The 57,671-nt window shown below is 66.7% G+C and carries 54 protein-coding genes, 1 tRNA gene and 1 pseudogene (2 of these 56 only partly in view); 40 read left to right on the forward strand and 16 right to left on the reverse strand.

Annotated features, from left to right (window positions below):
• Together ACAG24_RS18400 and ACAG24_RS18405 are read right to left on the reverse strand one after the other, a co-directional pair.
• A protein-coding gene (locus ACAG24_RS18400; RefSeq protein ID WP_370474115.1) for a lipase family protein crosses the window boundary here: on the reverse strand, positions 1–868 show its 5' portion. Its footprint begins 488 nt before the window's first position; only the first 868 of its 1,356 coding nucleotides appear in the window; the start codon lies at positions 866–868; its stop codon lies beyond the left edge, outside the window.
• Positions 869–910: 42 nt separating this feature from the next.
• On the reverse strand, positions 911–1,588 hold the full coding sequence (locus tag ACAG24_RS18405; RefSeq protein WP_445206218.1) for an NUDIX hydrolase: 678 nt from the start codon (positions 1,586–1,588) through the stop codon (positions 911–913).
• Between the two features lie 73 nt (positions 1,589–1,661).
• Here ACAG24_RS18405 and nadA point away from each other — a divergent pair, with 73 nt between their 5' ends.
• From nadA to ACAG24_RS18425, 4 genes are read left to right on the forward strand one after another with little or no spacing between them, the layout of a single operon-like run.
• Positions 1,662–2,693, forward strand: coding sequence for a quinolinate synthase NadA (gene nadA / locus ACAG24_RS18410; protein WP_370474117.1), 1,032 nt, complete (start codon positions 1,662–1,664; stop codon positions 2,691–2,693).
• The gene (locus ACAG24_RS18415) at positions 2,690–4,234 is read left to right on the forward strand and encodes an L-aspartate oxidase (protein ID WP_370474118.1); all 1,545 of its coding nucleotides are present in this window, start codon (positions 2,690–2,692) and stop codon (positions 4,232–4,234) included. The genes nadA and ACAG24_RS18415 overlap by 4 nt, the downstream gene beginning before the upstream one ends.
• Entirely contained in the window at positions 4,231–5,088 is an 858-nt protein-coding gene (nadC, locus tag ACAG24_RS18420) for a carboxylating nicotinate-nucleotide diphosphorylase (RefSeq protein WP_370474119.1), read from the forward strand. Before ACAG24_RS18415 ends, nadC begins: the two co-directional genes overlap by 4 nt.
• Before the next feature lie 2 nt (positions 5,089–5,090).
• A complete protein-coding gene (locus ACAG24_RS18425) occupies positions 5,091–5,540 on the forward strand; it encodes a hypothetical protein (RefSeq protein WP_370474120.1) in 450 nt (149 codons plus the stop codon).
• A 27-nt stretch (positions 5,541–5,567) separates the two neighbouring features.
• On the opposite strand, the gene ACAG24_RS18430 is transcribed toward ACAG24_RS18425, so the two are convergent.
• Positions 5,568–6,206 carry a LysE family transporter gene (locus tag ACAG24_RS18430; RefSeq protein WP_370474121.1) on the reverse strand — a complete coding sequence of 213 codons (639 nt, stop codon included), beginning with the start codon at positions 6,204–6,206 and terminating at the stop codon, positions 5,568–5,570.
• Positions 6,207–6,229: 23 nt separating this feature from the next.
• A complete protein-coding gene (locus ACAG24_RS18435) occupies positions 6,230–6,652 on the reverse strand; it encodes a nitroreductase family deazaflavin-dependent oxidoreductase (RefSeq protein WP_370474122.1) in 423 nt (140 codons plus the stop codon).
• A 36-nt stretch (positions 6,653–6,688) separates the two neighbouring features.
• Between ACAG24_RS18435 and hisD the strand changes: the two genes are divergently transcribed.
• Genes hisD through hisI form a run of 8 tightly spaced genes read left to right on the forward strand, consistent with a single transcriptional unit; the run spans position 6,689 to position 13,074 of the window.
• Positions 6,689–8,035 (forward strand): histidinol dehydrogenase, encoded by a 1,347-nt coding sequence (hisD, locus tag ACAG24_RS18440; RefSeq protein ID WP_370474123.1) that lies wholly within the window; start codon positions 6,689–6,691, stop codon positions 8,033–8,035.
• A gap of 2 nt (positions 8,036–8,037) precedes the next feature.
• Positions 8,038–9,147, forward strand: coding sequence for a histidinol-phosphate transaminase (locus ACAG24_RS18445; RefSeq protein WP_370474190.1), 1,110 nt, complete (start codon positions 8,038–8,040; stop codon positions 9,145–9,147).
• Entirely contained in the window at positions 9,144–9,752 is a 609-nt protein-coding gene (gene hisB / locus ACAG24_RS18450; RefSeq protein ID WP_370474124.1) for an imidazoleglycerol-phosphate dehydratase HisB, read from the forward strand. Before ACAG24_RS18445 ends, hisB begins: the two co-directional genes overlap by 4 nt.
• Positions 9,753–9,754: 2 nt before the next feature.
• Complete coding sequence (gene hisH / locus ACAG24_RS18455; RefSeq protein ID WP_370474125.1) at positions 9,755–10,378, forward strand: imidazole glycerol phosphate synthase subunit HisH; 624 nt, start codon at positions 9,755–9,757, stop codon at positions 10,376–10,378.
• 5 nt (positions 10,379–10,383) lie between these two features.
• Complete coding sequence (priA, locus tag ACAG24_RS18460; RefSeq protein ID WP_370474126.1) at positions 10,384–11,124, forward strand: bifunctional 1-(5-phosphoribosyl)-5-((5-phosphoribosylamino)methylideneamino)imidazole-4-carboxamide isomerase/phosphoribosylanthranilate isomerase PriA; 741 nt, start codon at positions 10,384–10,386, stop codon at positions 11,122–11,124.
• Complete coding sequence (locus ACAG24_RS18465) at positions 11,121–11,939, forward strand: inositol monophosphatase family protein (protein ID WP_370474127.1); 819 nt, start codon at positions 11,121–11,123, stop codon at positions 11,937–11,939. The genes priA and ACAG24_RS18465 overlap by 4 nt, the downstream gene beginning before the upstream one ends.
• Positions 11,936–12,721 carry an imidazole glycerol phosphate synthase subunit HisF gene (gene hisF, locus ACAG24_RS18470; RefSeq protein ID WP_370474128.1) on the forward strand — a complete coding sequence of 262 codons (786 nt, stop codon included), beginning with the start codon at positions 11,936–11,938 and terminating at the stop codon, positions 12,719–12,721. Before ACAG24_RS18465 ends, hisF begins: the two co-directional genes overlap by 4 nt.
• A gap of 2 nt (positions 12,722–12,723) precedes the next feature.
• Positions 12,724–13,074 (forward strand): phosphoribosyl-AMP cyclohydrolase, encoded by a 351-nt coding sequence (hisI, locus tag ACAG24_RS18475; protein ID WP_370474191.1) that lies wholly within the window; start codon positions 12,724–12,726, stop codon positions 13,072–13,074.
• On the opposite strand, the gene ACAG24_RS18480 is transcribed toward hisI, so the two are convergent.
• Together ACAG24_RS18480 and ACAG24_RS18485 are read right to left on the reverse strand one after the other, a co-directional pair.
• Positions 13,067–13,861, reverse strand: a complete 795-nt coding sequence (locus ACAG24_RS18480) for an ABC transporter ATP-binding protein (RefSeq protein ID WP_370474129.1) — start codon at positions 13,859–13,861, stop codon at positions 13,067–13,069. The genes hisI and ACAG24_RS18480 overlap by 8 nt on opposite strands.
• Complete coding sequence (locus ACAG24_RS18485) at positions 13,858–14,340, reverse strand: peroxiredoxin (protein ID WP_445206216.1); 483 nt, start codon at positions 14,338–14,340, stop codon at positions 13,858–13,860. Before ACAG24_RS18485 ends, ACAG24_RS18480 begins: the two co-directional genes overlap by 4 nt.
• A gap of 23 nt (positions 14,341–14,363) precedes the next feature.
• On the opposite strand from ACAG24_RS18485, the gene ACAG24_RS18490 reads away from it, so the two are divergent.
• The 6 genes from ACAG24_RS18490 (at position 14,364) to lgt (ending at position 22,010) form a co-directional block, all read left to right on the forward strand.
• The gene (locus ACAG24_RS18490; RefSeq protein ID WP_370474131.1) at positions 14,364–15,890 is read left to right on the forward strand and encodes an anthranilate synthase component I; all 1,527 of its coding nucleotides are present in this window, start codon (positions 14,364–14,366) and stop codon (positions 15,888–15,890) included.
• On the forward strand, positions 15,887–16,480 hold the full coding sequence (locus tag ACAG24_RS18495) for a TIGR02234 family membrane protein (protein ID WP_370474132.1): 594 nt from the start codon (positions 15,887–15,889) through the stop codon (positions 16,478–16,480). The genes ACAG24_RS18490 and ACAG24_RS18495 overlap by 4 nt, the downstream gene beginning before the upstream one ends.
• Positions 16,481–16,552: 72 nt before the next feature.
• Complete coding sequence (gene trpC, locus ACAG24_RS18500) at positions 16,553–17,371, forward strand: indole-3-glycerol phosphate synthase TrpC (protein ID WP_370474133.1); 819 nt, start codon at positions 16,553–16,555, stop codon at positions 17,369–17,371.
• Entirely contained in the window at positions 17,372–18,646 is a 1,275-nt protein-coding gene (trpB, locus tag ACAG24_RS18505; RefSeq protein WP_370474134.1) for a tryptophan synthase subunit beta, read from the forward strand. It begins immediately after the preceding gene.
• Positions 18,643–19,431, forward strand: a complete 789-nt coding sequence (gene trpA / locus ACAG24_RS18510; protein ID WP_370474135.1) for a tryptophan synthase subunit alpha — start codon at positions 18,643–18,645, stop codon at positions 19,429–19,431. The genes trpB and trpA overlap by 4 nt, the downstream gene beginning before the upstream one ends.
• Positions 19,428–22,010 (forward strand): prolipoprotein diacylglyceryl transferase, encoded by a 2,583-nt coding sequence (gene lgt / locus ACAG24_RS18515; RefSeq protein ID WP_370474136.1) that lies wholly within the window; start codon positions 19,428–19,430, stop codon positions 22,008–22,010. The genes trpA and lgt overlap by 4 nt, the downstream gene beginning before the upstream one ends.
• A gap of 26 nt (positions 22,011–22,036) precedes the next feature.
• Here lgt and ACAG24_RS18520 read toward each other — a convergent pair whose 3' ends face one another.
• Positions 22,037–22,816 carry an alpha/beta fold hydrolase gene (locus tag ACAG24_RS18520; protein WP_370474137.1) on the reverse strand — a complete coding sequence of 260 codons (780 nt, stop codon included), beginning with the start codon at positions 22,814–22,816 and terminating at the stop codon, positions 22,037–22,039.
• 95 nt (positions 22,817–22,911) lie between these two features.
• Here ACAG24_RS18520 and ACAG24_RS18525 point away from each other — a divergent pair.
• The 7 genes and pseudogenes from ACAG24_RS18525 to ACAG24_RS18555 all read left to right on the forward strand — a co-directional run bounded on the left by ACAG24_RS18525 (position 22,912) and on the right by ACAG24_RS18555 (position 33,659).
• Positions 22,912–24,335 (forward strand): annotated as a pseudogene (locus ACAG24_RS18525) (HNH endonuclease signature motif containing protein).
• A 29-nt stretch (positions 24,336–24,364) separates the two neighbouring features.
• Complete coding sequence (locus tag ACAG24_RS18530; protein WP_370474138.1) at positions 24,365–24,811, forward strand: NINE protein; 447 nt, start codon at positions 24,365–24,367, stop codon at positions 24,809–24,811.
• A complete protein-coding gene (locus ACAG24_RS18535) occupies positions 24,801–25,232 on the forward strand; it encodes a DUF2752 domain-containing protein (RefSeq protein WP_370474139.1) in 432 nt (143 codons plus the stop codon). The genes ACAG24_RS18530 and ACAG24_RS18535 overlap by 11 nt, the downstream gene beginning before the upstream one ends.
• A gap of 66 nt (positions 25,233–25,298) precedes the next feature.
• Positions 25,299–29,840 (forward strand): glutamate synthase large subunit, encoded by a 4,542-nt coding sequence (gene gltB, locus ACAG24_RS18540; RefSeq protein WP_370474192.1) that lies wholly within the window; start codon positions 25,299–25,301, stop codon positions 29,838–29,840.
• A complete protein-coding gene (locus ACAG24_RS18545) occupies positions 29,833–31,341 on the forward strand; it encodes a glutamate synthase subunit beta (protein ID WP_370474140.1) in 1,509 nt (502 codons plus the stop codon). The genes gltB and ACAG24_RS18545 overlap by 8 nt, the downstream gene beginning before the upstream one ends.
• Before the next feature lie 27 nt (positions 31,342–31,368).
• A complete protein-coding gene (pyk, locus tag ACAG24_RS18550) occupies positions 31,369–32,787 on the forward strand; it encodes a pyruvate kinase (RefSeq protein WP_370474141.1) in 1,419 nt (472 codons plus the stop codon).
• Positions 32,788–32,798: 11 nt separating this feature from the next.
• Positions 32,799–33,659 (forward strand): acyl-CoA thioesterase II, encoded by an 861-nt coding sequence (locus ACAG24_RS18555; protein ID WP_370474142.1) that lies wholly within the window; start codon positions 32,799–32,801, stop codon positions 33,657–33,659.
• Positions 33,660–33,665: 6 nt separating this feature from the next.
• Here ACAG24_RS18555 and ACAG24_RS18560 read toward each other — a convergent pair whose 3' ends face one another.
• The 6 genes from ACAG24_RS18560 to ACAG24_RS18585 all read right to left on the reverse strand — a co-directional run bounded on the left by ACAG24_RS18560 (position 33,666) and on the right by ACAG24_RS18585 (position 40,433).
• Positions 33,666–34,139: a DUF4190 domain-containing protein gene (locus ACAG24_RS18560; RefSeq protein WP_370474143.1), complete on the reverse strand. Its 474-nt coding sequence runs from the start codon at positions 34,137–34,139 to the stop codon at positions 33,666–33,668.
• Positions 34,136–35,611, reverse strand: coding sequence for an ATP-binding cassette domain-containing protein (locus tag ACAG24_RS18565; protein WP_370474144.1), 1,476 nt, complete (start codon positions 35,609–35,611; stop codon positions 34,136–34,138). The genes ACAG24_RS18560 and ACAG24_RS18565 overlap by 4 nt, the downstream gene beginning before the upstream one ends.
• A complete protein-coding gene (gene cydD / locus ACAG24_RS18570; RefSeq protein ID WP_370474193.1) occupies positions 35,598–37,160 on the reverse strand; it encodes a thiol reductant ABC exporter subunit CydD in 1,563 nt (520 codons plus the stop codon). Before cydD ends, ACAG24_RS18565 begins: the two co-directional genes overlap by 14 nt.
• A gap of 53 nt (positions 37,161–37,213) precedes the next feature.
• Positions 37,214–38,254 (reverse strand): cytochrome d ubiquinol oxidase subunit II, encoded by a 1,041-nt coding sequence (gene cydB / locus ACAG24_RS18575; RefSeq protein WP_370474145.1) that lies wholly within the window; start codon positions 38,252–38,254, stop codon positions 37,214–37,216.
• A gap of 9 nt (positions 38,255–38,263) precedes the next feature.
• Complete coding sequence (locus ACAG24_RS18580) at positions 38,264–39,733, reverse strand: cytochrome ubiquinol oxidase subunit I (RefSeq protein ID WP_370474146.1); 1,470 nt, start codon at positions 39,731–39,733, stop codon at positions 38,264–38,266.
• A gap of 94 nt (positions 39,734–39,827) precedes the next feature.
• Positions 39,828–40,433 carry an HdeD family acid-resistance protein gene (locus ACAG24_RS18585; RefSeq protein WP_370474147.1) on the reverse strand — a complete coding sequence of 202 codons (606 nt, stop codon included), beginning with the start codon at positions 40,431–40,433 and terminating at the stop codon, positions 39,828–39,830.
• A gap of 239 nt (positions 40,434–40,672) precedes the next feature.
• On the opposite strand from ACAG24_RS18585, the gene ACAG24_RS18590 reads away from it, so the two are divergent.
• Genes ACAG24_RS18590 through ACAG24_RS18620 form a run of 7 tightly spaced genes read left to right on the forward strand, consistent with a single transcriptional unit; the run spans position 40,673 to position 47,404 of the window.
• On the forward strand, positions 40,673–41,551 hold the full coding sequence (locus ACAG24_RS18590) for an ABC transporter substrate-binding protein (RefSeq protein WP_370474148.1): 879 nt from the start codon (positions 40,673–40,675) through the stop codon (positions 41,549–41,551).
• A gap of 5 nt (positions 41,552–41,556) precedes the next feature.
• Positions 41,557–42,483 carry an amino acid ABC transporter permease gene (locus tag ACAG24_RS18595; RefSeq protein ID WP_370474149.1) on the forward strand — a complete coding sequence of 309 codons (927 nt, stop codon included), beginning with the start codon at positions 41,557–41,559 and terminating at the stop codon, positions 42,481–42,483.
• Between the two features lie 40 nt (positions 42,484–42,523).
• Positions 42,524–43,276, forward strand: a complete 753-nt coding sequence (locus ACAG24_RS18600) for an amino acid ABC transporter ATP-binding protein (RefSeq protein WP_370474195.1) — start codon at positions 42,524–42,526, stop codon at positions 43,274–43,276.
• Entirely contained in the window at positions 43,273–44,388 is a 1,116-nt protein-coding gene (macS, locus tag ACAG24_RS18605) for a MacS family sensor histidine kinase (protein ID WP_370474150.1), read from the forward strand. The genes ACAG24_RS18600 and macS overlap by 4 nt, the downstream gene beginning before the upstream one ends.
• Positions 44,364–45,017 carry a response regulator gene (locus ACAG24_RS18610; protein ID WP_370474151.1) on the forward strand — a complete coding sequence of 218 codons (654 nt, stop codon included), beginning with the start codon at positions 44,364–44,366 and terminating at the stop codon, positions 45,015–45,017. Before macS ends, ACAG24_RS18610 begins: the two co-directional genes overlap by 25 nt.
• A 44-nt stretch (positions 45,018–45,061) precedes the next feature.
• On the forward strand, positions 45,062–46,858 hold the full coding sequence (locus ACAG24_RS18615) for a DUF2339 domain-containing protein (protein ID WP_370474152.1): 1,797 nt from the start codon (positions 45,062–45,064) through the stop codon (positions 46,856–46,858).
• Positions 46,859–46,900: 42 nt separating this feature from the next.
• A complete protein-coding gene (locus ACAG24_RS18620) occupies positions 46,901–47,404 on the forward strand; it encodes a Dps family protein (RefSeq protein WP_370474153.1) in 504 nt (167 codons plus the stop codon).
• On the opposite strand, the gene ACAG24_RS18625 is transcribed toward ACAG24_RS18620, so the two are convergent.
• Positions 47,379–48,653 carry an adenylate/guanylate cyclase domain-containing protein gene (locus ACAG24_RS18625; RefSeq protein WP_370474154.1) on the reverse strand — a complete coding sequence of 425 codons (1,275 nt, stop codon included), beginning with the start codon at positions 48,651–48,653 and terminating at the stop codon, positions 47,379–47,381. The two genes, ACAG24_RS18620 and ACAG24_RS18625, sit on opposite strands and share 26 nt — an antisense overlap.
• A gap of 39 nt (positions 48,654–48,692) precedes the next feature.
• Between ACAG24_RS18625 and ACAG24_RS18630 the strand changes: the two genes are divergently transcribed.
• The 5 genes from ACAG24_RS18630 (at position 48,693) to ACAG24_RS18650 (ending at position 53,951) form a co-directional block, all read left to right on the forward strand.
• Positions 48,693–49,490, forward strand: a complete 798-nt coding sequence (locus tag ACAG24_RS18630) for a nitrilase-related carbon-nitrogen hydrolase (RefSeq protein ID WP_370474155.1) — start codon at positions 48,693–48,695, stop codon at positions 49,488–49,490.
• Positions 49,491–49,661: 171 nt separating this feature from the next.
• Positions 49,662–50,591 carry a ferritin-like domain-containing protein gene (locus ACAG24_RS18635; RefSeq protein ID WP_370474156.1) on the forward strand — a complete coding sequence of 310 codons (930 nt, stop codon included), beginning with the start codon at positions 49,662–49,664 and terminating at the stop codon, positions 50,589–50,591.
• Positions 50,588–52,123: a flavin-containing monooxygenase gene (locus ACAG24_RS18640; protein ID WP_370474157.1), complete on the forward strand. Its 1,536-nt coding sequence runs from the start codon at positions 50,588–50,590 to the stop codon at positions 52,121–52,123. The genes ACAG24_RS18635 and ACAG24_RS18640 overlap by 4 nt, the downstream gene beginning before the upstream one ends.
• Before the next feature lie 83 nt (positions 52,124–52,206).
• Positions 52,207–53,103 (forward strand): alpha/beta hydrolase fold domain-containing protein, encoded by an 897-nt coding sequence (locus ACAG24_RS18645; protein WP_370474158.1) that lies wholly within the window; start codon positions 52,207–52,209, stop codon positions 53,101–53,103.
• Positions 53,104–53,135: 32 nt separating this feature from the next.
• Positions 53,136–53,951 (forward strand): SDR family NAD(P)-dependent oxidoreductase, encoded by an 816-nt coding sequence (locus ACAG24_RS18650; RefSeq protein ID WP_370474159.1) that lies wholly within the window; start codon positions 53,136–53,138, stop codon positions 53,949–53,951.
• On the opposite strand, the gene ACAG24_RS18655 is transcribed toward ACAG24_RS18650, so the two are convergent.
• Both ACAG24_RS18655 and ACAG24_RS18660 read right to left on the reverse strand, forming a co-directional pair.
• The gene (locus tag ACAG24_RS18655; RefSeq protein ID WP_370474160.1) at positions 53,942–54,778 is read right to left on the reverse strand and encodes a MerR family transcriptional regulator; all 837 of its coding nucleotides are present in this window, start codon (positions 54,776–54,778) and stop codon (positions 53,942–53,944) included. The genes ACAG24_RS18650 and ACAG24_RS18655 overlap by 10 nt on opposite strands.
• Positions 54,779–54,921: 143 nt before the next feature.
• Positions 54,922–54,998 (reverse strand) — tRNA-Leu (locus ACAG24_RS18660).
• 90 nt (positions 54,999–55,088) lie between these two features.
• Here ACAG24_RS18660 and ACAG24_RS18665 point away from each other — a divergent pair.
• The 3 genes from ACAG24_RS18665 to ACAG24_RS18675 all read left to right on the forward strand — a co-directional run.
• Entirely contained in the window at positions 55,089–55,739 is a 651-nt protein-coding gene (locus tag ACAG24_RS18665) for a two-component system response regulator PdtaR (RefSeq protein WP_370474161.1), read from the forward strand.
• Between the two features lie 213 nt (positions 55,740–55,952).
• Entirely contained in the window at positions 55,953–57,164 is a 1,212-nt protein-coding gene (locus ACAG24_RS18670) for a branched-chain amino acid ABC transporter substrate-binding protein (RefSeq protein WP_370474162.1), read from the forward strand.
• 83 nt (positions 57,165–57,247) lie between these two features.
• On the forward strand, positions 57,248–57,671 hold the 5' end (the start) of the coding sequence (locus ACAG24_RS18675) for a branched-chain amino acid ABC transporter permease (RefSeq protein ID WP_370474163.1). 587 nt of this gene lie beyond the right edge of the window; 424 of the gene's 1,011 nt are visible here — the first part of the coding sequence; its start codon is at positions 57,248–57,250; its stop codon lies off the right edge, out of view.

Raw genomic sequence — 57,671 nt, forward strand, 5'->3', positions numbered from 1 at the left:
TCTCGATCCGCGCGAGCATGGCCTTGCCCTCGACGGTGGCGTGTTCGTCGATGATGCGGTGGAGTTCGGGGTAGATGTGCGTCAGTGCGGCGACCACCATCGCGGGAAGACCGGAGTAGATGCTGCCGTTGAGGCGGCGGAACGCGTGTCCGAGGTCGCCGACCGGGGAGCCCAGGACTGCGCCGACGACGTTGAGTTCCGGCGCGTAGCTCTCCTGCACCTCCGCTGCCCACGCAGAGGCCAGCCCGCCGCCCGAGTAGCCCCACAGTCCGACGGGGGCGTCCTTCGAGAGCCGCAGCGGGGCATGGTTGAGCGCGGCCCGAATGCCGTCGAGGACGTGATATCCGGGCTCGTACGGCGCACCCCACATGCCGGCAGTGCCCTCGTGATCGGGAATCGACACCGCCCAACCCTCGGCCAGAGCAGCCGCCACGAGAAGAAACTCGAACTGGGCCACCGCACCGATGGCCCTGGCGCCGCGGCGCAGCGCGTAGGACGGAAAGCACCGGCCCGCCACGGCGTCGATGGCGCACTGGTAGGACACGATCGGCATCGGGCGCTCTGAGGTCCGCTCCGTCGGGACGACCACGGTGGTGGCGGTGGCCTGCGGTGCACCGTTGAGGTCGGTGGTGCGGTAGAGAAGCTGGGTCGCGTGGAACTTCTGCGGAATCAGCCCCAGGAACGCCAGCTCGACGTCGCGTGACCGGAGGATGGTGCCGGGGCGGGCATGCTCATAGCCGGCGGGCGGCTGGTAGAACGCGTCCCTGGCGGGGATGACCGGTCGGCGCTTGGGCTGAAGCGGCTCATGGTGAGGCTGGCCGATCCATTCGGGTTCGGCGCTCGACCGTGCAACATTGCCCAAGTCCATCCCGGCATTGTTACTTAAGAAGCGTTTAAGAATCCAGTCGACTCACCCGGGAGGGCGCAACGCAGCGAACTCGTCGGTGACGCGGTATCGCGAGTCGGTGAACCTGTACAGCGCCGCCGGACGGCCTCCGCTTCGTCCCGATCGGGCGGTGGTGCCGGTTCTGGTGATCACGTGGCGACGTTCGAGGACGCGCTGCAGATTGGTGGCGTCGACGGGGTGCCCGAGGGCCGAACTGTAGATGTCGCGCAACGTCGAAAGCGCGAATTCACTTGGGGCCAAGGCGAATCCGATGTTGGTGTACGACAGTTTGGCGACCAGACGGGTACGGGCGTGCTCGACCATCGGTGCGTGGTCGAACGCCATCGGCGGCAGAGTGCTGACCGGGTGCCATCGGGTGTCGGGAGGAAGTTCGGGTGTCGCGGGGGAGGGCACCAGGCCCAGGAACGTCGATGCGATGGTGCGGGGCCCGGGAACGCGGGCGGGTTCGGAGAAAACAGCAAGTTGTTCGAGGTGGGCGAGCTCACGCAGGTCCACCTTTTCCGCGAGTTGGCGCCTCACCGAGCTCGTCAGATCTTCGTCGGACTCCAGTCGGCCGCCGGGAAGCGACCATTTCTCCTTCTCGGGCTCCAGCGCGCGTTGCCACAACAGCACGTGAAGTGAGGCTTTCCGCTTGTTGGCGGCCTGCTGAACCTGCCGCACCTGGAACACCACGGCGAGCACCTCGTGTTCAGTGCTAGTATGAGCCATGTTTTCGATTGTAAGTCGAAAACCTCGAGGAGTGAAGGAGACGGCGATGACGGTTCTCGCGAACGAACTTGCGGACCGGATCGTGGACGGCCCCGGCGGTTTCTCCGGTGTCGACGGCGACGCAGAGTGGGCCGCCGAGGTGCGCCGGCTGCTCAAGCTCCGCGGCGCTACGCTGCTGGCGCACAATTACCAGCTGCCCGCCATCCAGGACGTCGCCGACCACGTGGGCGACTCGCTGGCACTGTCGCGGATAGCCGCCGAGGCCCCCGAGGACACCATCGTGTTCGCCGGAGTGCACTTCATGGCCGAGACCGCCAAGATCCTCTCGCCGGAGAAGACGGTGCTGATCCCCGACCAGCGTGCCGGATGCTCGCTGGCCGATTCGATCACCGCCGACGAGCTGCGCGCCTGGAAGGCCGAGCATCCGGGCGCGGTCGTGGTGTCCTACGTCAACACCACCGCAGCGGTGAAGGCCGAGACCGACATCTGCTGCACCTCCTCGAACGCGGTGGAGGTCGTCGCCTCCATTCCCGAGGACCGGGAGGTGCTGTTCTGCCCCGACCAGTTCCTCGGGGCGCACGTCCGCCGGATGACCGGCCGCAAGAACCTGCACGTCTGGGCCGGCGAATGCCACGTCCACGCCGGCATCAACGGCGACGAACTCGCCGACCAGGCCAGGGCGCATCCGGACGCAGAGCTGTTCGTGCATCCCGAGTGCGGTTGCGCCACGTCGGCTCTCTACCTCGCAGGCGAGGGTGCCTTCCCGGAGGATCGCGTGAAGATCCTCTCCACCGGCGGCATGCTCGACGCCGCTCGCGAGACCGGCGCCCGTCAGGTACTGGTGGCCACCGAGGTCGGCATGCTGCACCAGTTGCGCCGTGCCGCGCCGGATGTCGACTTCCGAGCGGTCAACGACCGGGCGTCGTGCCGCTACATGAAGATGATCACCCCGGCCGCGATGTTGCGCTGCCTCATCGAGGGCGCCGACGAGGTGCACGTGGATCTCGGTGTCGCCGCGGCGGGACGCGAGAGCGTCCAGCGGATGATCGAGATCGGGCAGCCCGGCGGCGGGGAATGACCGCCTGCGGCGGGAGCCGGTTCTGGCGCCTGCGCGCTGACGTCGTCGTCGTCGGCACCGGCGTCGCCGGGCTCGCGGCTGCGTTGTCCGCACATCGCCGCGGTCGCAAGGTCGTGCTGCTGAGCAAGGCCGGTGAGACGGCGACGTTCTACGCGCAGGGCGGCATCGCGGTCGTGCTACCGGACAACGACGACTCTGTCGACGCGCATGTCGCCGACACGCTGGCGGCCGGTGCCGGACTGTGCGATGCCGAGGCGGTCCGCTCGATCGTCGCCGACGGGTACCGTGCGGTCGCCGAATTGATCTCAGCCGGTGCGCATTTCGACGAAGGAGCGCCGGGTCGTTGGGCGCTGACGCGCGAGGGTGGACACACCCGGCGGCGCATCATCCATGCAGGTGGGGACGCGACCGGAGCGGAGGTGCAGCGCGCCCTCAACCACGCCGCGTCGGCGCTCGACATCCGACGAAACCACGTCGCACTCGACCTGATCGTCGACGAGGGCGCGATCGCGGGCGTCACTGTTCTCAGTGACGACGGCCTCGGGGCGATCTATGCGCCATCGGTGATCCTCGCGACCGGCGGCCTGGGACACCTGTATTCGGCCACCACGAACCCGGACGGGTCGACGGGCGACGGAGTCGCGCTGGCGATGTGGGCCGGCCTGCCCGTCAGTGATCTCGAGTTCATCCAGTTCCACCCGACCATGCTCCACACCGGCGGGGGCGGGCGGCGTCCACTGATCACCGAGGCGCTGCGCGGGGAAGGTGCCGTGCTGCGCGACAGGAACGGCCTTGCGGTGACCGACGGCGTCCACCCGATGGGCGACCTCGCACCGCGCGACGTCGTCGCGGCAGCGATCGAGGCAAGACTCGTGGCAACCGGGGACGAGTGCGTCTACCTCGACGCGCGCGCCGTGGCGGACTTCGCGCGCAGGTTCCCGACCGTGAACGCCGCGTGCCGCGACGCGGGCATCGACGCGACACGCGACCCGATCCCGGTGGTGCCCGGCGCGCACTACAGTTGCGGCGGAGTGCGCACGGATGTGTACGGAAGTACCGACATGCCAGGGCTTTTCGCCGCGGGGGAGGTCGCCAGGACCGGTATGCACGGCGCCAACCGGCTGGCATCCAACAGCCTTCTCGAAGGTCTGGTTGTTGGCGGCCGAGCCGGTGCGGCCGCGGCGCAGCACGCCCACGCCGCGGGGCCGAGCCGGGTCGTCGACCCGGCTGCGCCGGTGCGGACCGCCCTGCCCCGGGCCGAGCTGCAGCACGCCATGACGCGGTTCGCCTCGGTGGTCCGCAACGGTGACGGCCTGCGCGAGCTCTCCGAGCTCCTCGACACCGCGACTCCGCGAGCACTGGATTCACGTGCCGACTTCGAGGACGCCGCGCTCACGACGGTCGCGGGCGCGGTGGCCTCGATGGCTTTGTCGCGCAACGAGACCCGGGGCTGTCACCACCGCAGCGACCACCCGGAGCCAGATCCGGCGCAGGCCTTCAGCGTCGTTCAGTCGGCGCGGACCGCGGTGGGGTGCCCATGATGCTCACCGACGAAGAACTGACCGAGGCCCGCACGGTCGTCGCACGCGCCCTTGACGAGGACCTGCGATACGGACCGGACGTGACAACGCTGGCCACCGTGCCCGCCCGAGCGCGCACCACCGCGTCGATGGTGTCCCGCGAGGACGGTGTCGTCGCGGGCCTGGATCTGGCACTGCTGGTGCTCGACGAGGTGCTCGGCGCAGACGGCTACCACGTCGAACACCGGGTTACCGACGGCACCCGGGTCAAACCGGGTGCGGTGGCGCTCGCCGTGGCAGGCCCCACCCAGGGTCTGCTCACCGCCGAGCGCACGATGCTGAACCTGGTTTGTCACCTGTCGGGCGTCGCGACCGCGACCGCGGCATGGGTCGAGGCAGTGTCGGGTACCCGGGCTCAGATCAGAGACACCCGCAAGACGCTGCCCGGGCTGCGGGCGCTGCAGAAGTACGCGGTGCGCGTCGGGGGTGGGACAAATCACCGGATGGGTCTCGGTGATGCCGCCCTGATCAAGGACAATCACGTGGCGGCGGCGGGTTCGGTCGTCGCCGCGTTGCGCGAAGTCCGTTCGGCGGCAACGAATCTGCCGTGCGAGGTCGAAGTCGACTCGCTCGAACAGCTCGACGATGTCCTTGCCGAGGACGTCGAACTGGTGCTGCTGGACAACTTCCCCGTCTGGCAGACACAGATCGCAGTGCAGCGCAGAGACGCGCGGTCTCCGCAGACCAAACTGGAGTCCTCGGGCGGCCTGGCGCTGGAGAACGCGGCCGACTACGCAGGAACCGGTGTGGACTACCTCGCGGTGGGTGCGCTGACCCATTCGGTTCGCGTCCTGGACCTGGGGTTAGATCTGTAGCCATGAAGCAGCTGGCCCTGGCGGTCGCGGTGCTCGCTCTCGGGGTCGCAGCGTTCGCACTGCTACGCACCTTCGACAGCGGGCCGGAGTACACCGACGCTCAGCGCGCCGACGCAAAGAGCGCCATCTGCGCGGCGTTCGAGACGGTGCGGACCGGTGTCGCGACGAACACCAACGCCGAGCCGCCGGGGGGTTCCGACGACATCGCCGGTGCGCTGGCGGTTTCGGCCAACGCCCGCGTCGCGCTGCTCGACGGCGGCCAGTACCTGCTGGCCCGGCTGGACCCGGCCACTCCCTCGGATCTGGCGGGCGAGATCCGGCGGTTCGCCAACCAGCTGATGGACATCGGTGCGGCGGCCACCGCCGGGGTGCCCAACAGTGATCCCGTCCAGGCGGGTCGCCTGCAGGACGCCGAAGCCGCCAGCACGGCGATCAGCGGGCGCTGCGGGTAGGTCAGGCGCCGACGGTGGAACGGTCGATCACGCCGCTGCCGGCCCGCGTCGCACCAGCGCCAGCACCACGGCGGCGGTGGCGAACAGCCCCGAGATGGCGCGGTTGAGCGCCGTCTGCTGACGGGGAGTGCGCAGCCACGTGAGCAGGCGCACCGACAGCGCGGTGTAGAGGCCCATGACGACCAGGTCGACCGCGGTCATCGTGACCCCGATGGTGAGATATTGCGGCAGTAGCGGCGCGGTCGGGACGACGAACTGCGGCATCACCGCGAGGAAGAACAGCAGACCTTTGGGGTTGGTCGCGTTGACCAGGAAACCCCGCGCCAGCAGCGACAGTCGGCCACCGTCGAACGCGCGATCCATCTGTTCGTTCAGGTCCATCGTCGCGGACCGCCACTGCCGCACCGCCAGGTAGGCCAGATACGCCACCCCGAGCCACTTGATGACCGTGAACGCCAGCATGGAGCTCGCCACCGCTGCGCCCAGGCCGATCGCGACCAGCGTCAGTTGCAGCATCAGCCCCACTTCGAGGCCGAAGATGCTCCAGTAGCCGCGTTTCACGCCGTGCGTGAGACCCGTCGCCATCGACTGGACGGCGCCCGGTCCCGGCGTCAGCGCGATGACGATCGCCGCGCCGAAGAACGCGAGCCACATCTGCCAGGTCATGGCTGTGAGTGTCGCAGGTCAGGTCAAGCGATATCCGCGACGAAAACTCCAGACCTCTTGAGAAGCATCTGCGCGACCTTCGGCAGTGACGGATCCTCGGTGCCCGCGGGCACCACGCGGGGCCTCACCAGGTGCAGTGTGGTGCTGCCCATCTGCAGCTCTGCCTCGCCTGCGGCCAGCACGTTCTTGGCCCAGTTGGTCTTGCCGTGCGCCAGTCCGATGGCCACCACAGAGCCCTTGCGGTACGGAGTGACGATCGTCTCGTAGTCCTTGCTTGAGGTGCGGCCCCGATGCTTGATCACCGCGAGCCCGGGCATCCGTTTCGACAGTGGTCGCAACAGCGGATTGATGTACTTGATCTGCAGCTTCTCAAACCACACCGGGAAGATCATCGGCACGCCCGGGGCGTTGTTGGGGTGGTTGCTTCGGTTGGTCCGATCGGACATGACGCCTCCGATACTGATTTGTGCAGCTCTGGGACAATGGTCAGCGTGAATGTATCGCCAGGGCTACTGCGGCGCATCGACCTGCGTGGGGCAGCGTTGTCGGCGGCCGGCTTGCGCACGGCCCTGCCGCGCGGCGGTGTCGACGTCGACGCGGTCGTTCCGAAGGTCCGGCCCATCGTCGACGCGGTCGCGGTGCGCGGCGCCGAGGCGGCGCTCGAGTACGGCGCGACCTTCGACGGCATCAGGCCCGAACAGGTCCGTGTGCCTTCCGAGAAGCTGGCAGATGCTCTCCGTCAGCTCGATGCCGACGTCCGCACCGCGCTCGAGGTCGCGATCGAACGCGCCCGCGCGGTGCACGCCGACCAACGCCGCACCGACACCACGACCACACTCGCGCCGGGGGCGACCGTCACCGAGCGCTGGGTACCTGTTGAGCGAGTCGGTCTCTACGTGCCCGGTGGCAATGCCGTCTATCCGTCGAGCGTCGTCATGAACGTCGTCCCGGCCCAGACGGCCGGAGTGGATTCACTGGTGATCGCGAGCCCCCCACAGGCCGACTTTGACGGCCTTCCCCATCCGACGATCCTCGCCGCGGCCGCACTTCTCGGCGTCGACGAGGTGTGGGCGGTCGGCGGCGCGCAAGCGGTCGCGCTGCTGGCGTTCGGCGGCACGGATGCCGACGGCAGCACCGAGCTCGCTCCGGTGGACGTGATCACCGGGCCGGGCAACATCTACGTCACCGCCGCCAAACGAATCTGCCGCTCCCAGGTCGGCATCGACGCCGAAGCCGGCCCCACCGAGATTGCGATCCTCGCCGACCACACCGCGGATCCGGTGCACGTCGTCGCCGACCTGATCAGCCAGGCCGAGCACGACGAGATGGCCGCCAGTGTCCTCGTCACCGACAGCACTGAACTGGCCGACGCGACCGACCGTGAGCTGGCCCTCCAGCTGGAGACCACCGTGCACCGGGAACGGGTGACGGCTGCGCTGGGCGGGCAGCAGTCGGCGATCGTGCTGGTCGACGACATCGAGGCCGGGGTGCGGACGGTGAACGCCTACGCCGCCGAGCACCTCGAGATCCAGACCGTCGACGCCTCCGCCGTGGCGGGCCGCATCCGTTCTGCGGGAGCCGTTTTCGTCGGCCCGTGGTCGCCGGTCAGCCTCGGTGACTACTGCGCGGGATCCAATCATGTGCTGCCCACCGCCGGATGCGCACGCCACTCCAGCGGTCTTTCTGTGCAGACCTTCCTGCGCGGCATCCACGTCGTCGACTACACCGAAGCGGCGCTCAAAGACGTGTCAGGGCATGTCATCACATTGGCGAACGCAGAGAACCTGCCGAGCCACGGAGAAGCGGTGCGGCGGAGGTTCGAAAGGTGACGGTGGCTGTTCCCGGTGGCGGCATCACCCTCGGCGACTTGCCGCTGCGCGAGGACCTGCGCGGCAAATCGCCCTACGGTGCACCGCAGCTGGTGGTTCCGGTGCGCCTGAACACCAACGAGAATCCGCACCCGCCGACCCAGGCTCTCGTCGACGATGTGGCCGCATCGGTCCGGGCGGCGGCGGGCGAGTTGCACCGCTATCCCGATCGCGACGCCGTGGCGCTGCGCACCGACCTCGCTGCGTATCTGTCGGCGCAGACCGGGAATCCCGTCGGTGTCGAGAACGTTTGGGCGGCCAACGGTTCCAACGAGATTCTGCAGCAGCTCCTGCAGGCATTCGGCGGTCCGGGGCGCAGCGCGCTCGGCTTCGTGCCCTCGTACTCGATGCACCCGATCATCTCCGACGGGACGCAGACGCGCTGGCTGGTGGCCAGCCGCGCCGACGACTTCGGTCTCGATGCGGCGGTGGCCGCGACGGCGATCAAGGAACACAATCCCGACATCGTCTTCGTCACGAGCCCCAACAATCCGTCGGGACAGAGCGTTTCGCTCGACGATCTGCGGCAGCTCCTCGATGCCATGCACGGTGGCATCATGATCGTCGACGAGGCCTACGGCGAGTTCTCGTCACAGCCGAGCGCGATCGCGTTGCTCGACACCTATCCGACCAAGCTCGTCGTCAGCCGGACCATGAGCAAGGCCTTCGCGTTCGCCGGCGGCCGCCTGGGCTATCTGATCGCCGCACCCGCCGTCATCGACGCGATGCTGCTGGTGCGCCTGCCGTACCACCTGTCGTCGGTGACGCAGGCGGCTGCGCGCGCCGCGCTACGCCATGCCGACGACACCCTCGGCAGCGTCGCAACGCTGATCGCGGAACGGGAGCGGGTGTCGGCAGCGTTGACGGACATGGGTTTTCGCGTCATTCCCAGTGACGCGAACTTCGTGTTGTTCGGTGAGTTCGCCGATGCACCCGCGACCTGGCAGCGCTATCTGGACGAGGGTGTCCTCATCCGCGACGTCGGAATTCCCGGCTACCTGCGCACCACCATCGGCCTTGCCGACGAGAACGACGCGCTGCTGTCAGCCAGCGCGCGGATAGGAGCAACATGAGCCGTTTCGCGCGAGTGGAGCGCAAGACGAAGGAATCCGACATCGTCGTCGAGCTCGATCTCGACGGCACCGGAGTGGTCAGCGTCGAGACCGGCGTCCCGTTCTTCGACCACATGCTCACGTCGCTGGGCACCCACGCCAGCTTCGATCTCACCGTGAAAGCGGTAGGCGACATCGAGATCGAGGGCCACCACACGATCGAGGACACCGCGATCGTGCTCGGCCAGGCGCTTGCGCAGGCGCTGGGTGACAAGAAGGGCATCCGCCGGTTCGGCGATGCGTACATCCCGATGGACGAGTGCCTCGCGCACGCCGCGGTCGACGTTTCCGGCCGTCCCTATTTCGTGCACACGGGGGAACCGGAGTACATGGTCGAGTTCACGATCGCCGGATCGTCGGCGCCGTACCACACCGTGGTCAACCGGCACGTCTTCGAATCGCTGGCCTACAACGCGCGCATCGCGCTGCACGTGCGCACCCTGTACGGACGCGACCCGCACCACATCACCGAAGCCGAGTACAAGGCCGTCGCCCGCGCGCTGCGTCAAGCCGTCGAGTACGACTCGCGTGTGACCGGCGTGCCGTCCACCAAAGGCACTCTGTGACGGTGACTTCGCGAAGAATCGTCGTCCTGGACTACGGCTCGGGCAACCTCCGATCGGCCCAGCGCGCCTTGGAGCGGGTCGGGGCCCAGGTCGAGGTCACCGCGGATCCGGACGCCGCGGCCAACGCCGACGGACTCGTCGTGCCCGGCGTGGGTGCGTTCGAGGCGTGCATGACGGGCCTGCGCGAGATCGGCGGTGAGCAGATCATCGCCGACCGACTCACCGCCGGCCGCCCCGTCCTCGGCGTGTGCGTCGGCATGCAGATCCTGTTCTCGCGCGGTGTCGAGTTCGGCGTGGAGTCCACCGGGTGTGGACAGTGGCCCGGCGCGGTCGTCCGCCTCGACGCGCCCGTGATCCCGCACATGGGCTGGAACGTCGTCGACGCCCCGTCGGACAGTGTGCTGTTCAGGGGAATGGACGCCGACACCCGCTTCTACTTCGTGCACTCCTACGCCGCCCAGCAGTGGGAGGGTGACCCCGGCGCTCGCCTGACCTGGGCCACGCACCACGTGCCTTTCCTGGCCGCCGTCGAGAACGGTCCGCTGGCGGCGACTCAGTTCCACCCGGAGAAGAGCGGGGACGCCGGCGCCGAATTACTGTCGAACTGGGTCGGCGCGCTAAGTTGACCAGCGTGAATCCACGACTCATTCTTCTGCCCGCCGTCGACGTCGTCGAAGGCCGCGCCGTGCGTCTGGTGCAGGGGCAGGCCGGAAGCGAGACGGAGTACGGATCTGCCCTCGACGCCGCGATGACGTGGCAGCGCGACGGCGCCGAATGGATCCACCTCGTCGATCTCGACGCCGCGTTCGGTCGCGGATCCAACCGCGAACTGCTCGCCGAGGTCGTCGGCAAGCTCGATGTCGCCGTCGAGCTGTCCGGGGGGATCCGTGACGACGACTCGCTGGCCGCCGCGCTGGCGACCGGATGCGCCCGCGTCAACATCGGCACAGCGGCGCTGGAGAATCCCGAGTGGTGCGCCGAGATCGTCGCCGAACACGGCGACAAGGTCGCCGTCGGGCTCGATGCCAAGATCGAGGACGGGCAGTACAGGCTGCGTGGGCGCGGTTGGGAAACCGACGGCGGTGACCTCTGGACCGTCTTGGAACGCCTTGACCGCGAGGGATGTTCGCGGTTCGTCGTCACCGACGTGACCAAGGACGGCACCCTCAACGGCCCGAACCTGGAGCTGCTGAGCCAGGTGTGTGAGCGCACCGATGCGCCGGTCATCGCGTCTGGTGGCGTGTCCAGCCTCGACGACCTGCGGGCCATCGCCACCTTGACCGGGCAGGGTGTCGAAGGGGCGATCGTCGGGAAGGCCCTCTACGCGGGACGGTTCACGCTGCCACAGGCGCTCGACGCGGTCCGCACGTGACGCTGGACCGCGCGCAGCTGGCCGACTTGCTTTCCGTCGCGGCCGGGGTGCTCGACGCCGCATCCGGACAGTTCGTCGCCGGGCATCGCGCCGACTCCGCAGTCGCGAAGAAAGGCAACGACTTCGCGACCGAGGTCGACCTGGCCATCGAGCGACGCGTCGTTGCCGAGCTGACCAAGTTGACCGGAATCGGCGTGCACGGAGAAGAGTTCGGCGGCGAGTCCATCGACTCCGAGATGGTGTGGGTCCTCGACCCGATCGACGGCACCTTCAACTACGCCGCGGGCCTGCCGACCGCCGCGATCCTCCTGGGCCTGCTTGCCGACGGCGAACCGGTGCTGGGGTTGACCTGGCTGCCGTTCATGTCGCAGAGCTTCACGTCGATCATCGACGGGCCGGTGCAGTGCAACGGCTCCGATCTCGAGCGTCTCGACACCGCGTCTCTCGGCGAATCCATCGTCGGCGTCGGCACGTTCAACATCGAGTCCCGCGGACGCTATCCCGGCCGCTACCGGGCCAAGGTGCTCGAAGGCCTGAGCCGGGAATGCTCGCGTGTGCGGATGCACGGCGCCACGGGTATCGACCTCGCCTATGTCGCCGCGGGAATCCTCGGCGGCGCAATCAGTTTCGGTCATCACATCTGGGACCACGCCGCGGGGGTGGCGCTGGTGCGGGCCGCGGGCGGCATCGTCACGGATCTGTCGGGTGAGCCGTGGACGTCGTCGTCGCCGTCGGCGCTTGCCGCCGCACCCGGTGTGCACGAAGAGATCCTGCAGATCGTTCGCGCGGCCGGTGACCCGAAGGACTACCTGTGAGCACCGGGGGCGATGTCGCCACCCGCGTGATCCCATGCCTCGATGTCGATGACGGCCGGGTGGTCAAAGGCGTCAACTTCGCGAACCTGCGAGACGCGGGCGATCCCGTCGAGCTCGCCGCTGCGTACGACGCCGAAGGGGCCGACGAGCTGACCTTCCTGGATGTCACCGCGTCCTCGTCGGGCCGCACGACGATGCTGGAGGTGGTGCGGCGCACCGCCGAGCAGGTGTTCATCCCGTTGACGGTGGGCGGCGGGGTGCGGTCGATCGCCGACGTCGACGTCCTGCTGCGTGCCGGCGCCGACAAGGTGTCGGTGAACACGGCCGCGATCGCGCGCCCGGAACTGCTGTCGGAGCTGTCCCGTCAGTTCGGGTCGCAGTGCATCGTGTTGTCGGTGGACGCACGCACCGTGCCTGACGATGCGCAGCCGACGCCGTCGGGCTGGGAGGTCACCACCCACGGTGGGCGGCGCGGCACCGGCATCGACGCGGTCGAGTGGGCTGCTCGCGGCGCGGAGCTCGGCGTGGGGGAGATCTTGCTGAATTCGATGGACGCCGACGGCACCAAGGCCGGTTTCGACCTCCGGATGTTGCGTGCGGTGCGCGGTGCGGTGACGGTCCCGGTCATCGCCAGCGGAGGCGCGGGCGCCGTGGAACATTTCGCGCCGGCAGTTGTTGCAGGTGCCGACGCCGTGCTGGCGGCCAGCGTGTTCCACTTCGGGGATCTGACCATCGGCCAGGTGAAGGCGGCGATGGCAGCTGAAGGGATCGTGGTGAGGTGACGGTGGCTCTGGACCCGGCGATCGCGTCGCGGCTGAAGCGTGACGCCAACGGCCTGGTCAGTGCGGTGGTGCAGGAACGTGCGACGGGTCAGGTGCTGATGGTCGCGTGGATGGACGACGACGCGCTGGCCCGCACGCTGGAAACCCGTGAGGCGACGTACTTTTCGCGGTCGCGCGGCGAACAGTGGGTGAAGGGCTTGACGTCCGGTCACACCCAGCGCGTGCACTCGGTGCGGTTGGACTGCGACGGCGACACCGTGCTGCTGGAAGTCGACCAGGTCGGCGGCGCCTGCCACACCGGGGATCACACGTGCTTCGACGCCGACCTTTTGCTGGGGCCCGACGTCAGATGATGCGCGAGGCTTTCGCGCGCGCCGTCCACCGGCCCTCGTCGTAGCCCACCACCACGGGGTGGGCGAACGCCTCCGACACCGTGTCGGTCGTGATCGTTTCCCGGGCAGGGCCGCTCGCGACGGTGCGGCCCTCGGCGATCAACAGCGCATGCGTGGTCGTGGTCGGCAGTTCTTCGAGATGGTGTGTCACGAGGATCGACGCCACCTCGGGATGGGTCTGGTCGAGTGAGTCTATGGTCTCCAGGAGTTGTTCGCGCGCAGCCACATCCAGTCCGGTCGAGGGTTCGTCGAGAAGCAGCAGTCGCGGTTCGGCGATCAGCGCCCGGGCGATCAGCGTGCGTCCGCGCTCACCCTGGGACAGGGTGGGCCACACGTCGTCTGCCTTGTGGGACAAGCCCACCGCGGCAATCATCGCGGCGGCCCGCTCGTCCTCCTCGTCGGAGGCCGTCCATCGCATCGGCGTGTCGATGGTCGCGGTGATGCCCGTCATCACGACATCGCGGACCGTCAGCGAATACTGCAGCTGGTGACGGGGATTGACGTGGCCGATGGAGTGCCTCAGCGCCGACAGATCCACCCGCCCCATCTGCCGGCCCAGAATGCGCACCGTCCCCGACGTCGGGAACGTGTTCGCCGCGCAGAAACCCAGCAGGGTGCTCTTGCCCGCACCGTTGGGGCCGAGCAGCGCCCAGTGCTCGCCTTCGTCGACCGTCAGCGAGATGCCGTCGATGATCTGCTTGCCGTTGCGGCGGAAGGTGACCCCGTCGAGCTCGAGGACGGCCGTCACGCCGATTGGCGTTGGCGCAGCACCTCGAGGGCCTTGTCGGCGTGAGTGTCCATGCTGAACTCGCTGGCGATGACCTCGAGGACTGTGCGGTCGGTGTCGATGACGAAGGTCGTGCGCTTCACCGGCATGAACTTGCCGAGCAGCCCGCGCTTGACGCCGAACTGCGTGGCCACCACACCCTCGGTGTCCGACAGCAGGGGATAGTCGAACTTCTGCTTGTCCGCGAACTGCGCCTGCTTGTCGACGGTGTCGGCGCTGATCCCGACGCGGCTCGCGCCCACCGCCGCGAACTCGCCGGCGAGATCGCGGAAGTGGCATGCCTCTTTGGTGCATCCGGGCGTCATCGCGGCGGGGTAGAAGAACAGCACGACGGGGCCGTCGGCAAGGAGCTCGGAGAGCTTTCTCGTCGTCCCCGTCTGGTCAGGAAGTTCGAAGTCGACCACGCGATCACCCGTTTGTACTGGATTCACGATCTCCACCGTACTTCTGAGACCATTACCGGGTGCAGACGACCGCCAACCTCACGGTGACCACGTCGCGTGAGGACTTCCGGGCGCTGGCCGCCGAGCATCGCGTCGTCCCGGTCACGCGCAAAGTGCTCGCCGACAGCGAGACGCCGCTGTCGGCGTATCGCAAGCTCGCCGCCAACCGGCCCGGGACATTCCTCCTCGAGTCCGCGGAGAACGGGCGGTCGTGGTCGCGGTGGTCGTTCATCGGTGCGGGCACTCCGTCCGCGTTGACGGTCCGTGACGGCGAAGCGGTGTGGCTCGGCGTCATCCCCCAGGACGCCCCCGCAGGTGGCGACCCCCTGCAGGCATTGCGCGCGACGCTGACGCTGTTGGAGACGGCCGCGCTGCCCGGCCTGCCGCCGCTGTCGTCGGGACTCGTCGGATTCTTCGCCTACGACATGGTGCGCCGGCTCGAACGTCTTCCGGAATTGACCGTCGACGACCTCGGTCTGCCGGACATGATGCTGCTACTGGCTACTGACGTCGCGGCCGTCGACCACCACGAGGGCACCATCACGCTGATCGCGAACGCCGTCAACTGGAACGGCACCGACGAGCGCGTCGACTGGGCGTATGACGACGCGGTGGCGCGGCTGGACGTGATGACGGCAGCGCTGGCCGAACCGCTGGCCTCCACGGTGGCGGTCTTCGGCAGGCCCGCCCCGCAGCACCGGTCGCAGCGCACCGTCGAGCAGTACACCGAGATCGTCGATAAGCTCGTCGGCGATATCGAGGCGGGTGAGGCGTTCCAGGTGGTGCCGTCACAGCGCTTCGAGATGGATACCGACGCCGACCCCCTCGATGTCTACCGGATGCTTCGGGTCACCAACCCGAGTCCGTACATGTATCTTCTGAATGTTCCCAATCCGGATGGGGGACTGGACTTTTCGATCGTCGGATCCAGTCCCGAGGCGCTTGTCACCGTCAAGGACGGACGGGCGACGACGCATCCGATCGCGGGTACCCGGTGGCGCGGGGAGACCGAGGAGGAAGACCTTCTGCTGGAAAAGGAACTCCTCTCCGACGAGAAAGAACGCGCCGAGCACCTGATGCTCGTCGACCTCGGCCGCAACGACCTCGGCCGGGTGTGCCGGCCCGGCACCGTCAAGGTCGAGGACTACAGCCACATCGAGCGCTACAGCCATGTCATGCATCTGGTGTCGACGGTGACCGGGTTGTTGGCCGACGACAGGACCGCGCTTGACGCGGTCACCGCGTGCTTTCCGGCAGGAACGCTGTCGGGGGCGCCGAAAGTGCGGGCGATGGAGCTCATCGAAGAGGTGGAGATGACCCGCCGCGGCCTCTACGGCGGCGTGCTGGGCTATCTCGACTTCGCAGGCAACGCCGACTTCGCGATTGCGATCCGCACCGCGCTCATGCGCGACGGAACGGCCTACGTCCAGGCCGGCGGAGGTGTTGTCGCCGACTCGAACGGGCCCTACGAGTACACCGAATCCGCCAACAAGGCACGAGCCGTGCTCGCCGCGATCGCGGCTGCCGAGACCCTGAGCGAGCCGTGATCCGCGCCGCGCAACTGCTTCTGGTGCTCGCCGCGGCGGGCCTCTGGGGAGCGTCGCGGCTCACCTGGGTGCAGATCAGTTCCTTCGACGGGCTCGGACAACCCAAGACGGCCGACCTTTCGGGAGCGACGTGGTCGACGGCCCTCGTCCCGTTGGCGCTGCTCGTGCTGGCCGCCGCCGTCGCAGCGCTGGCCGTGCGCGGCTGGCCTCTGCGGGTGCTTGCAGTCCTGGTGGCCGGGGCCAGCGCCGGAATGGGTTACCTGGCGATCAGCTTGTGGGTTGTCGTCGACGTCGCGGTGCGCGCGGCCCGTCTCGCCGAGGTGCCGGTCGCAGACCTCATCGACACGCAGCGGCATTACGTCGGGGCCGTCGTGACGCTGGTCGCCGCCGCGCTCTCGTTGATCGGTGCGGTGCTGCTGATGCGCTCGGCAGCCCGCGGCCGGACCGAGGCCACTCGATACACCCGCCGACCAGCGGTCGAGGCCGACGCGCCTGCAGCGGCCATGTCGGAGCGGATGATCTGGGACGCCCTCGACGAGGGCTCCGATCCCACCCGGGACCCGGTCGATCCTGACAACAAGGGGCGGTGACAGAGCATGCCTTCGTGGCGACTACCCTTCATTAAGAATCGAATGGCCGTCAGGGAAAGGGAAACGACGCCTATGGGTTCGGCTAACGTGCTCGACTCCATCCTCGAGGGAGTCCGCGCTGACGTTGCCGCCCGCGAGGCCCTCGTCAGCCTTTCGGAGGTCAAGGAAAAGGCTCAGCGCGCACCCGCGCCACTGGATGTCATGGCCGCGTTGCGTGCGCCGGGCATTGCGGTCATCGCCGAGGTCAAGCGTGCCAGCCCGTCCCGCGGGGAACTGGCCTCGATCGCCGACCCTGCGGAACTCGCCCGCGCCTACGAGGACGGTGGCGCCCGGGTCATCAGCGTGCTGACCGAGCAGCGTCGGTTCAACGGCTCCCTGGACGATCTGGACGCCGTTCGTGCTGCCGTGTCGATTCCCGTGCTGCGCAAGGATTTCATCGTGCGGCCCTACCAGATCCACGAAGCACGCGCCCACGGTGCCGATCTGCTCCTGCTGATCGTTGCCGCGCTGGAGCAGCCCGCGCTCGAGTCACTTCTGGAACGCACCGAGTCGCTGGGTATGACGGCTCTGGTCGAGGTGCACACCGAGGAAGAGGCCGACAGGGCGCTGCAGGCCGGCGCCTCGTTGATCGGGGTGAACGCCAGGAATCTGAAGACCCTCGAGGTCGACAGGGACTGCTTCGCCCGGATTGCGCCCGGGCTGCCCAGCAAGGTCATCAAGATCGCCGAGTCGGGTGTGCGGGGGACGGCCGACCTGCTCGCCTACGCCGGCGCGGGCGCCGACGGTGTCCTCGTCGGCGAGGGCCTGGTCACCAGTGGTGATCCGCGTAGCGCCGTTGCTGATCTCGTCACCGCCGGCACGCATCCGTCGTGCCCGAAACCCGCCCGTTAAGTGACCGGCCTCGCAGGTCACGATCTGCCGCGTGCCAGCGCGGCGGTCGCCGAACCCACCTCCCACGACCCTGACGCCAGGGGCCATTTCGGCGCTTACGGCGGGCGGCTGGTCCCCGAAGCGCTGATGGCCGTCATCGAAGAAGTGACGGCGGCCTACGAGAAGGCCCGTGGCGACCAGACGTTCCTCGACGAACTGGACCGGCTGCAAAAGCACTACACCGGACGCCCCTCGCCTCTCTACGAAGCGGAGCGCCTCAGCGAGCACGCCGGCGGCGCGCGTATCTTTTTGAAGCGAGAAGACCTCAACCACACCGGTTCTCACAAGATCAACAATGTCCTGGGTCAGGCGCTGCTGGCGAAGCAGATGGGCAAGACCCGGGTGATCGCCGAGACCGGCGCGGGCCAGCACGGCGTCGCGACGGCGACGGCATGCGCGTTGCTCGGCTTGGAATGCGTCATCTACATGGGGGCCGTCGACACCGCACGCCAGGCATTGAACGTGGCCAGGATGCGGCTGCTGGGCGCGTCGGTGGTGGCGGTCGAATCCGGGTCGAAGACGTTGAAGGACGCGATCAACGAGACGTTCCGCGACTGGGTCACCAACGCCGACAACACCTACTACGCGTTCGGTACGGCCGCCGGCCCGCACCCGTTCCCCCTCATGGTGCGCGACTTCCAGCGCGTCATCGGAATGGAAGCGCGCCAGCAGATGCTCGAACAGGCAGGGCGGCTGCCTGATGCGGTGGTGGCCTGCGTGGGCGGCGGATCCAATGCGATCGGGATCTTTCACGCCTTCATCGACGACCCCGACGTGAGCCTGATCGGGTACGAGGCGGCGGGCGACGGCGTCGAAACTGGCCGCCATGCAGCAACATTCACGGGTGGGTCACCGGGCGCCTTCCAGGGCTCCTTCTCGTACCTACTGCAGGACGAGGACGGCCAGACCGTCGAATCTCATTCGATCTCAGCGGGATTGGACTACCCGGGTGTCGGTCCCGAGCATGCGTTGCTCAAGGACATCGGCCGCGCCCGGTATCTGCCGATCACCGACACCGAGGCGATGGACGCACTGTCGCTGCTGAGTCGCACCGAGGGCATCATCCCTGCCATCGAGTCTGCCCATGCGATTGCCGGCGCGATGAAGTTGGGCGCGGAACTAGGGTCGGGGTCGATGATCCTGGTGAATGTGTCCGGTCGGGGCGACAAGGATGTCGAGACGGCGGCCAAGTGGTTCGGGTTACTCGGTGAGTCCGATGAGGGCACGGCAACATGAGCAGGCTCGCCGGACTGTTCGAATCCTGCCGCGCCGAAGGTCGTTCCGCGTTGATCGGCTACCTGCCGACCGGGTTCCCCGATGTCGACTCTTCGATCGAGGCGATGGTCGCTTTGGTTGAGGCGGGCTGCGACATCATCGAGGTCGGCATTGCGTACTCGGACCCGGGCATGGACGGGCCGACCATCGCCGCTGCGACCGAGGTGGCGTTGCGTGGTGGCGTTCGAGTGCACGACGCATTCCGCGCGGTCGAGGCGATCAGCAACGCCGGCGGCCATGCGGTTGTGATGACGTACTGGAACCCTGTGCTGCGCAAAGGTATTGACGCATTCGCCCGTGATCTGGCGTCGGCAGGTGGGCTGGGTCTGATCACACCGGACCTGATCCCCGACGAGGCGGATGAATGGGTGTCGGTTTCCGAAGCCCACGATTTGGACAGAATCTTTCTCGTGGCTCCGTCGTCGACGCCAGAGCGGCTGGCTGCCACAGTGCAGGCATCCCGGGGATTCGTCTACGCGGCCTCGACCATGGGTGTCACGGGTGCGCGTGATGCGGTGTCGAACGCCGCCCCCGAGCTGGTCAGCCGGGTCAAAGAGGTCTCGGATATTCCGGTGGGCGTCGGGCTCGGCGTCCGCTCTCGCGAACAGGCGGCAGAGATCGGCGCCTATGCCGACGGCGTCATCGTCGGCTCGGCGCTCGTTTCGGCGTTGAAGGAGGGCATCCCCGCGGTGCGCTCGCTGGCAGAAGAACTCGCAGACGGCGTAAGGCAGAGGATTACTGCGTGACGACGACGGTACTGGCCTACATCCCGAGTCCCGCTCAGGGTGTCTGGCACCTGGGACCGTTCCCGTTCCGCGCTTACGCGCTGTTCATCATCGTCGGCATTGTTGCCGCGCTGGTGATCGGCGATCGGCGCTGGGTGGCACGGGGCGGCGAACCGGGAGTCATCTACGACGTGGCGCTGTGGGCGGTGCCGTTCGGGCTCATCGGCGGCCGGCTCTACCACGTCATGACGGACTGGCCGACCTACTTCGGCGAGAACGGGGCCGGCCTCGGCGCGGCATTCCGGATCTGGGACGGCGGGCTCGGAATCTGGGGCGCCGTGGCGCTGGGCGGCATCGGCGCATGGATCGCGTGCCGGCGGCGGGGGATACCGCTACCTGCGTTCGGTGATGCCATCGCGCCCGGAATCGTTCTCGCGCAAGCGATCGGGCGCCTCGGTAACTACTTCAACCAGGAACTTTTCGGCAGAGAGACCGACCTGCCCTGGGGCCTGGAAATCTACGAGCGGGTGAATGCCGCCGGCGTGCCGGACTCGCTGAACGGCGTGTCGACCGGTGAGCTGATCAAGGTCGTGCACCCCACATTCCTGTACGAGTTGCTGTGGAATCTGCTGGTTTTCGGGGTCTTGATCCTCGTCGACCGCCGGTTCAAGATCGGGCACGGCCGGCTCTTCGCGCTGTATGTTGCGGGATACTGCGTCGGTCGGTTCTGGATCGAGCTGATGCGCAGCGACACCGCGACGCTGCTGGCCGGCATTCGCATCAACACCTTCACGTCGACGTTCGTGTTCATCGGCGCCGTGGTCTACATCATGGTGGCGCCGAAGGGCAGGGAGGCGCCGGAGACGCTGCGGGGCAAGCAAGATGCCGAATCCGACGTCGAAGAGCTCGCGAAGGATGTCGCGATGGCCTCCGCGACGGGCGTTGTCGCCGCGGCCGCGGTAGCAGGTCGCGAAGAGGAGACGGAGCGAGAATCCGGCGGACTCGGCGCGGTCGAAGGCGATGAAGCCATCGACGCGGCTGAGGGTGCGTCGGCGGCGCACGACTCCGCGGTCGAAGGCGCCGCCGAAGCTGGTGCGCTGGCCGCGGAACTCGACGCAACCGGCGACGGTGCGGACGAGGAAGCTGTCGAATCCGACGGCGATGTTGTCGCACCGCCGGTTCCGGAGGAATTGGGTGGCCTCGGGGCCGTCGAGGGCGACGAAGCAGTTGAGGCTGCCGAAGGGGCTGCCGCCGCTGCCGAGGCGGTGTCTGGTGGCGAAGCTGCTGAGGCCGAGACCCAGGGCCTCGGTTCGGTCGAGGGCGACGAGGTGGCCGAAGCGGTTGCCGAGGCTCCGGAGGCTCATGAGTCCGCGGTCGAGGGTGAGGCTGTTGCGGAAGAGCTGGTCGATGATGCTGAGGCTGCTGCCGATGAGCCTGCTGACGAGGTCGCTGAGGTTGATGCCGAGGCGGTGACTGAGTCTGATTCTGAGGTTGCGGGTCTGGGTTCGGTCGAGGGCGACGAGGTGGCTTCGGCTGTCGAGGAGGAGGCTCATGAGTCCGCGGTCGAGGGTGAGGCCGTTGCGGAGGAGCTGGTCGGTGATGCCGAGGCTGCTGCCGACGAGCCTGACGTTGATGCCGAGGCGGTGACTGAGTCTGAGGCTGCGGGTCTGGGTTCGGTCGAAAGCGAGGAAGTGGCTTCGGCTGTCGAGGGGGCTCCGGAGGCTCATGAGTCCGCGGTCGAGGGTGAGGCTCTCGCGGAGGAGCTGGCTGGTGATGCTGAGGCTGCTGCCGACGAGCCTGACGTTGATGCCGAGGCGGTGACTGAGTCTGAGGCTGCGGGTCTGGGTTCGGTCGAGGGTGACGAGGTGGCTTCGGCTGTCGAGGGGGCTCCGGAGGCTCATGAGTCCGCGGTGGAGGGTGAGGCTGTTGCGGAGGAGCTGGTCGGTGATGCTGAGGCTGCTGCCGACGAGCCTGACGTTGATGCCGAGGCGGTGACTGAGTCTGAGGCTGCGGGTCTGGGTACGGTCGAAGGCGACGAGGTGGCCGAAGCGATTACCGACGCTTCGGAGGCCCATGAGTCCGCAGTCGAGGGTGAGGCTGTCGCGGAGGAGCTGGCTGCTGCTGATGAGCCTGCCGGCGAGGTCGCTGAGGTTGATGCCGAGGCGGTGACTGAGTCTGAGGCTGCGGGTCTGGGTTCGGTCGAGGGCGACGAGGTGGCCGAAGCGATTGCCGAGGCTCCGGAGGCCCACGAGTCCGCGGTGGAGGGCGAGGCTGCTGCCGAGGAGCTCGCCGCCGAAGCGGACCCCGAAGGTTCCGGAGTGGATGATGCCGCGCCAGAGGCCACCGAATCCGAGGACGCCGCAAGCGAAGTCGCCGAAGTCGATGCTGACGCGCTCACAGAGTCCGACGCTCATGGTTCGGAGTCGAACCAAGGCGGCCCGGATACGGAACCCGAAGTCGACGGCGAACCTGAGAATCCCGCAACGTCGGACACCGAGCGTTCGCACTACACCGTCATCACCGAGACCCCGGACAGCGCAGCGCAATCGGAGTCAGGCGGCATCGTCCGTCAGTGGCTTCGCAGGCGCCGGAATCGCTGACCTCTGACGCGAATCGCTTACTGAGCTCACCCCGGAGCCGTAACCGCCAGAATGGTTCGGGCCACCAGTTCCGGGTCGTCGATCATCGGAACGTGTCCTACTGCGGGCAATGTCGTGAAAGTGGCTTGCGGTATCCGCTCGCGGGCGATGGGATCGCACGCCGAAACCGGAACGATCGCATCATCGCTCGACCACGCGATGGTCACCGGGCACGGCAGGGGATTCAGAGATGCGAGGTGTTCTCCTGACCCGAGAATGTCGTCGACGTCCAATGTGCATCCCACGATGTCGTCGACGGCTTCGATAGCCCTTGCCCCGGTCATCCGGTCGGCGTGGCGAGCGGCGTCTCGGAATGAGAGGCGACGCACTGTCGCCGATTTCAACGCTATGGCCACCGCAGGTCGTGTGGGACGCGCGAGGCGTCCCATGGCCACGAACTTGTGGATCTTCTTCGTCACGTGAGCCTGGGCTCTGTCTCCCGGCGACCAGAAACCTGCAGGGGCCAGCGCGCACACGGTCGCTGCGCGGCCACGTCTGGCCAACTCGATGGCCATCCAACCGCCTAACGAGAGACCGACGACGTGTGGTCGTTCGAGGCCATTTGCATCGAGGTAGCGCTCCATGGCGTCGACAAGGTCTGCGACTTTGGTGGGAGATCGCCGGAGGGCGGGCCCGCCGCGGTGACCGGCGGTGGTCGGTGTGTACACCCGGTGGCGGTCGGAGAGTAGCGGAACTACATCCTGCCAACCGTCCCCCGACATCAGGATGCCGTGCATCAGTACGAGAGAAGACTTCTCGAATGCCACGGGGCCAAGTCTGTCATCGGTGCTTCGCGGAACGTGGACGTTCTCGACGGAATTGGTGCGCTGCCGCGTCGTACCCGGCCGGTAGACTCGCACATATGTTCGGCTCCGCGGATGCGATCGATGTCGTCAACGCGATGACGTTCGCCACTCGTTGCGAGGCTCGGGCGATCGCCGAGCGATTGGCCGCGGTGGCCCGTCTGTACGCGATACGCAAGCAGCAGTATGTCGAGGCCGGGTTCTGGCGAACCGATGTGTTCGATGCGGTCGGCGCTGAAGTCTCAGCGGCACAGAACATCAGCAGAGGGCGGGCCACCAACCAGGTGCGTATGGCCGTGTCGCTGAAGGAGCGACTCCCGCGGGTCGCGGAAGCGTTCTCTCGCGGCGACATTGATTTCCGCATGGCGAAGGCCGCTCTCACGGCCACCGACAATGTCGAGGACGAGTTCATCGCAGATTTGGACGAGGCGTTGGCGCCAAGACTCGCCAAATGGATGCGTTTGTCGGACAAGGTCCTCAAAGATCGACTCGACCAGTGGGTGGCCAAGTTCGATCCAGCGGGTGTGCGGGTGCCGCCGATCGCAAAGACAACCGCTACTTGGACATCGAACCCCACGTGCCGGGCATGGCGTTCGTCAACGGCGTGCTCAGCGCTGAGGATGCCGCGGCTTTGAAGCAACGCCTGGAGACGCTGGCGGCCACCGTGTGCGCCAACGATCCGCGCACTCACAACCAGCTGATGGCCGATGCGGGCGGTGCACTCGGACGCTGGGAGACGAGCCTGGTCTGCCAATGCGGCAGCGACGACTGCCCGTCAACTGCGCTCCGCGACTCGGCTTCACAGGTGGTCATCCACATCCTCGCAGAGCAGGCGACCGTCGACGGCAGGAGCAACGACCCTGGCTATCTGTCCGGCATGGGCATCCTGCCTGCCGAGGAAGTCCGAAAAGCCGCGCACACTGCGAAGATCAGACCAGTCCATCAGCCCGAGGCGGAACCGGAGAAGGGATACCGGCCATCGGCGCGGTTGTCCGACTACCTGCGGTGGCGGGATTTGACGTGCCGGTTCCCGGGCTGCGATGCCCCGGTGGAGCAGTGCGACATCGATCACACCACGCCGTGGCCGTTCGGGGTCACTCACGCGTCGGGAACCAAGCATTACTGCCGTACGCATCATCTGATCAAGACCTTCTACACCGGGGCGAACGGTTGGCGCGACGAGCAACATCCAGACGGCACAATCGTGTTGACGGCTCCGACCGGCCACGTCTACGTCACGGATTCCGCCGGCGGAATGCTATTTCCGGCGCTGTCGGTGCCGACCGCGCCGCTGCCAGAGGTGGACGAGCCCGAGGTGCCGTCCGGTAGATCCGCAAAGATGCCGCGGCGCAAGCGAACCCGTGAACAGGACCGGGCGGCCCGCATCCGTCGAGAACGCCGAGAACGCATCGAGATCAACAGGGAAAAGGAGCGCAGGCATCAGGCCTGGCTCGCGGAGATCCACGAACCGCCCCCCTTCTAAGCATCTGGCGGTTCTGGCATTCTGGTGCCATGACCGAGCCCCCATTCAGTGGCAACGAAGGCGGCCACCCGTACACGCCTCCACCGCCGCAACCCGGGTACGTCCCACCGGGGCCCCAGTACGCACCGCCGCCCGGCACGTATCCGTCTCCTGGCGCCTATGCGCCGCAGGGCGGGGGATATCCGGGCGCCTACATGGATCCGATGGCGCCGTACGGGCGGCACCCTGTCACCGGTGAGCCATACTCCGAGAAGTCGAAGGTAGTGAGCGGCCTCCTGCAGCTTCTCGGTCTGTTCGGGCTCGTCGGCATCGGACGCATCTACCTCGGTTACACGACGCTGGGCGTCATCCAGCTCGTGGTGGGACTTCTGACCTGCGGACTCGGGGCCATCATCTGGGGCATCATCGATGCCGTTCTCATCCTCACCGACAGGGTGCGCGATCCGGAAGGCCGTCCGCTGCGAGATGGCACCTAGCTCAACCGTCGGCAAGCGCGGGCGGCTGTTCGCCGGGCTCGGTACCGGCGCCGTGGTCGTCGGCGCGCTCGCCTATGTGGGCCTCGGCGATCCGCACAGCCCGGATTTCCTTTTCCCGCCGTGCCCGTTCCACGAATTCACCGGCTGGTTCTGCCCGGCGTGCGGGGGGATGCGGATGACGCATGACCTGCTGCACGGCGATCTGGGCGCTGCGTTCGTCGACAATGCGTTCGCGCTCATCGGGCTGCCGCTGCTCCTGGTGTGGGTGCTGGTGCGCCGTCGTCAGTCCAAACAGGTGTTCACGGTGCCGGTCTACGCGGTCATCGCTTCTGCCGTCGTGGCGTGGACGGTCGTGCGGAACCTTCCCGGATTTCCGCTGGTCCCGACCGTTCTCGACGGGGTGACCACGCACCTGCGCTGATACACTCGCCCGACGGGCCGCTGCAGTCCCTGAAGACCATTTCCAGGACTGCGGAGGCCCATGCCCATGCTGTTTTCGGCGCTGCCCGAACCCCAAGGTCTCTACGACCCGGCCAATGAGGCCGATTCGTGCGGCGTCGCGATGGTCGCCGACATCAAGGGTAGGCGTTCGCACTCGATCGTCACCGACGGCCTTATCGCGCTCGAGCACCTCGAACACCGCGGTGCTGCCGGGGCCGAGCCCAACAGCGGTGACGGGGCGGGCATCCTGATTCAGCTCCCGGTCGATCTCCTTCGTAGCGTCGTCGACTTCGACCTGCCCGAACCCACCGGCGATGGAAGCAGTACTTTCGCCGCGGGCATCTGCTATCTGCCCCAGGATCCTCGCCGGCGAGCGGGTGCACAGGCGACTGTGGAAACCATTGCCGCCGAAGAAGGGCTGGAGATCCTTGGCTGGCGCGAGGTTCCGGTCGACCCCGCCGGCGCGGAGGTCGGCCAGACTGCGCTCGGATGCATGCCCTACATGTCTCAGGTGTTCGTCGCCGCCCCCGAACGCAACGGAAACCGCCTCGGCGGAATCGATCTGGACCGTCGCGTCTACCCCATGCGCAAGCGTGCCGAACGTACCGGCGTCTACTTCCCGTCGCTGTCCAGCCGCACCATGGTTTACAAGGGCATGCTGACGACGATGCAACTGCCGCAATACTTTCCGGATCTGCGTGACGAACGCTGTATCAGCGCCATCGCCATCGTGCACAGCCGTTTCTCCACCAACACGTTCCCGTCGTGGCCTCTGGCCCATCCGTTCCGCTTCGTCGCCCACAACGGCGAGATCAACACCGTGCGTGGCAATCGCAACCGCATGCACGCGCGCGAGGCCATGCTCGCCAGTAGCAAGATCCCCGGAGACCTGAGCCGGCTGTCGCCGATCTGCACACCGGAGGCGTCCGACTCGGCGTCCTTCGACGAGGTCCTCGAACTGCTTCACCTCGGCGGCCGCAGCCTGCCCCACGCCGTGCTGATGATGATTCCCGAGGCCTGGGAGAACAACAGCACCATGGAGCCCGCCGAGCGGGCCTTCTGGCAGTTCCACGCCTCCCTCATGGAGCCCTGGGACGGGCCGGCCTGCGTCACCTTCACCGACGGCACTCTCGTCGGAGCGGTGCTGGACCGCAACGGTTTACGGCCGGGCCGCTGGTGGCGCACCATCGACGATCGCATCATCCTCGCCAGTGAAAGCGGTGTCCTGGACGTGCCCTCGTCGGAGGTCGTGGCCAAGGGCCGGTTGCAACCCGGCAAGATGCTGCTCGTCGACACCGCCGCAGGGCGAATCATCTCCGACGACGAGATCAAAGAAGACCTGGCCGGCGCCGAGGCATATGGCGAATGGCTGCACGCCGGGCAGCTCGAGCTCAAGACACTGCCCGACCGGGCCCACATCCAGCCCAACCATGAGTCGGTCGTGCGCCGCCAGGTGAGCTTCGGCTACACCGAGGAGGATTTGCGCATCCTGCTCACGCCGATGGCGGCATCGGGTGCCGAACCCCTGGGGTCGATGGGTACCGACACCCCGGCTGCTGTTCTGTCCCAACGCTCCAAGCTGCTCTACGACTATTTCGTCGAACTGTTCGCGCAGGTGACCAACCCTCCGCTCGACGCCATCCGCGAAGAGGTCGTCACGTCGATGGCGCGCATCATGGGGCCCGAACAGAACCTGCTGGAACCCGGTGCCGCGTCGTGCCGCCAGATCAAGCTCACGTGGCCGGTGCTCGACAACGACGAGCTCGGCAAGATCGTCCACATCAACGACGACGGCGAGCACCCGGGCCTGCGCACCGCTGTGCTCAGAGCCCTCTACGACGTCGAGCGCGGCGGTGAAGGGCTCGCCGACGCGCTGGAGGATCTCCGCCTGCGCGCCTGCGAAGCGATCGCCAAAGGCGCTCGGACACTTGTCATCTCAGACCGCGACTCCGACCACACCAAGGCGCCGATTCCGTCCCTGCTCGCCGTTTCGGCCGTCCACCACCATCTGGTACGTACGAAGGAACGCACCACGGTCGCGCTTGTCGTCGAATCCGGCGATGCCCGCGAAGTGCACCACATCGCGATGCTGATCGGTTTTGGTGCCGCCGCGGTCAACCCGTATCTGGCCTTCGAGTCCATCGAGGACCTGATTCGTGAAGGGGAACTGACCGGCGTCGAACCCGCTGCGGCGGTGCGTAATTACCTCAAGGCGCTCGGCAAGGGCGTCATGAAGGTGATGAGCAAGATGGGCATTTCCACCGTCGCGTCCTATACGGCCGCGCAGGCGTTCGAGGCTGTCGGCATCGACAGGGACGTCATCGACGAGTACTTCACCGGAACACCGACCCAACTCGGCGGTATCGGCCTCGACGTCATCGCCGAGGAGGTCAAGCTGCGGCACCGGCGGGCCTATCCTGAGAACCCGACCGAGCGGGTGCACCGCCGCCTCGAGGTCGGCGGCGAATATGCGTTCCGTCGCGAAGGCGAGTTGCACCTGTTCACACCGGAAGTCGTTTTCCTGCTGCAGCATTCGACCCGAACCGGGCGCTACCAGGTTTTCGAGCAATACTCCGAAGAGGTCAACCGGCTGTCGCGTGAGGGTGGCGCGTTGCGGGGCCTGTTCGAGTTCAGGACGGACCTGCGGCCGCCGGTGCCGCTCGACGAGGTCGAACCGGCCAGCGAGATCGTCAAGAGGTTCAACACCGGCGCGATGAGCTACGGCTCCATCTCCGCCGAGGCCCACGAGACGATGGCGGTCGCCATGAACAACCTCGGCGGGCGATCCAACAGCGGCGAAGGTGGTGAAGACACCGACCGGCTCTACGACTCGAAGCGCCGCAGCGCCGTCAAACAGGTTGCATCCGGGCGCTTCGGTGTCACCAGCGACTATCTCGTCAACGCCAGCGACATCCAGATCAAGATGGCCCAGGGCGCCAAACCCGGTGAGGGCGGCCAACTCCCGGGCTACAAGGTGTACCCCAACATTGCCAAGACCCGGCACTCCACCCCGGGTGTCGGATTGATCTCACCGCCGCCACACCACGACATCTACTCGATCGAGGATCTCGCCCAGCTGATCCACGACCTGAAGAACGCCAACGCCGATGCACGCATCCACGTCAAGCTCGTCAGCTCGGTCGGCGTCGGCACGGTGGCCGCGGGTGTCTCGAAGGCCCACGCCGACGTCGTGCTGATCTCCGGCTATGACGGTGGCACCGGGGCTGCGCCGCTGACCAGCCTCAAACACGCAGGGGCGCCGTGGGAGATCGGTCTGGCCGACACCCAGCAGACCCTCGTGCTCAATGGGTTACGCGATCGCATCACCGTCCAGTGCGACGGCGGCATGCGGACTGCACGCGACGTCATGGTCGCGATGCTGCTCGGCGCCGAGGAATACGGTTTCGCCACTGCGCCGCTGGTCGTGGCGGGCTGCATCATGATGCGTGTCTGCCACCTCGACACCTGCCCGGTGGGCGTAGCGACCCAGAACCCGGAACTGCGGGCACGGTTCAACGGCAAGCCGGAGTTCATCGAGAACTTCTTCCACTTCATCGCCGAGGACATCCGGAAGTATCTGGCCGAGTTGGGGTTCCGCAGTATCGATGAGGCAGTCGGCCATGCCGACGTCCTCGACACGGCGAGTGGGGTCGCACACTGGAAGAGCAAGGGCCTCGATCTGAGCCCGATTTTCGCAGTGCCGACGGTCAACACGCAGCGCGTCCGGGTCCGGGAGCAGGATCACGGGCTTGAGCAGGCCCTGGACCGAACCCTGATCCAGCTCGCCGAAGGCGCCCTCGAAGACGCCCACCCTGTCCGTCTCGAGCTGCCCGTGCGCAACGTCAACCGCACGGTCGGCACGCTGCTGGGAAGCGAGGTCACCCGCCGCTACGGCGCACAGGGCCTGCCGGAGGACACCGTCCACGTCACCCTGACCGGATCCGCGGGGCAGTCGATCGGCGCGTTTCTGCCGCCCGGCATCACACTGGAGCTCATAGGAGACGCCAACGACTATGTGGGAAAGGGGCTTTCGGGCGGCAAGATCATCGTCAAGCCGCAGGACGACGTGTTGTTCCTTCCCGAGGACAACGTCATCGCAGGCAACACCCTGCTGTTCGGCGCCACCTCCGGTGAGCTGTATCTGCGCGGCCGCGTGGGGGAGCGGTTCGCCGCGCGCAACTCCGGTGCGCTGACCGTGGTCGAGGGCGTCGGAGATCACGCGTGCGAGTACATGACAGGCGGCCGGGTCGTGGTGCTCGGCAAAGTCGGCCGCAACATGGCCGCCGGTATGTCGGGGGGTATCGCGTTCGTGCTCGGCCTCAACCCACAACGGGTGAACACCGACATGGTGGAGCTGCAGCGTCTCGACCCTGAGGACCTGCTGTGGCTGCGCGACGTCGTCGCCCAGCACGCTCGCTACACCGGCAGCATGGTCGCGACGTCGGTGTTGTCGGATTGGCCGCGGCGCAGCGCGCAGTTCACCAAGGTCATGCCGCGCGACTACCAGCGCGTGCTGCAGGCCACCCGAATGGCCAAGGCCGAAGGCCGGGACGTCGATTCAGCGATCATGGAGGCAAGCCGTGGCTGACCCGCACGGATTTCTCGAAGTGGCCAAGGTCGAGGCCACCAAGCGGCCCGTCGACGAGAGGGTCGGTGACTGGCGCGAGGTGTACGAGCGCCAGGATCCCCACCAGCGGGCCGGCGAGGTATCGCAGCAGGCGCGGCGCTGCATGGACTGCGGAATCCCGTTCTGCCACTCCGGGAGTGCGGGCTGCCCGCTGGGAAACCTGATCCCCGAATGGAATGACCTGGTGCGGCGCGGACGGTGGGATGCCGCCAGCGACCGGCTGCATGCGACGAACAACTTTCCCGAGTTCACCGGCAGGCTCTGTCCCGCCCCGTGTGAAGCTGCCTGCGTGCTGTCCATCGCCGAGGACCACACCGGTGGCAGCGTCACGATCAAACGCATCGAACAGACCATCGCCGACCAGGCCTGGATGGACGGCATCGTGGAACCTCAGCCCGCTGCGATCTCCACGGGGAAGCGGGTCGCTGTCGTGGGATCTGGCCCGGCGGGACTTGCGGCGGCGCAACAACTCACGCGGGCCGGCCACGACGTGACGGTCTACGAGCGCGACGACCGCATCGGCGGATTGATGCGCTACGGCATACCCGAGTACAAGCTGGAGAAGTCGTACCTGAACCAGCGCCTAGCCCAGATGCGCGCGGAGGGAACGCGTTTCGTCACCGAGACCGAGGTGGGCGTCGATCTGCCCGTCGAGCAGCTGCGTGCCCAGCACGACGCGGTCGTGCTGGCGGTCGGCGCGCTGCGGGCGCGTGACAACGACGTGCCCGGCCGAGACCTCGACGGCGTGCATCTGGCGATGGAGCACCTGGTGCCCGCCAACAAGGAATGCGAAGGCGACGGAGCCAGCGAGATCTCGGCAGCGGGCAAGCACGTCGTCATCATCGGCGGCGGCGACACCGGCGCTGACTGCCTCGGCACCGCACACCGGCAGGGGGCCGCCTCGGTGACCCAATTGGACTACAACCCCGAGCCCCCCGAATACCGTGACGACTCACGCTCGCCGTGGCCGATGTGGCCGATCGTGTTGCGCACACGGCTCTCGCCGGCGCACGCCGAGGGTGGCGACCGCCGGTACGAGGTCGCCGTGCAGCGCTTCCTGGGCGACGAGAACGGCAACCTGCGGGCGATGGAGATCGCCGAGGTCCAGGTCGAACGCGACGACTCCGGCCGCAGACGCATCGTGCCGGTGGGTCAGTCGCTTGAGATCCCCTGCGAGCTGGCCCTGCTCGCTATCGGCTTCGAGGGCGTGGAGCATATGGCTCTGCTGGACAAGCTGGGCCTGACCCTGAGCCGCCGCGGGACGCTGTCGTGCGGCTCGGACTGGCAGACCGACGCGCCCGGGGTCTTCGTGTGTGGAGACGCACACCGGGGCGCCTCGCTGATCGTGTGGGCGATCGCAGAGGGCCGCAGCGCTGCACATGCCGTGGACGTCTATCTGATGGGCGAATCGGATCTACCCGCCCCGGTACGGCCCGGGGCCCTACCGCTGGCCGTCATCTGAATCGATTAACGACTATGCTCAGGAGTCGTGACTAGACGCGGAAAAATCGTCTGTACGCTTGGCCCCGCAACCGCATCGGACAGTGCTGTCAAGCAGCTGGTCGAATCCGGAATGGACGTCGCCCGGCTCAACTTCAGCCACGGGGACTACCCCGACCACGAAGCGAACTACAAACGCGTCCGCTCCGCGTCCGACGCGACGGGCAGAGCCGTCGGAATCCTCGCTGACCTGCAGGGACCGAAGATCCGGCTGGGTCGCTTCGCCGACGGTCCCACCGAATGGGCCAACGGGGAAACGGTGCGGATCACCGTCGAGGACTGCGAAGGCACCCACGACAGGGTGTCGACCACGTACAAGCGGCTGGCGCAGGACGCCAAGCCCGGTGACCGCGTGCTCGTCGACGACGGAAACGTCGGCCTCGTGGTGGAGCACATCGACGGCAACGACGTGGTCTGCTCGGTCACCGAGGGCGGCAAGGTCAGCAACAACAAGGGCATGTCGCTGCCGGGTATGAACGTCTCCGCACCGGCGCTCTCGGAAAAGGACATCGAGGATCTCGAGTTCGCGCTGCGCCTCGGCGTGGACCTGGTCGCGCTCTCGTTCGTGCGCTCGCCCGCCGATGTCGAGCTGGTCCACGAGGTGATGGACCGGGTGGGGCGCCGCGTGCCCGTCATCGCGAAGCTGGAGAAGCCGGAGGCGATCGACAACTTGGAGGCCATCGTGCTGGCCTTCGACGCGATCATGGTCGCCCGTGGGGATCTCGGCGTCGAGCTGCCGCTCGAAGAGGTGCCGCTGGTGCAGAAGCGTGCAATCCAAATGGCAAGGGAGAACGCTAAACCCGTCATCGTCGCGACCCAGATGCTGGAGTCGATGATCGAGAACTCGCGCCCGACTCGGGCCGAGGCCTCCGACGTCGCCAACGCGGTGCTCGACGGCGCCGATGCGGTGATGCTGTCGGGGGAGACCTCGGTCGGCAAGTTCCCGTTCGAGACGGTGCGCACCATGGCCCGCATCGTGAGCGCGGTCGAGGACAACTCGGTCGCCGCACCGCCGCTGACCCACACGCCGCGGACGAAGCGCGGTGTCATCTCGTACGCGGCCCGCGACATCGGCGAGCGCCTCGACGCCAAGGCGCTGGTGGCGTTCACCCAATCCGGCGACACCGTCCGCCGTCTGGCCCGCCTCCACACCCCGCTGCCGGTGCTGGCGTTCACGTCGCTGCCCGAGGTCCGCAGCCAGTTGGCGCTGACCTGGGGTACCGAGACGTTCATCGTTCCCCACATCGAAACGACGGACGGCATGATCCGTCAGGTCGACAAGTCGATGCTGGAGCTCGGCCGCTACAAGCGCGGCGACCTGGTGGTCATCGTCGCCGGTGCCCCTCCGGGCACAGTAGGGTCGACGAATCTGATCCATGTCCACCGCATCGGGGAGGACGACGTCTAGGAGGGCCGCAGTTGCCAGGGCACGCAGACTTCGACGAGCTCCTGGCGATCCTGCACCTGGAACGTCTCGACGACGACACGTTCCGCGGCGTTCATCCCAGCAAGAACCCGATCCGCACCTTCGGCGGGCAGATGATGGCGCAGGCGTTCGTCGCGGCCAGCCGCAGCCTGAAGTACCCCACCGCCCCGAGCGCGCTGTCGGTGCACTTCATCGCAGGCGGCGACCCGGCGCAGGATCTGGAGTTCCACGTGGTGCGGCTGCGTGACGAACGCCGGTTCGCCAATCGCCGGGTCGACGTCGTGCAGAACGGTCAGCTCCTGACCACCGCGCTGGTCTCGTACCTGACCGGTGGCGACGGACTCGAACACGGCATCGAACCGCCCGTGATCGACGACCCGGAGGCCGTACCGCCGATCGACCATCTGTTGCGCGGCTATGAGGAGATCGTTCCGCTCTTCGTCAACGCGCTGCGCCCCATCGAGTGGCGCTACACCAACGATCCGGCGTGGATCATGCGCGACAAGGGCGGTTCGCTTCCGCACAACCGGGTGTGGATGACGGCCCAGGGCGTCATGCCGGAGGATCCGGTGCTGCACGCCGCCGCACTGGTCTACTCCTCGGACACGACAATTCTGGACTCGATCATCACCACCCACGGTCTGTCCTGGGGGCACGACCGCATCTTCGCGGTCACCACCAATCACACGGTGTGGTTCCACCGTCCGATCAGGTTCGACGACTGGGTGCTCTACTCGACGACCTCACCGGTCGCCGCCGACTCGCGCGGCCTCGGCACCGGCCACTTCTTCGACCGCTCGGGCCGGCCGTTGGCCACGGTCGTGCAAGAGGGGATCGTCAAGCACTTCCCGTGACGGTTCCTACGGCGTCGGCGTGACCGTGATCGAGAACTCGTCTTCCACCCGCTGGGTGAACTCCTGGGCGCACTGCTCCACGGCGGCCTGGTCGGAACCGGCGTTGTTGACGCAGTCGATGTAGTCGGTGCCGCCGACTTCCTTGAACAGCGCCACACCGAAGACGCCGACGATGACGAACGCCGCGATCGCCACGATGATGCTCAGGAAACCGAGAATGATGCCGGCCATCGCGACGCCGCCGTTGGTGGCCTCACCGCGCTTGACGCGGCCCCGCCCCAAGAAGCCGAGGACGACCGCGACGATGCCGAGGACCACGCCGCCGAACAGTGTGAACAACGAGATGATCGCCACGACAAGCGAAGCCGTCCCCAGCCCGTTCTTCGGGGCAGCAGGGACGGGAGGCGGGTAACCGCCATAGGGCGGCGGCGGATAGCCGCCCGGGTAGGTGCCAGGGGGAGGAGGCGGCGGTTCGCTCATGCGGGTGAGATTACCGTCACAGACACGTTTTCCGGCGGATGATGAGTCGCAACGACGACAGTTCGTTCCGTTCCGAACAACGCACCGGGCGTCAGCAGTTCGACCATGATGTCGTCGGCATCCGACGCATCGAGGTGCTCGGTTGGTTCGTCGAGAAGCACCGTCTGGGCGGTCGAGGTCAACGCCCGGGCCAGCAGAAGCCGCCGTCGCTGCCCCGCCGACACCGCTGCGTCCCCGCCGGCGAGCACCGTCGACAATCCGTCGGGCAGTTGGTCGAGCCATTCGCCCAGGCCTGCGCGCCGCAGCGCGTCCACGAGTTCGTCGTCCGCGGCGTCGCCCCGGGCCACGAGCAGGTTGTCGCGGACCGTGGTGGAGAACAGGTGGGCGTCTTCGGCGAAGAAGACTCCCGGGGTCTGCATGAGCAGCGTCGTCTTGCCGCAGCCGGACGGTCCGACGACCGCGACGCGGTCGCCGGGTTGCAGATTCAACGGCGTGACGGCGGGCCTGCGGTCGTCGTCTACCGGGTCGGTCAGGCTCAGCAGCCGCTGCGCGGCGATGCGGCCCCTGGTGAGCGCGATCGCGGCACCCGGCAGTGCGGCGGTGGCTTCGAAAGCGGCGAGCGGCACCAGCATCAGGATGGCGACGGTGGTCGGAGCAACGCTGTCGGACAGCGCGATTCCGGCCAGCACTGCGCCGATCAGGCTCACCCCGATCGCCGCGGTGGGCGCAGCCGCTGCCACCGCGGCGGGCGCTGCGGCCCGGTCGATCGCGCGGCCCCAGCGACGTTGCTCATCGCCTGCGGCGACGATGAGGCCGGCAAGTCGCCCGCTCACACGAAGCTCAGGTGCGTGCTCGAGGGCGAGCAGTGCGGCGGCGTCGCGACGCGAATGATGCTCTACGGCAACCGTTTCAGCGGCCACCGCCGCTCTGGCCGCCACCACGGGGGCGGCAACGCCGGCGACCAGCATGCACAGTGCCAGTACCGTCGCCGCGGCGGGTGAGATGAAGGCGATCGTCGCGACCGCGGCCACGCCGAGGACGGCGGCGACACCGATCGGCACCACGGCACGAACGAGAACGTCGGCGACTTCGTCGACGCCGCTGCCCACGCGGGCCACGAGATCGCCGCTGCTGCGCCGCATCACGGCTTCTTCCGGTCCGGTGGCCAACCGGGTGAAGAGTCGTTCCCGGGCGGAACCCGCCGCGCGCAACGCCGTGTCGTGTGACGCGAGCCGTTCGCAATAGCCGAGCAGTCCACGTGAAATTCCGAGGGCGCGCACCGTGACGGCGGCGACGGTCAAGGTCAGCACCGGTGGCATCTCCCATGCGCGGGTGATCAGCCATGCTGAGACCGCGGTGAGGGCGAACGCGCTACCGAGCGACAGCGCCCCGAACGTGACGGCGAGTGCGACACGCGAAATCCTGGGCCGCAGCAGCGACCAGGCGAGCACGAGCGGGTCACGACGCGACACGGACACCTCGCATATCGACGACAGCATCGCCGATCGACAGCACAGGATCGCGGTGGCCGACGACGAGCACGGTGGCTCCGGCGTCGGCGCGCCGGGCGATCGCTTCGAGAACCCTCGCCTCGGTGGGCCCGTCGAGATGGGCAGTGGGCTCGTCGAACAGCAGCAGAGACGCGGGGGAGCCGAGCACACGGGCCAGGCCGAGCCGTTGCCGCTGCCCCAGTGACAGGCCCACGCCACCGCGACCGATCGTGGTCTGCAGGCCGTCTGGCAGCGTGGCCAGCACGGCGTCGAAACAGGCGGCGCGGCAGGCGGCTTCGAGATCGGGGAGCGGTCCGAACAGTTCGAGGTTCTCCTGAACGGTGCCGGGGATCAGCACCGGCCGCTGTGCCAACCAGGCGACCTTGGCCCACCACTGCGTGCGGTCCAGGTCTGCCACGCCGACGCCGTTGACCACCACGTTGTCCGCACCCGAGGAATCAAGCCCCAGTATCGACTGCAGCAGGGTGGACTTGCCGATGCCGTTGGGCCCGGTGAGGACCGTGACGTGGCCGGGTGAGGCCGTCAGTGGGGGGTCGGTGACGCAGACGGTGACCGGACCTTCCGGCACCGGAAGGCTTCCCCCCGGGGCAGGCTTCTGTGTGTCGATGAAGCGGAATGCGGCCTGCACCGCGGTCTTTCCGTCTTGAGCTGAGTGGAACGCGGCCCCGACTCGCCGCAGCGGCCAGAACACCTCGGGAGCAAGAAGCAGGGCGGTCAACCCGGCGGTCAACGTCATGTCTCCGTAGACGAGCCGCATCCCGACACCGACGGCCACGAGCGCCACCCCGAGGGTGGCCAGCAGTTCCAGCACGAGTGCGGACAGGAATGCGATGCGCATCGTCGCCATCGCCGAACGGCGATGCGCTGCACCGAGTTCGGCGATGCGGGTGGCAGCACCGTCGGTGCGGCCGAGAGCGCGCAGGGTCGGCAGGCCTGCCACCAGGTCGAGTAATCGGGACTGCAATGTGGCCATCGCCGCCAGGGCCGCGGCGGACCGCTCGGCGGTCGCCATCCCGATCAGAATCATGAAAATCGGGATCAGCGGTAGTGCGATAGCGACGATGACGGCGGATCGCCAGTCGTACCAGGCGATCACGACAGCTGTTGCCGGGGTCAGGATCGCGGCCAGACTCAGCGACGGCAGATAGGTGGTGAAGTACACCCGCAGTCCGTCGAGGCCTCGCGTGACGACGACGGCGGCGTCGTCGCGTTGCGTGAGGAGTTCACGGGGCGGAAGCGACGTTGCGGTCGTGAGCACCTGGTCGGTGAGGTCGGCGATGACCGCGCTGGCGCCCCGTTGCGCAAGGGTGCCCTGCTTCCAGTGCACCACGGTGCGGATTGTCCACAGCGCCAGCAGGATCAGCAGAGGTGGGGTGAGAGCGTCGACGCTGCGGGATGCCGGGTCGGTGATGACGCGTGCGACGACGGAGGCCAGCACCACCGCCGACGCGATGGTGCACGTCGCGATCAGGACACCGCAGGCCGTGGTGGCGACCAGGAACCGGCGCATCGCCACCGAGACCCGCCACAGCCGCGGATCGATCGGGGCGCGCGTGCTCTCGGTCAGGACACTCGCCTCGACAAACCGATCGAGGTGGGGATGGCGTCGGCGCTCACCCGCTTGCGGAACACCCAGTACGACCACGCCTGGTAGCAGAGCACCAGCGGAAGCAACGCCAACGATGCCCACGTCATGATCTTGAGGGTGTACGGCGTGGACGACCCGTTGTAGATCGTGACGCTCCACTCGGGATTCGTGGTCGAGGGCAGCAGGTTCGGATACATCGACCCGAAGATCAGCACTGCCACGGCCGCGACGACGACGATCATCGACACGAACGCGATGCCCTCGCGAGTCTTGCGCCACATCAGACCGACCGCGAGCAGCAGCGCCACGACCGCCAGCCCGAGTGCCGACCACGTCCACGTCTGGCCGTACGCGAGCTGGGTCCACAGGCCGAATCCGCCTGCCAGCACGATCACCGGGACCGAGAGGAGCCGCCCGACACGGAATGAATCTGCGTGCAGCGCACCGGAAGTCTTGAGCGCCAGATACACGGAGCCGTAGAACAGGAACAGCGAGGCCGTCGCCAACCCGCCGAGCAGGGTGTATGGGCTCAGAATGTCGCCGATACCCGGACGTGCGATGCCTTCGGCGTCGATCGGCAGACCCCGCAGCAGGATTGCGAAAGCCACGCCCCACAGGATCGCCGGAAGCCAGGACCCCAGCGCGATGCCGATGTCTGCCCAGCGGCGCCACTGGGGGTCGTTGATCTTGCCGCGCCACTCGATGCCGACGATGCGCAGGATCATTCCGAAAAGGATTGCCAGCAGGGGCAGATACAGCGCTGAGAACAACGTGGCGTACCAGTTCGGAAATGCCGCGAACATGGCGGCGCCCGCGGTGATCAGCCACACCTCGTTGGCGTCCCATACCGGGCCGATGGTGTTGAGCACCGCCCGGCGCCGGTTGTCGGGGTCACCGGGCCCCAGTGAGCCCATCGGCGCCATCAGCATGCCGACGCCGAAGTCGAACCCCTCCAGAATGAGGAAGCCGAGGAACAACACGGCGATCAGGAGAAACCAGAGTTCCTGGAGTGCCATGGCGATCTCCTAGTACGCGAACGACAGCGGGGCGACGTCGTCCTTGTCGGGCGGCGCGGGCGGTGCGGGTTCGGAGTCGTGCTCCTGTGGGCCCTCGAGGACGTAGCGCCGCATCAGGTAGAACCACACGACCGCGAGCGCGCCGTACAGCAGGGTGAACACTGCCAGCGAGAACATCACCGTGCCTGCCGCATGGTGGGATACGCCCTCCTGCACCGTCATTCGCACCATCGGGTCCCCGGTCGGATTGGGCACGACCACCCACGGCTGCCTGCCCATCTCGGTGAAGATCCAGCCCGCGGAGTTCGCGAGGAACGGCGCCGGGATCGCCAGGACGCCCGCCAGCCCGTACCACCGGGGGTGGGGAATGCGACCCCGCCGGGTCAACCACAGCGTCACGAGCGCGAAAGCCACCGGGACGAGCAGTAATCCGATCATCGCGCGGAACGCCCAGTAGGTGACGAACAGGTTCGGCCGGTAATCGCCGGGACCGAACTTCGCTTCGTACTCCTGCTGGAGATCCTGGACGCCTTGCAGCGTGACGCCGCTGAACCTGCTCTCGGCGAGGAACGGCAGCACGTAGGGCACCTCGATGAGATGGGTGACGCTGTCGCAGTTGTTGTGCGTGCCGACCGTCAGGATCGAGAAGTCCGGATCGGTTTCGGTGTGGCACAACGATTCTGCCGATGCCATCTTCATCGGTTGCTGGACGAACATCAGCTTGCCCTGGATGTCGCCGGTGAAGAACAGGCCGGCCGCGGCGGCGAGCGCGACGAGGCTGCCCAAGATCGCGGCGGGCCGGAACATCGACGTTGCGTCGGGCGGCGCGGCGTCGGTGGCATTGCGGCGGCGTTCCCGCACCATCAACCAGGCCGAGATACCGGCCACGAAGGCCCCCGCGGTCAACAGTGCTCCGGTGATCGCATGGAAAAACGCCCAGACCGCGGTGTTGTTCGTCAGTAGAGCGCCGAAATCCACGAGTTCGGCGCGGCCGGTCTCCGGGTTGTACCTGGCTCCGACCGGGTGCTGCATGAACGAGTTGGCGGCGATGATGAAGTAGGCCGAAGCGTTCACGCCGAACGCGACGATCCAGATGCACGCCAGGTGCACCGCACGGGGCAGGCGGCTCCAGCCGAAGATCCACAGCCCGATGAACGTGGATTCGAAGAAGAACGCGACCAGGCCCTCGAACGCCAGGGGTGCGCCGAAGATGTCGCCGACGAACTTCGAGTACTCGCTCCAGTTCATCCCGAACTGGAACTCCTGGACGATGCCGGTCGCGACGCCGATCGCGAAGTTGATCAGAAACAGCTTGCCGAAGAACTTCGTCAGCCGATACCAGGAAGTGTTGCCGGTGACGTGCCAGATCGTCTGCATGACGGCGATCAGCGGGGCCAGTCCGATGGTCAACGGGACGAAGATGAAGTGGTAGACGGTGGTGATACCGAACTGCCACCGCGACACATCAAGTGCGTCCATGCGTCACTCCCAGGCGTTGGCGGAGCGATCTACCCCGCATCTACGACAGAGTGTAGTAGCTTTCTCGGCGTGCAGCGCTAGGGACTTTGGACCCTCATTCGGGCGCCGGCGCCGTGACTTCCTCCCTGGCCGGCTGCGCTGGGTGTCCGAGGTCCCTGCTCGCCGAACGGATGCCGAACGCAGAGATGACTTCGAAGACACCGAGCACGATCAGCCAGATTCCGACGACCATCGTCAGCGTCTCGATCGAGTCGAACGGCGAGGCCAGCATGATGACACCGGCGATCAGGCTGATCACGCCGATGAAGATCTCCCACGCGCGTCCGGGCAGGGTCGGATCGCTGATGGCTGAAACAGCCGTTGCGACACCGCGGAAAATGAAGCCGATTCCGACCCAAATGGCCAGCAGAAGAATGGCATTTCCGAAATTGCGGAAGCACATTACGGCCAGAATGAGCGCCGCGGCGCCGCTGAGGAACAGCAGCACCCGCCCGCCCGCCGAGACGTGAAGGGCGAATGCGAAGATCACCTGCGAGATGCCGGTGATCAACAGGTATGCGGCGAAGAAGATCGCCGCGACGAAGATGCTGATGGCGGGCCAGAACCACACCATCGCACCCAGAATGATCGCGAGTATCCCGGACAGCAGTGCTGACTTCCAGAGATGCTGCAACATGGTTGGGGGAGCAGCGGTTTCCATGCGCGAAGTCTGACATAGACGCGACACGCCCCGGCCGATTTCGCAGTACGGCTGTGGTGTCTCAATCGTGTCGTTAATGTCTCGTTACCGGCGCTGCGCGCCGGATCATCGGTCGTTAACGTTCCTGGCTGGGATACCCGGTTTGGGGAACTCAGCCGGAAGCGCGGACGACCCGAGAAGAAAGTAGAGGCACAGCAGTGTTGGGTGGAATCCAAGACCGTCGGACGAAGGTCTGGCGCATGGTAGCGGTGTTCGCCGCGACCGGCGCCGTGGCGCTGTCCGGCTGTTCGAGCAGCTCGGAAGCGCCGAGCGAAGAGGGATCCCCGACCGCGGCAGCGCCCGCGGAGAAGGTCGACGCGATCGCGAACACCGTTCCGGAGGCCATCAAGTCCACCGGCACGCTCGTCATCGGCGTGAACATCCCGTATGCGCCGAACGAGTTCAAAGACCCCGAAGGCAAGATCGTCGGCTTCGACGTCGATCTGATGAATGCAGTCGCCGGGACGCTCGGACTGACCCCCGAGTACCGCGAGGCCGACTTCGCGAAGATCATCCCGTCGATTCAGGGCGGCACGTTCAACGTCGGCATGTCGTCGTTCACCGACACCAAGGAACGCGAGCAGCAGGTCGACTTCGTCACCTACTTCTCGGCAGGCACGCTGTGGGCTCAGCCCGCAGGAGGCAACATCAATCCCGAGGACGCCTGCGGCAAGAAGGTCGCCGTGCAGGCGACGACCTACCAGGAGACCGACGAGCTTCCCGCCCGCAGCAAGAAATGCACGGACGAGGGTAAACCGGCCATCGAGATCGTCCCCTTCGACGGCCAGGACGCCGCCACCAACGCGGTGGTCCTCGGCCAGGCCGATGCGATGTCCGCGGATTCGCCGGTCACGCTGTATGCGATCAAGCAGACCAACGGCAAGCTCGAGCAGGCCGGCGAGACGTTCGACGCCGCACCCTACGGGTGGCCGGTGGAGAAGGGCTCGCCCCTGGCGCAGTCACTGCTGCAGGCTCTCGAGCACCTCATCGAGACGGGCAAGTACGAGGAGATCGCCGCGAACTGGGGCCTTGAAGAAGGCATGATCGACAAGCCGGTGATCAACGGCGCGATTTCCTGACAGCGATGAGCGATGCCGGTTCGCCGCCACAGTCCACCTCGCCGCAGGCCATCAACGCCGTCCCGCTGCGCCATCCGTGGCGGTGGGTGGCGGCGGCCGCCATCATCATCCTTGTCGGGCTGTTCCTCTACGGGGCGGCCACCAACCCCGCCTACGGGTGGTCCACGTTCGCCGAGTACCTCTTCAACGAGCGAATCCTGCTGGGGGTGTTCAACACTCTGCAGTTGACCGTCTACTCGATGGTCATCGGCATCATCCTCGGGGTGCTGCTCACCGTGATGCGGTTGTCGGACAACCCCGTGCTGTCCGCGGTCGCGTGGGTGTTCCTCTGGATCTTTCGTGGCACACCCGTATACGTGCAGCTGGCGTTCTGGGGGTTGATGCCCACGGTCTACCAGAACGTGCAGCTGGGCGTGCCGTTCGGACCGTCGCTGCTGCAACTCGATCTTCAGGATCTGTCGTTCCCGTTCGCGCTCGCGGTCATCGGGCTGGCGCTCAACGAGGCGGCCTACATGGCCGAGATCGTGCGCGCCGGCATCACCTCGGTTCCCGAAGGGCAGCTGGAAGCCTCGACCGCACTCGGCATGTCGTGGGGCAAGGCAATGCGACGCACGGTGCTGCCGCAGGCGATGCGCGTCATCATCCCGCCCACCGGCAACGAGGTCATCAGCCTGCTGAAAACCACCTCGCTGGTGACCGCGGTGCCGTACGCGTTCGACCTCTACAGCATCGCGACCCGTGAGATCGCGGCACGTATCTTCGAACCTGTGCCCCTGCTCCTCGTCGCGGCGACCTGGTACCTGATCATCACCAGCATCCTGATGGTCGGGCAGTTCTACCTGGAGCGGTACTTCTCGCGGGGCGCGTCGCGCAAGCTGACCTCGAAGCAGCTCGAAGCGCTGGCGCTGGCGCAGCAGCCCGCGGCAGGGTGAGAGGACTGATATGACGGTGACCGACTCCGCCGACCACCCGATGGTCAAAGCGGAACTGGTCTGCAAGGACTTCGGTGCGCTGAAGGTGCTCAAGGGCATCACGCTCGAAGTGAAGAAGGGCCAGGTTCTGGTCCTGGTCGGGCCATCCGGTTCCGGCAAGTCGACGTTCCTTCGCTGCATCAACCATCTCGAGACCGTCAGCGCCGGAAGGCTTTACGTCGACGGCGCCCTGGTCGGTTACCACGAACGCGGCGGCAAGCTGCACGAGATGAAGCCGCGCGACGTCGCCAGGCAGCGCCGCGATGTCGGCATGGTGTTCCAGCACTTCAATCTGTTCCCACACCGCACCGCGTTGGGCAATGTCATCGAGGCCCCGGTTCAGGTGAAGGGCATCAAGAGGGAAGAGGCGATCCAGCGGGGCAAGGACCTCCTCGCTCAGGTCGGGTTGGCGGACAAAGCCGAGGCCTATCCCGCACAGCTGTCCGGCGGTCAGCAACAACGCGTCGCGATCGCCCGCGCGCTGGCAATGGAGCCGAAGCTGATGCTGTTCGACGAGCCGACCTCGGCGCTGGACCCCGAACTCGTGGGTGAAGTCCTCGCCGTCATGAAAAAGCTTGCCTCGCAAGGTATGACGATGGTGGTCGTCACCCACGAGATGGGGTTTGCCCGCGAAGTCGCCGACGAGCTGGTGTTCATGGACGGTGGCGTCGTGGTCGAGCGAGGCAACCCCCGCGAGATCATGGCGAACCCGCAACACGAACGGACCAAAGCGTTTCTCTCCAAGGTGATGTGACAGCTGATCCGGTCGCGCCGCTGTGGCGGGCCGCTCAGGTGTTCCGTCTGCTCAGCTGCGTCTACGCCTTCGGATTCCATCTGGCGATCAACCCGGATCTGGAGTCCCCGCTGGCCGGCTGGCTGCTGTTCGCGGTGCTGATCGTGTGGAGCGCGGCGTGCGCGGTCGCGTACCTGCAGGGGTTCGGGCGCCGGCCCGGCTGGGTGCTGGCCGAGATCGTCATCGTCGTGGCCCTGATGCTGTCGACGGAGCTCGTCGCCTCCGACCAGTGGGCTCTGGACAACCAGTCCTGGCCCACCACGTTGTGGGCGACCAACGCCACCATCTCGGCGGCGATCTTGTCCGGACCCATCACAGGAATGCTCGCCGGGCTCGTCATCGTCGCCGCCAGTGCGGTACTCAAGGGGTACGTCAGTATCGACCTCGGCCGCAACGCCACCGTCGTCATCGAGCTCGCCGTCGGTCTCGCAGTCGGTATGGCCGCCCAGACCGCGCGCCGCGCCCACGCTGAGCTCGAGCGCGCCACGCGACTGTCGGCATCGCTGGAGGAGCGCGAGCGGCTCTCGCGTCAGGTGCACGACGGTGCGATCCAGGTGCTGGCCCTGGTGGCCCGCCGCGGGCGCGAGATCGGCGGCGACACCGCGCAACTCGCCGAGCTGGCGGGGGAGCAGGAGCGGGCGCTGCGCCGTCTGGTCAGCGCCACCGGTGCGGCGCCGCGCGACGGCGCGACGTCGGACATCGGTGCGATGTTGCGGCGCCGAGCCTCCGACCGCGTATCGGTCAGCGTGCCTGCCGAGCCGGTCGCGCTGCCCGCGGCCGTCGCGGAAGAATTGTTCGCGGCCGTGACCAACGCCCTCGACAACGTGGAGGCGCACGCCGGACCGGACGCCCGCGCGTATGTTCTGCTGGAGGATCTCGGTGGCTCCGTGACCGTGAGCGTGCGTGACGACGGGGTCGGCATTCCCGACGGGCGGCTGGAGACGGCGGTGCGGGAGGGTCGTGTCGGTGTGGCGAAGTCGATTGTCGGACGGATGAATTGGCTGGGTGGCCGGGCTGAGCTCAACACCGGGCCGGGAATGGGGACGGAATGGGAGCTGACCGTACCTCGGTGATGGTCGTCGACGACCATCCGATCTGGCGCGACGCGGTGGCGCGCGACCTCGCCGGCGACGGCTTCGACGTGGTCGCCACCGCCGACGGGGTCGCCTCGGCCAAGCGGCGTGCGGCGGTGGTCAAACCCGACGTGGTGCTGATGGACATGCGGCTGGGTGACGGTGACGGCGCGCAGGCGACCGCCGAGGTGCTCGCGGTGTCCCCGGCGTCGCGCATCCTGGTCCTGTCGGCGTCCGACGAACGCGACGACGTGCTGGAAGCGGTCAAGGCCGGCGCCACCGGATATCTGGTGAAGAGTGCGTCGAAACAAGAACTGGGAGATGCCGTGCGGGCGACCGCGCAGGGCCGAGCCGTCTTCACGCCCGGCCTGGCCGGTCTGGTGCTGGGAGAGTTCCGCCGCATCGAGCGCGATGCTCCCGCCGGTTCACAGGGCCCGACGCTGACCGAGCGGGAGACCGAGATTCTTCGCCACGTCGCCAAAGGACTGACGGCCAAACAGATCGCGTCGCGGCTGTCGTTGAGCCACCGCACCGTGGAGAACCACGTGCAGGCGACATTCCGCAAGCTGCAGATCGGCAACCGGGTGGAGTTGGCGCGCTACGCGATCGAACATGGCCTGGACGAGTAGTAGTACTCATCCGTTCTGAGCGCATTCGCTGCGACGATGCTGGCATGACCGAACCGCACACTGCCGTCATCACCCGGCTCTCGGCGGACTTCGCCGCCCTCTCGCACCAGTTTGCGCGGGTGTCCACGGATCTGGTCGAGCTCGACCGACTCCTCGCAGACCGCCGTGCGACGGTACCGCCCGCGCCCGCGCCTCAGCCGGTGGCGCCGTACTGGCCGCAGCCGTACTGGCCGCAGCAGCGGTACGCACCGCAACCCGTGCCGTTCCGGCCCTATCCGAATCCGCCCGCACCGAAGCCGCCGAAGGAGCGGTCGGAAGGCTGGATCGGAAAGCTGCTGGCCGTCGCCGGTGTGGCCGTCACGCTGATCGGCGTCGTGCTGCTGCTCGTGCTGGCCGCCCAGGCGGGAATTCTGCGGCCGGAGTTCCGTGTGGCGGCGGGCGCGGTGCTGGCCGGGGCGCTGGTGGGCGCGGGCTGGTGGCTGCACAACCGCCCCGGTGGACGGGTCGGTGCGATCGCGCTGGTCGCCACCGGCACCGCTGCTGCCTACATGGACGTCATCGCCGTCACGACGATCTACGAGTGGGTGTCCGCGCCGGTCGGGCTGATCGCCGCAGCCGTGATCGCCGGTGCGGGCCTGACGTTGGCGCGCCGCTGGGACTCGCAGCATCTCGGCCTGCTCGTGCTGGTGCCGTTGATCGCGCTGGCTCCGATCGTCGCCGACGGAATCTCGCTGCTGCTGGTCGGTTTGATGTTGGCGCTGGCGGCCGTGTCATTGCCGGTGCAGCTCGGCAGGGACTGGATCTGGCTGCATGCCGCACGTATCAGCGCCGCGGTCCTGCCGCTGCTGGTGGCGCTCGTGGCGCGGTACTTCGACGGTCGCGACGACCTACTGCTGGCCGGAGCGTGCGCGATCGCGGCAGTCATCGCTGTCGTGGCGGCGTTGATCCTGTTGCCTGGCACCAGGAATCGCACAGCGCTGGCGCTGCTGACTGCTTTCGGCATGGCGCCGGTGCTGTCGGCGAACTTGGCGGTAGACCGTGTCGTCGCCTCCCTGATGGCAGCGACGGTGGCCGCGGCGCTGCTGGCCATCGTGTTCGTCGGGGACCGGCTGCCGGGGGTGTCCGGCGTGGTGCGGCATGTCTTTGCGTCGACGTCGGCGGTGGCCGCGCTGATCGCGGTGACCGCGGCGTTCGACGGCAAGATCGCGGGACCGGTGCTGTTGGCGATGGCGGTGGTGGTTGCGGTGGCCGGCCGCCACGACATCGTCGCGCGCTGGGCGGCGATCGGGTTCGGGGTCGTCGGTGCGGCAGCGCATCTGACCTACTTGCCGCTCGACGCGCTGCTCGAAGCGACGCAAACCGACACTGCCGCAGGCATTTCCACGCTGGTGTCGAGCGTGCTGCTTGCCGCGGCCGCGGTGGCGCTCGTGTGGGCGTGGGACCGTGCGGAGAGTGCTCTGTGGGTGGGTGCGGTCGCGGTGGTCGTCTACGCCGTGACGTCGTTCACCGTGACTGCCGGGATGCTGATCAGCGGGGATGACGGCGGCTTTTTCGCCGGGCACATGGCCGCGACGATCGTCTGGATCGCGATGGCCGCTGCGCTGTTCGCCTACGCCGCGCGACTGCCGCGCGATGACCGTTCCCTCCCGATCGGCGGTGGGCTGGGGCTGGTCGCGGCCGCGATGGCCAAGTTGTTCCTGTTCGATCTCGGCACGCTCGGCGGCATCTTCCGTGTTGTCGTGTTCATCGTCGTCGGATTGATCCTGCTCGGCATGGGAGCCGGCTACGCGCGACTGCTGGAGAAGCAGGACAAGCACACTGTGACTACCGCCACGGAGTAGGACGGCGTAATCTGGACTCATTCCAGATTAGGAGGCGTTGGTATGAGCATGGAAACCACAACGAATGCACGTCGGACTGAAGCTGAGGTCGCGGGATTCCAGGCCTCCCCGGAACTGGGTGACGCCCTGCAGCGGGTGCTGGTCGACCTGATCGAGCTGCACATCCAGGGCAAGCAGGCGCACTGGAACGTCGTCGGGACCAATTTCCGCGACCTGCACCTGCAACTCGACGAGGTCGTCGACTTCGCCCGCGAGGCCAGTGACACGATCGCCGAGCGGATGCGTGCGCTGGACGCGGTCCCGGACGGCCGCTCCGACACCGTCGCTGCCACCACGTCGCTGCCGGAGTTCCCGGCGTACGAGCGCAGCACCGGCGACGTCGTCGACCTGATCAGCGTCCGTATCTACGCGACCGTGGACACGCTGCGAATCGTCCACGATCTCGTCGATGCCGAGGACCCGAGCACGGCGGACATCCTGCACCAGTTGATCGACGGGCTAGAGAAACTGGCGTGGCTGCTCAAGTCGGAGAACCGGAAGGTGTGATCACCTCGGCCCGGTGCCCCACGAGATACCAGGTGTGCATCGGGCCCTTGCCCTTCACCTCGACCACACCGCGCTCCTCGAACTCGAACGCATGCCGAAGACGCTGATACACGCTGTCGGGCACCTGGATTCGGCCCTCGACGTCCGTCGTCTCCATCCTGGCCGCGACGTTGACCGCGTCGCCCCAGACGTCGTAGAAGAACTTTTTCGCGCCGACGACCCCCGCGACGACGGGGCCGGTGGCCATCCCGATGCGCAGTGGAACATCGCGTCCCTGAGGGTCTTTCAGGCCCGCGACCGCATCGGCCATGTCCAGTGCGAGGCAAGCGAGGGCTTCGATGTGGTCGGAGCGGGGAACCGGCACGCCGCTGACCACCATGTACGAGTCACCGCTGGTCTTCACCTTCTCCAGGCCGTGCCGGTCGACCAGCGCATCGAGGTCGGTGTAGAGCCGATCCAGGAACCGGACCAGTTCGGCGGGGGCGGTGTCGCTGGCGCGTTTGGTGTAGCCCGCGATGTCGGCGAACAGGATCGACGCGTCGTCGTACTTGTCGGCGATGACGGTGCGGGTGGGTTCCTTGAGTCTTTCGGCAATGGTGGCCGGAAGGATGTTGGCCAGCAGGCGCTCCGACCGCTCATACTCCGCCTCCATGGCTGCCTCGGCACGGTCGATCTCGCGCAGCGTGTACCAGATGGTCAGTACGAGCATCACCGCCGACGAGATCACAGCGCTGAAGAAGCCGGCGGTCAGAGTCCACGGCGGCCCGAGGCCGCGATCCTCGGGAACGGTCAGCTCCAGACCGATCGTGATGACCACTCCGATCGCCGCGATGACGGCCGCGAGTGCAATGCGCTCGATACCGAGCACGAGAACCGCCAGGGACGACGCGACGACGAAATAGAACTGGAGGCCGGATCCGGTGCCGATCGTGTAGCAGATGAACGTCACCGACACATACGCGAACGTCACGAAGGTCAGCGGAGCAACCAGTTCACCGAGTGGGCACAGCCGTGGAATGGACAGGAACACCAGGCCGCACATGACGTTGACGGCGCCGAGCCACCACAGGTCGCCTCCCAGCGTCAGTTGGAAGACGCCGAACGCCGCGGACACGGCGGCCGCAATCCAACTCGCGATCATCAGCACGCGCAGCCGCCGACCCACGCGGTCGTCGCGGTGCCGGTCCGGTGACCAGGTCTGACCGCCCAGAACCACCTCGGGCACGCAGGCGGGCCGAACGTTGAGCACGCCCGAGCCTATCGCCGAAAGGGCGACTAGCCTGGTCGAATGACACGCATCGCCTGTTGTCAGCTCGATCCGGTGCTCGGCGATCTCGACGCCAACAGCGAGCTCATCGGATCTGCTGTCGCCGAGGCGGTGCGTGACGGCGCAGACATCGTGGTGCTGCCGGAGCTGGCGACGTCGGGTTACATGTTCGCCGACGAAGGCGAGGCGCGGGCTGCGGCGTTGTCACCGTCCGCACCTCATTTCACGAAATGGGCTGACGCCGTGGGTGATTCGTTGGCCGTACTCGGCTTCAGCGAATTGGGCGAGGACGGCAATCTGTACAACAGCGCGGCCGTCATCGATGCCGGCGGAGTAGTGGCGATCTACCGCAAGACGCATCTGTGGGATCGGGAGAGGCTAATCTTCACGCCGGGCTCCCAGCGTCCGCCCGTGTTGCAGACCCCACACGGCTTGGTGGCGGTCATGGTCTGCTACGACCTCGAGTTCGGCGAGTTGACGCGGCAGGTGACGGTGGGCGGGGCTGAGTTGATCGTGGCGCCCGTGAACTGGCCGCTGTTCCCGCGGCCTGAGGGGGAGCGGCCGGGCGAAGTGATCACCGCGATGTCGACGGCGCGACTCAACCGCGTGGCGGTCGCGGCATGCGATCGCGCAGGCGTGGAGCGTGGGCAGGAGTGGACGGGCGGCACGGCGATCGTGGATCAGAACGGATGGGTCGTGGCGTCGGTGGGTTCCGGCGTCGGGAGGGCCGTGGCGGACGTCGACCTCGCGCTGAGTCGGGACAAGAAGCTCACCGAGCATGTGGATCTGCTGGCCGACCGCAGGCTCGATCTGTACTAGGCGAAGCCTGCTTCGACGTCGAGCTAGAGCCACATCCCTGGCGAACGAGCACTGGACGGTCCTGCACCGTCCAATACTACCATTGACAACTGGTACAGTCTCTGGTGACAATAAGCCCGGGGGATGGTTCCGCCTGCTCACGGATTTCGCACGAACAGCCAGGAGTGCCGTATGACGAAGCTCGACCTGAAAGACACGCTGGCGACGATCAAATCGCGGCAGTGGATGTTGAGTGACATCGACTGGGATGCCCCGGGTGCCGAACTGATCCGCGAGGACCAGCGCGAGAACCTCAAGTCCTTCATGGCCGATCTGATGTGGATCGAACACGTCGGCGCGCGGGCGTTCGCGGGTCTGGCTCTGCATGCGCCGACTGAAGAACTCAAAGAGATCTATCGCTACTTTCATGCCGAGGAGCAGAAGCACGCGAACGCCGAGTTGGCGCTCATGAAGCGCTGGGGCTTGCTGGAGGACGGTGAGATCCCACTGCCCGGCGTTCTGATCTGTCACTCGTTGGACACCATGGACAAGATGGCGGACACGGCGCCGTTCGAATATCAGGCGACCATCATCCCGATGCTCGAAGTGGCGCTCGACGGGGCGTTGCTCAAATTCTTGACCGACGAAGTGCAGGACCCCTTGTTGAAAGTGGTGCTGAACAAGATCAACGCCGACGAATCACGCCACCTCGCAGTCGGATTCCACGTGATGGGCATGCTCTCAGGCGCACGCGCCCGACGGACGGCACTGGTGCTGTTCAAGATCCTCCACAGTACGCGCGCCCTTTCCCTGCGACATGTGATTGCGACGCTCCCGATCATCGGCAATATGCGGGAGGAGCTCTACGCGATGGGGTTGGACGGTTCGCGGCTGTCAGTAGCGATGGACCGCTATCGCAAGGCCGGTGAACGGGATCCGAGGCTCGAGTCGAATACCTACTACAAGATCGTCCGCGCTTTCTCGCGGCTGGTCATGGAGCGCCATCCCGTGTGGTCCAGGGTCGAGGCTGTGATGATTGCCTACGCCAAGCGGATTCCGAAGGACAGGTGGCCACAACGCCCGTCCTGGTCCGAGGAGCTCACGTACAAGACGGCGGTATGAACGACCCTGTGCGGCAACGAGACTGCGCGCCACCGGACGGCGATTTGCCTATTCTGACCGCGGTCGTGATCGGCGCCGGCTTCTCAGGCATCGGCGCGGCGATCAAGCTCATCGAGCGAGGTGTCGAGGACTTCGTCGTCCTGGAGCGCAGCGACGATGTCGGCGGCACATGGCGGGACAACGTATATCCCGGTGTGGCGTGCGATGTCCCATCGATCCTCTACTCCTATTCCTTCGCGCCGTATTCATGGAGCAAGGTCTATGCCGAGGGCGCCGAGATACAGCGGTACATCACCGATGTCGTCACGAAGTGGGATGTGCGCCGTTTCATCCGCTTCGGAACCAACGTCCTCAGCCTGAGCTACGACGAGAGGGGCGGGCACTGGGACATCGCTGCCGGTGGCCGAACATACCGCGCCAAGAATGTGATCGCCTCCTACGGTCCTCTGGCGAACGCATCGCTGCCTGACATCCAGGGCATAGATGCCTTCGAAGGCGTGTTGATGCACTCCGCTCGTTGGGACGGCTCCTTCGATTTCGAGGGAAAGTCGGTGGCAGTCATCGGAACGGGTTCGACTGCTGTGCAACTCATCCCGGAACTGGTACGCCGGGCAGGCAAGGTGACGGTCTACCAGCGGACGCCTGGATGGATACTGCCTCGCCACAACGTCACGGTCCCGGCAACGATCAACAAGATCTTCCGGAAGGTTCCGCCGGCGCAGCGCCTGACCCGCGCGGCTCTGTTCCGGGCGACCGAGACCAGCGCGCTGGGTCTGGTGTGGAATACCGCCGTCACTTCCGCGATCGCCGCGGCCGGGAGGCGCTATCTGCGTTCACAAGTGCAGGACGACTGGTTGCGCCGCCGTTTGACTCCCGACTACCGGCCGGGCTGCAAACGGATGCTTGTTTCCGACGAGTACCTGGCAGCGCTGCAAGCGGACAACTGTGAGCTGGTGAGCTGGCCGATCGCGCGCATCGGAGCATCCGGCGTGATGACGTGTGAAGGCATTGAACACCGTGCCGACGTCATCGTGTGCGCCACTGGCTACGAAGTCACGAAGGCCGGACCACCGATCGAGATCACCGGCCGTGACGGACGCTCGTTGAACGAGGAATGGGCGAGGGGTGCATTCGCGTACAAGAGTGTCAGCGTGGCGGGGTATCCGAATCTGTACTTCACCTTCGGACCGAACGCGGGACCCGGGCATACGTCGGCCCTGATGTATATGGAGGCGCAGATCGACTATGCGGTGGAGCTGATTTCGTTGACGCGTAGTCGGAGTCTTCGATCGCTCGAGGTGACGCCGGAGGCGCAGGCAGAGTACAACCGGTGGTTACAGGAGCGACTGACCCGATCGACGTGGAACAGCGGCGGTTGTCGCAGTTGGTATCTGACCGAGGACGGCTTCAACTCGACCATGTTTCCCGGGTTCGCGACGACCTATCGCAAGATCCTCAAGAACGTCGATCTGCACGACTATGTGGCCTACGGGGACCTCGCTCACACATTCGCCGGCTCCGCGCCTACATGACCATCGGTCACCAGGAAGAACCGGTCGTCGTCGACAGTGCTCTGCTGCCGGGCGCTTCTCGCGCGGCGTCGCGCAGTCAATTCGTGACGGCGGTGCTCATGCGGCCGCTCATGCGGCGTCTCCGCCTGACCCGGCGGGGGGTGGCATTTCTGCGCGTCGTGACGGACCTGCCGACGAGGTTCGCGCGCCCAATCCCTGGAACGTCTGTCGAGGTGGTGCGCGCCGGTGACATACGCGGCGAATGGGTGAGGGCACCCGGCGTGGGAGACAGCGACGAAGTGGTGCTGTACATGCATGGCAGCGCTTTCACGATCCTGTCGGCGCGTAGCCACCGTGCCTTGGTGTCCAGACTCTCCGAGAGCACACGTCTTCCGGTTTTCAGTGTCGATTACCGCCTGGCTCCGGAGCATCCGTTTCCGGCGGCCGCGGACGATGTCGCGGTGGCCTATCGTCATCTGGTCGGCCTGGGCTACGCACCCGGAAAGATCGTCTTCGCCGGTGACTCGGCCGGTGGTCATCTCGCCCTCGGTCTTGCTTTGACGCTGGCTCGTTCGCGGGAGATCCCGCCGGCCGGGTTGGTCCTGTTATCGCCCTTGGTCGACCTGAGTCTGGGATTGGCGACGACGCAGGAAGCCCATCGGCCTGATCCGTTGGTCAGGGCCGCCGACTGCCGTCGCCTCGTCGATCTGTACATCGCCGGCTCCGATCGGAGCGACCCGCGGATCACTCTCACACTCGACGACGTCGTCGCGTTCCCTCCCACTCTCATCCAAGCCGGAGGCAATGAGATGCTGCGAGCCGATGCCCAGCATCTGCACCATGTGCTGTCGGCCCATGGCGCCACCAGTTATCTGCAGATCTGGCCGGGGCAAGCGCATGTCTTTCAGGCGTCGTTGCGCCTGCCCGAATCCGTGGCCGCTCTGCGCCAAGCGGCGTCGTTTGTTCGTCATGTCCTGCACATCAGCTCGTCAGCCAAGTGAAAGCAGGTGCGCCAGTGTTTCGTCCTGTACCGGTGTCGAGGTCAGCCCGAGCCGTGGTGACCGGCGCCGGAAGTGGAATCGGCCGTGCGTTCGCAAGGGAACTGGCCCGCCGCAAAGGCGCGGTTGTCTGTTCAGATATCTCGGTCGACAACGCCCGCGAAACGGTGCGGCTCATCGAAAACGCCGGGGGCCGTGCGTGTGTCGTCCCGTGTGACGTCGCTCAGCGATCTGACGTCGAACATCTGGCCAGCGCCGCCATCGAATACTTCGGAGAGCCGCCGAACCTGCTCATCAACAACGCAGGAGTCGGGGCGGGTGGCAGAAGGGTCGGCACCATCGGATTCGACGACTGGAATTGGGTGCTCGGTATCAATCTGTTCGGCGTGATTCACGGATGCGAGATTTTCGCGCCGATCCTTCGGTCCACCCAGCGAGCGGGAATTATCAATGTCGCGTCGGCAGCCGGTTTCAACGCTGCCCCCGTCATGGGGCCATACTGCGTCAGCAAAGCCGGCGTCATCTCGCTTTCTGAGACACTGGCCGCGGAAATGGTCGGGTCCGGTGTCTCGGTCACTGTGGTCTGCCCGACCTTCGTCGCCACGAATGTCGCGCACAACGGCCGCATCTCGCCAGGACCGGTCGAGTTTGCGGCGCGTATGGCGGCGCGGGGCATGGCACCTGAGGTTGTCGCACGAAAATCGTTGGACGCCAACGACAGGGGAAGTCTGTATGTGATGCCTCAGCTCGATGCGAAGCTGACCTGGAGAGTGAAGCGTCTTGCGCCCGCTCTCGTCACCCGAGGGATGGCGTTCAGCAGCCGCTTGATGGGGGTCACAGATTACGACTGACCGGATAGGTCCTTGGTATCGGCCACGCCTTCGGACAGTGCCCGGGTGAGCTCTTCCGACGTGAGGTCGTGCCGGACCATCACGCCCTCGAGATACTGGCCGACCACACGCAGCACGCTGTTCTCCAACGCCCGATTCAGTTGGCTACCAACCACACTCGCGCCAAGCTCACGAACATCGGTGATTGTGGCGGCCAGGTCGGCACGCTGATCCGGTGGCGCTATCCATCCGTCTCCGTACTGGTCGACAAGGCGATCGCGGAGTTCGTCGACTGTGACATCGGCCAACTTCTGCACGGCCTCCTGGGTCGCCTCGGACACGCTGACAAGTACTCGGAGATAGAAGCCCTCATCTTTCGCAGCAGCGACACGTTCCGCGACCGCGGCGTCGTTGAGGACAAGATCGTCGCCGTCTTCGCGCGCAATCTGATAGGCGAGCAGCTTGCGCGCGAGTTCACTGGATTTGTCCACACGCAAAGGGACGGCACACCTGGGCGGGCCCTCGACATGACGCGCGGAGGTGTTCCACGGTGCTCGCAGCACCTTTTCCATACCTGTTTCCTCAGCCAGGTCGCGAAGTCCGAGGATGTCGGCCAAGTTCAGATTCCGGTCGAAGCCGTCCATGAAATCCGAGATGTGCGCGATGCTGTAACCCTTCTGCAGCAGAAAGGCGATCATCTCCAGCGTCCAGCGATGGTTCTCGTCGTAGACGGCGACTCGGCCGGAACGTGTGGGCTTCGGAAGCAGACCTCGTTCCTGATAGGCACGAATATTTCGGGATGTCACACCGGTCAAACGGACGAGGTCATCGATCCGATATTCAGCCATGACACCCCTCCCGTGGCGGTTGACACGCGCAGCTCTTCGCAGGACTACCGTACCGGCGCAGAGAACCGCGTGGCCCCAGCGCACTCAACGGTCGTCACGAGGCGCGGCTCGGCAGCCTCCCGCTGCCCCTGCCGGGTCGTTGGTGGTGCCCTCGGTGAGACTCGAACTCACACTGGACGGGTTTTGAATCCGTTTCCTCTGCCAATTGGGATACGAGGGCGTTCGCGGCGACCGTAGGTGGCGCGGCCTATCACCATAGAGGATGGCCCCGCGCTCGCCCATATCGCCTGCGACCTACACAATGTCTCTCATGTCTTCCGGGTCTTCCGCTCCCGCGCCGTCGTCAGACGCCGCTGCCACGCCGCATCGCGTCCTCATCGCCGAGGACGAGGCGCTCATCCGCCTCGACCTGGCCGAGATGCTGCGCGAGGAGGGCTACGAGATCGTCGGGGAAGCCGGAGACGGCCAGGAGGCGGTCGACCTGGCCGAGTCGCTGCGTCCCGATCTGGTGATCATGGATGTCAAGATGCCGCGTCGTGACGGCATCGACGCCGCGTCGGAGATCGCGAGCAAGCGGATCGCCCCGATCGTCATCCTGACCGCCTTCAGCCAGCGTGAACTGGTCGAGAAGGCCCGGGACGCCGGCGCGATGGCCTACCTGGTCAAACCGTTCAGCATCACCGACCTGATTCCGGCCATCGAGGTCGCGGTCAGCCGCTTCGGCGAGATCGCCGAGTTGGAGAAAGAGGTCGCGTCGCTGTCCGACCGCCTGGAGACCCGCAAGCTCGTCGAGCGCGCCAAAGGTTTGCTGCAGTCGAAGCAGAACATGTCGGAACCCGAGGCGTTCAAGTGGATCCAGCGCGCCGCGATGGACCGGCGCACGACGATGAAGCGCGTCGCCGAGGTCGTCCTCGAGACCCTGGACCCACCCGCTGAGGCACCCGACGCCACGCCGAAATAGCGCCTCTTTCCACCACCGCCCGTTAAGTCTGCGTTTCCGCACCCGACTTTTGACCGGCTCACCCCGTCCAACCGTGCGACGCGTTTTCCAAGACCACGCGATCAGCCTGTGCGTTGGTTATGGTCGTCGGCGAAGCATCGGCGATGTGGTCGCAATCGGACCCCGGACGGACACCCGACGATGCCGAGCAAAACACTGAACCGGAGGTGGGACGTGCGCAGTCGTGTGGCTCGCAAGGCATTTGCTCTCGGTGGTGCAGGTCTGATTGCGCTGGCTGTCGCCGGCTGTAATCAGGGCGCGCCCGAAGAGGAATCAGCGCAGAGCAATCTCAGCATCGTCGAGAAAGTACAGATCGACGAGAACGGCGCCGAAGTCGCCGCGAGCACGGGTGCCGAACCCGCGGACCCTGCCGGCGACGGCAATGCCACCTGCCCGCCGGTGTCGATTGCCATGGCCGGTGCACTCAACGGCCCGGACGCGGCTCTCGGCATCAACATCAAGAACGGCGTGCAGCTCGCGATCGACAAGCACAACGAGGCGAATCCCGGCTGCCAGGTGCAGCTCAAGCCGTTCGACACCGAGGGTGACCCGCAGAAGGCCACCGCGATCGCCCCGCAGATCGTCGACGATCAGTACACGATCGGCCTCGTCGGACCCGCATTCTCGGGTGAGACGAAAGCCACCGGCGGCGTCTTCGACCAGGCCGGTCTCGTCTCCACCACCGCGTCGGCCACCAACGTCACGCTCTCGGAGAACGGCTGGAAGACCTTCTTCCGCGGTCTCGCGAACGACGGTGTTCAGGGCCCGTCCGTCGCGAACTATCTCAAGAACACGCTGCAGCACAAGAAGGTCTGCGTCGTCGACGACAGCACCGACTACGGCCTGGGCCTGTCGCAGGCCGTCCGCGACACCCTCGGCCCGGTCGCGGACTCGGCGTGCAACATCTCGGTGAAGAAGGGCGACAAGGACTTCTCCGCGGCGGTCACTCAGATCAAGGGTGCCGCACCGGATTCGGTCTTCTTCGGCGGGTACTACGCCGAGGCTGCGCCGCTCGTCCAGCAGTTGCGCGACGGCGGCTACGAGGGCATCTTCGCCAGCGCCGACGGCACCAAGGACCCTGAGTTCGTCAAGCAGGCAGGCGAATCCTCGAAGGGCGCCGTGCTGGCCTGCCCCTGCGGTCCGGCCACCGGCACGTTCGCCGAGGAGTACAAGCAGAAGTTCAACCAGGACGCCGGCACCTACAGTGCCGAGGGCTACGACCTGGGCACCATCCTGCTGAAGGGCATCGACTCGGGGGCCATCACGCGTCCGGCGCTGCTCGACTTCGTCCGCGGCTACAAGGGCCAGGGCGTGGCTCGTGAATATCAGTGGACACCGGAAGGCGAGCTGACGACGACGTTGATCTGGATCTACGACGTTCAGTAACCGCTGATGCGAAACGCGTCCGAGAGTGTTTGGCTCGGACGCGTTTCGTTTCGGTCCCCAACCTCTGAGGAGCTCTCCACCGGATGAATCTGGCCGCAAACATCAACTTCAACGTCGGAGCGCTGGTCGACAGCTTCTGGCAGTTGACGATCGACGGCCTGTCGTGGGGAGCGATCTACGCCCTGGTCGCTGTCGGGTACACCCTGGTGTTCGGCGTGCTGCGGCTGATCAACTTCGCGCACTCCGAGATCTTCATGCTGGGCATGTTCGGTGCGTACTTCGCGCTCGACATGATTCTGGGCTTCACGCCGAGCGGCAATGCTTACAACAAGGGTGTCGCGCTGACGATTCTGTACCTGGGCGTCGCCATGCTGTTCGCGATGCTCGTGTCAGGCGGCGCGGCCGTCGGGCTCGAGTTCATCGCCTACCGTCCGCTGCGCAAACGCAACGCCCGCGCGCTGACCTTCCTCATCACCGCGATCGGCATGTCGTTCGTGTTGCAGCAGT

Source organism: Mycobacterium bulgaricum, from assembly GCF_041287165.2.
GTDB lineage: Bacteria > Actinomycetota > Actinomycetes > Mycobacteriales > Mycobacteriaceae > Mycobacterium > Mycobacterium bulgaricum.

Bases quoted from the DNA above. Each gene is read 5' to 3' on its own strand.
- nadA (WP_370474117.1), top strand. From the start codon at position 1,662: ATGACGGTTCTCGCGAACGAACTTGCGGACCGGATCGTGGACGGCCCC.
- ACAG24_RS18415 (WP_370474118.1), top strand. From the start codon at position 2,690: ATGACCGCCTGCGGCGGGAGCCGGTTCTGGCGCCTGCGCGCTGACGTC.
- nadC (WP_370474119.1), top strand. From the start codon at position 4,231: ATGATGCTCACCGACGAAGAACTGACCGAGGCCCGCACGGTCGTCGCA.
- ACAG24_RS18425 (WP_370474120.1), top strand. From the start codon at position 5,091: ATGAAGCAGCTGGCCCTGGCGGTCGCGGTGCTCGCTCTCGGGGTCGCA.
- ACAG24_RS18430 (WP_370474121.1), bottom strand. From the start codon at position 6,206: ATGACCTGGCAGATGTGGCTCGCGTTCTTCGGCGCGGCGATCGTCATC.
- ACAG24_RS18435 (WP_370474122.1), bottom strand. From the start codon at position 6,652: ATGTCCGATCGGACCAACCGAAGCAACCACCCCAACAACGCCCCGGGC.
- hisD (WP_370474123.1), top strand. From the start codon at position 6,689: ATGGTCAGCGTGAATGTATCGCCAGGGCTACTGCGGCGCATCGACCTG.
- hisB (WP_370474124.1), top strand. From the start codon at position 9,144: ATGAGCCGTTTCGCGCGAGTGGAGCGCAAGACGAAGGAATCCGACATC.
- trpC (WP_370474133.1), top strand. From the start codon at position 16,553: ATGGGTTCGGCTAACGTGCTCGACTCCATCCTCGAGGGAGTCCGCGCT.
- trpA (WP_370474135.1), top strand. From the start codon at position 18,643: ATGAGCAGGCTCGCCGGACTGTTCGAATCCTGCCGCGCCGAAGGTCGT.
- ACAG24_RS18530 (WP_370474138.1), top strand. From the start codon at position 24,365: ATGACCGAGCCCCCATTCAGTGGCAACGAAGGCGGCCACCCGTACACG.
- ACAG24_RS18535 (WP_370474139.1), top strand. From the start codon at position 24,801: ATGGCACCTAGCTCAACCGTCGGCAAGCGCGGGCGGCTGTTCGCCGGG.
- gltB (WP_370474192.1), top strand. From the start codon at position 25,299: ATGCTGTTTTCGGCGCTGCCCGAACCCCAAGGTCTCTACGACCCGGCC.
- ACAG24_RS18560 (WP_370474143.1), bottom strand. From the start codon at position 34,139: ATGAGCGAACCGCCGCCTCCTCCCCCTGGCACCTACCCGGGCGGCTAT.
- cydD (WP_370474193.1), bottom strand. From the start codon at position 37,160: ATGCGCCGGTTCCTGGTCGCCACCACGGCCTGCGGTGTCCTGATCGCG.
- cydB (WP_370474145.1), bottom strand. From the start codon at position 38,254: ATGGCACTCCAGGAACTCTGGTTTCTCCTGATCGCCGTGTTGTTCCTC.
- ACAG24_RS18580 (WP_370474146.1), bottom strand. From the start codon at position 39,733: ATGGACGCACTTGATGTGTCGCGGTGGCAGTTCGGTATCACCACCGTC.
- ACAG24_RS18585 (WP_370474147.1), bottom strand. From the start codon at position 40,433: ATGGAAACCGCTGCTCCCCCAACCATGTTGCAGCATCTCTGGAAGTCA.
- ACAG24_RS18590 (WP_370474148.1), top strand. From the start codon at position 40,673: ATGGTAGCGGTGTTCGCCGCGACCGGCGCCGTGGCGCTGTCCGGCTGT.
- ACAG24_RS18595 (WP_370474149.1), top strand. From the start codon at position 41,557: ATGAGCGATGCCGGTTCGCCGCCACAGTCCACCTCGCCGCAGGCCATC.
- ACAG24_RS18600 (WP_370474195.1), top strand. From the start codon at position 42,524: ATGGTCAAAGCGGAACTGGTCTGCAAGGACTTCGGTGCGCTGAAGGTG.
- ACAG24_RS18610 (WP_370474151.1), top strand. From the start codon at position 44,364: ATGGGAGCTGACCGTACCTCGGTGATGGTCGTCGACGACCATCCGATC.
- ACAG24_RS18615 (WP_370474152.1), top strand. From the start codon at position 45,062: ATGACCGAACCGCACACTGCCGTCATCACCCGGCTCTCGGCGGACTTC.
- ACAG24_RS18620 (WP_370474153.1), top strand. From the start codon at position 46,901: ATGAGCATGGAAACCACAACGAATGCACGTCGGACTGAAGCTGAGGTC.
- ACAG24_RS18630 (WP_370474155.1), top strand. From the start codon at position 48,693: ATGACACGCATCGCCTGTTGTCAGCTCGATCCGGTGCTCGGCGATCTC.
- ACAG24_RS18635 (WP_370474156.1), top strand. From the start codon at position 49,662: ATGACGAAGCTCGACCTGAAAGACACGCTGGCGACGATCAAATCGCGG.
- ACAG24_RS18640 (WP_370474157.1), top strand. From the start codon at position 50,588: ATGAACGACCCTGTGCGGCAACGAGACTGCGCGCCACCGGACGGCGAT.
- ACAG24_RS18655 (WP_370474160.1), bottom strand. From the start codon at position 54,778: ATGGCTGAATATCGGATCGATGACCTCGTCCGTTTGACCGGTGTGACA.
- ACAG24_RS18665 (WP_370474161.1), top strand. From the start codon at position 55,089: ATGTCTTCCGGGTCTTCCGCTCCCGCGCCGTCGTCAGACGCCGCTGCC.